Source organism: Sphingobacterium sp. GW821-FHT03E03 (assembly GCF_059420745.1).
On the sequence record NZ_JBWKUH010000002.1, the window covers coordinates 346,029 to 398,984 of the forward strand.

Genomic DNA, 52,956 nt, shown 5'->3' on the forward strand with positions numbered 1-52,956 from the left:
TATTCCGTTTTTTTTTATAAAAATTGTATCTTGCACCGCATTTTGCTATGCTATGCATAAATTAACGAAATACAAGTATTTACACAATATAAACACAATAAGCAGACTATGGGATTAATGGGCTTTTTGCGTAACAAAGCTGGTGTCATCTTGACCGCAGCCATGGCTATCGCAATTTTAGCATTTTTACTAGGCGATGTCGTTCGAGGAGGGGCTCCTTTTTGGGCTAGACATCAAAATCGTGTAGGGGAAGTCAACGGAACTGAAATTGAATATCCTGCGTTCAACCAACAGGTAGAACAAGCAGAAGAAATGTTCAAACAACAAATGGGTGGCGCTGTTACTCCTCAAATGAGAACATACGCCGTACAACAGGTTTGGAATCAATTCTTATCCAGAGAAATCTTGAGAAAAGAGATTGAAAAAATCGGTTTGACAGTAGGTAGTAAGGAATTAAATGATCTAGTACAAGGTCCGAATCCTTCAGCTCAGATCGTTCAGGCATTTACTGACCCACAAACTGGACAATTTAACCGTGGTCAGTTGTCAACTTTTATAAGCCAAATCAACACAGCTGGCAACCAAGCCATGGCTGATCAGTGGGAAGCTTTACTTGAGGGTGTGAAAGATGAACGTCTAAGCAGCAAGTATGGCGAATTGCTTTCGAACAGTGTATACGTAACTTCATTGGAAGCAAACGAAGAATACCAAGAACGTAATAAATTGGCGAACTTCAAATACATTCTTTTAGACTACGCTTCTGTAAAAGATGCTGAGGCTAAAGTGACTGACGCCGATTTCCAAGAATACTATAATGAACATAAAAGCATGTTCAAAACACAAGAGGAAACACGCGCGATCCAATACGTTACAGTCGATGCAAAACCTCTTGCAAAAGATTCATTGGCAGTAAAAGAAGCTATTGACAAGTTAAAACAAGACCTTATTGTTGCAAAAGATGATTCATTATTTGCATCTATCAATTCGGACAACAAATATCCTTTCACGTATGTGAAAAAAGGCCAACTGAGTCCATCTTTGGATTCGGTAGTCTTCAATGTAGCTTCAGGTACTACGGTAGGTCCATTCCTAAGCAATGGCGCTTACGAAATTGCGAAAGTGGTTTCAACTGTCGTAGGGCCAGATTCAGTAAAGGCTTCGCATATCCTATTGGATGCTACTGCTGAAGGTGGTGTTGACAAAGCATTGGCAAAAGCTGATTCAATCAAAGGATTGATTCAAAAAGGAGATAACTTTGCAGCTTTGGCTATTCAGTTCAGCAGTGATCCGGGAAGTAAAACAAATGGTGGGGAGCTTGGTACTTTTACAAGGGGCCGCATGGTACCTGAATTTGAAAAAGCAGTATTTGAAGGTAAAGCTGGAGACATTAAAGTTGTAAAATCTCAGTTTGGTGTTCATATCATCAAAATTGAGAAACAAATCGGTACAGCAAAATATGCTAAGGTCGCTATCATCGATAAAGTCATCAATAGTGGTAAAGAGACTTTAAATAATGCACATAGTAAAGCCACAGCTTTCTTATCTGCTGCAACGGCTCAGAACTTCGCACAAGAGGCTAAGAAACTTGGTCTAGAAGCTAAAACTGCGTCACGTGTGACAGCAATGGACAATGTACTTGATGGTACAGAAGCTCCACGCGATTTAATAAAATGGGCTTTCGAAGCTAAAAAAGGTGACATCTCAGATAAGGTATTTGAAACTGAAACTTCTTATATCCTAGCGAGTTTGGTGAATGTGCAACCGAAAGGGGTACTTTCTCTGGACGCTGTGAAAAAAGATATCGAGCCTGCAGTTAAAAATATGGTTAAAGCTAAAGTCTTAAAAGAAAAATTTGGCAAAGCTTTAGCTGGAGCTTCTTCAATTGATCAAGTAGCTCAAAAAGTCGGCAAATCTGCTATCCACGTGGAGAATGTGGTATTTGCCAATCCTGTTATTCCTGGTGTAGCCTTAGAGAACGCTGTAGTAGGTACAGTCTTTGGACTTCAACCAAACAAACCTTCTAAAGCAATTGAAGGAAATACAGGTGTGTATGTCGTACAGGTAAATGGTTTCACAAATCCATCAGCGATCTCCGATATCAACGGACAAAAGAAACAAATGCTTGCAGCTAAAGCGCAACGTGCTTGGGGATCTATTTTCCGTGCATTACAAGACAAAGCTGAAATCATTGACAATAGAGTGAAATTCTTTTAGAAGATTTTTAAGTAAATTTGTAGCCGGACGAATTATCGTCCGGCTTTTTTTTGATAGAATAGTTATGGAAATTCAAACAAATATTGTCAATAAAGTTGCACAAAGTGGATTAGTGACAGTTGATCTGGCAGATTATCATCCGAAGACCGACAATGTCCTATATGATATCAAGGAAAATTTGTTCCATGGTCTGATGTTAAGGGAAAAAGATTTCCGCGAGTTCATCAAAACACACGATTGGTCACAATATACAAATAAGCATATTGCCATAACCTGTAGCGCAGATGCTATTATCCCAACATGGGCTTATATGCTACTGGCAAATAAGTTAGAGCCGTATGCGTCGACTGTTGTCTTTGGCGATTTAGATGAGTTGTTACGTATACAGTATGCCGCCGCCATTGACCAAATTGATATGGAACAGTTTCGGGATCAAAGGGTAGTTGTTAAGGGCTGTGGAGATACCTATATCCCTGAATCGACATTTGTCCAATTCACGGTGAAACTCAGTAAAGTAGCGAAAAGTATTATGTATGGAGAACCTTGTTCAACGGTTCCAGTTTTTAAAAGAAGTCCTCAAGCGCCAAAAGCGACTGACAAACAAGCATAAGCAGCTGGCTCATGTGGGTTTCATCACCTTAAAAACACAATTTATTCTGATGAAATTAACATCTCTTTTTCAAACAATTTTCGTAAACTTACGTACATGAAACTTATATCGACATTGCTCCTTTACTTATCAGTTTTTGTAAGTACAGTTTTCGCTCAAGATTTACCCCATTTAAAGGAATCTGCATTTAAAGGTGGAGAGAAATTAAAGTATAAACTCCGCTATGGAATTATTTCAGCTGCAACGGGAACGTTGACTGTTGGCGATACGAAAGACGGATTTGGAAATCCCTCCTTTCATCTGTATGCCGCTGGTAAAACAGCAGGAGCTTTTGCCATCTATACCGTAAGAAACGAATACAACTCTTATATAAATAGCAAGACATTTTTGCCTTACTATTATACAGAAAACATCCGTGAGGGAGGCTACAGACGGAACGACAAAGTACGTTTCAATCAGGATACACATACTGTGGTCGGTAATAAAGGAACATTTACATCCAAGGTCGATCAGACCTTTGATTTACTATCGTCCTATTATTTCGCCCGCAATCTGGACTTAACTTCGGTCAAGCCTGGTGAATCCTTTAAACTGACTTACTTTCTGAATGATGAAATAGCCACCTTGGGCATACAGTATATTGGAATTGAAAAAATAAAAACGGAATTGGGCACATTGGAATGCCTTAAATTCAGTCCCGAAATTAAACCGGGACGTATCTTTAAAAAAAATAGCAAGCTTTATCTCTGGGTAACCAATGATGGTAACCGTATTCCAGTGAAGGCTAACGTCGATATTTTAATTGGCTCTGTTACCTTGGAACTTCTGGAAGCAAGCGGACTAAAATATAAATTGGGACAAAAAGCAAGCTACTCAAAATAATTAGAATGATTGAAGTAGGAAATGTGTTGGTACATGAAGATCTGATTAACAATGATTTTGTGTGCAATCTATCAAAATGTAAAGGAATATGCTGTATCGAGGGAGACTCGGGAGCACCTTTGTTAGAAAGTGAAAAGGCAATTCTGGAGGAAATATACCCCAAGGTAAAGCCTTATATGACAGAGAAGGGTATTGAGGCCATCGAAGAACAAGGAAAATATGTCATTGACGTAGATGGTGATTTAACCACAACCTGTGTTGATGGGCACAAGGAATGCGCCTATGTAACCTGGGAAAACGGCATTACCAAATGTGCAATCGAAAAGGCATATGAACTGGGTGAAATCCACTGGCGGAAACCTGTTTCCTGTCACCTCTATCCTATCCGTACAACGCATTATCCAGAATTTGATGTCCTTCATTATGACCGTTGGCATATCTGCAAAGACGCTTGTAGTTTCGGCAAAGAACTACAGGTGCCTGTATACAAATTTCTAAAGGATCCCCTGATCCGTACTTATGGAGAAGAATGGTACAAAAATCTTGAGCAAGCAGTCGATGAGTTGTAACAAAATTACTATCTTTAAGCTTTAACTTTTTTGGTGTTTCATTCCAATTCATGTCAAAATTAACAGAGATCCAACGCCCTATTATCCACGAACTTGAAGCTTTTGAAAAGAAATTCAAAGCATCGATGAAAAGCTCCGTTCCCTTGTTGGATCGTATCACGCAATATCTGATCAAACGTAAAGGCAAACAAATGCGACCGATGTTTGTATTTTTTTCAGCGGGCATCTGCAATGGGATTAATGAATCTACCTACCGCGGTGCTGCTTTGGTTGAATTACTGCATACGGCTTCGCTTGTTCACGATGATGTCGTGGATAACTCTTACGAACGTAGAGGCTTCTTTTCAATCAATGCACTCTGGAAAAATAAAATTGCGGTACTGGTTGGTGATTTTTTACTGTCAAGGGGTTTACTACTTTCTGTAAAACATCAGGACTATCATCTGTTAAAAATTGTTTCGGAAGCGGTCGACCAAATGAGTGAAGGAGAACTGCTCCAGATCGAAAAAGCGCGTAAACTGGATATCGAAGAATCCATATACTTTGAGGTCATCCGAAAGAAAACAGCATCATTAATTGCTTCCTGTTGCGCCTGTGGATCTGCTTCATCCAATGCTGATCAAGAGACGGTAGAGAAATTGCATCAATTTGGAGAGAAAATTGGTATTGCTTTTCAGATAAAAGATGACTTATTTGATTTTGGTCTGGATGATGTGGGTAAGCCCCTGGGAAATGATATCAAAGAGAAGAAAATGACATTGCCGTTGATCCATGCCTTAAATCAGACAAGCTCTAGCGAAAAGCGGCGAATCATCAATCTGGTTCGAAACCATAACGAAGACCCCAAAAAGGTGGCTGAAGTTATTGATTTTGTCCGCAACAGCGGCGGACTAGCCTATGCAACAAACAAAATGCTGGAATATCAACAAGATGCATTTCGCATCCTAGAAGATTTTCCAGATAGCGAATACAAAGAAGGATTACTTCAATTGGTAAAATATACAACAGAAAGAAAAAAATAATGAGTCACGAATTAATGTTTTTTGGAGGTTTCCTGATCTTCATTGCACTGATGCTAGCAATTGACCTTGGACTATTTTCCAAGGGCGATAAACCCGTTAGCTTAAAGACTGCCGCAATTATGAGTGCTGTATGGGTATTATTCTCATTAGGCTTCTATTGGTTGCTCCGTCAGTATGGATTTGAATTGCATAATATCCAAGACCTAAACCATCTGCAGGAAGTCATTACAAAACATCACCACGATATTAAAATTATTCCTGGCGATCTTGCCGCAAGTTTAGCCGTCTATAATAACAACCTAGGCTTGGAATATTTAACAGGATATGTTGTTGAGTATGCGCTCTCTGTCGATAATATTTTCGTTATGGTGTTGCTCTTCACATCATTTGGAATTCCCGAAAAATACTACCATAAAGTTTTGGTATGGGGGATTCTTGGTGCCATCGTTATGCGGTTTCTATTTATATTCCTTGGCGCAACCTTAATCGCTAAATTTGGCTGGATTCTATATGTTTTTGGTGCATTCTTAGTATTCACAGGTGTTAAGATGTTTATCAATCGGAACCAAGAGGAAGAGGTCGATCCTCAAAACCACCCTGTTGTCAAATTTGCGTCTAAATATTTCAAGGTAACCCCAAAATTAGATGGTGGTCACTTTTTCCATATCGAGAATGGCGTGAAATACATGACACCTCTATTTTTGGTTTTGTTAGTGATTGAATTTACCGATCTAATTTTCGCAGTGGATTCTATTCCCGCAATTTTCTCGGTTACCAAAGATCCTTATGTGGTATTCTTCTCTAATATCTTCGCCATCCTTGGATTACGTTCCATGTTCTTCTTATTGGTCAATATTATCCATAAGTTCCAATATTTAAAAGTCGGGTTAGCTTTTCTATTGGTGTTCATTGGTCTGAAGATGTTATTACATCACTGGCTGGCAGAAGTCGGCTTTACAACGACGCATTCACTGATTGTGATCATCAGTATACTTGCCTTAAGTATTATCGCCTCGCTACTCTTTCCAAAGCATAAAGAGATTGCCGAATAAACATAAAAGCAAAGGGTCGTAAAAATTACGACCCTTTGCTTTTCAATATTTTAGCCTAGTTCGTACTCCTCCTGTCTCGTGACAAAAGGACCTAAATTATAGTTCATTTTTAAGAACAATTATTTTACAGAGGAATTTGCCTTACTAAATTTTATTTATTTAATTTAGCACCACTTTAAATTAACAAAATACTAACAAATGAATTGGAATAAATCGATTGTACTAGCTGCCTCTCTTTTTGCAGCTTCATTCCAAGTACAAGCACAGGACAATTTGATCAATGCCCTAAAAGCAAATCAAAATGACAATAGCAAATCTGGATTTACATTTACAGAAGTTATCAATTTAGGTAATACTTCGATCAAGAATCAAGGTTCTTCGGGTACATGTTGGTCTTATTCAGGAAACTCTTTTCTAGAATCCGAAATGATCCGTATGGGTAAAAAACCTGTTGAGATTTCTCAGATATATACAGCACGTAATACGTACTTAGATAAAGCACGTACTTATGTACGTCTTCACGGTGGATTATCATTGGGTGAAGGTGGTCAATTTCATGATGTATTGAATTCATTCCGCAAATATGGCACAATGCCACAGTCAGCTTATACAGGCCTTCACTATGGTACCACACTCAACAACTTTGGTGAAATGACATCAATGCTTGACGCGATGTTAGGCTCGATTGTAAAAGGTAAAGGTTTAACTCCAAACTGGGAAAAAGCCTATACAGCAGCAATGGACTCTTACCTAGGTGAAGTTCCTGAAAAATTTGATTACAATGGCAAATCCTATACACCACGCACCTTTGCTGACCAGGTAATTGGCATCAATCCAGACGATTATGTTGGTATTGCTTCAGTTACTGACCACCCCTATTATAGCCAATTCGTTCTGTTAATCCCAGATAACTGGTCATTTGATCGTTTCTACAATGTTCAGATGAATGATTTAACAGATATCATTGACAACGCGCTGCAAAAAGGTTATACTGTCGCTTGGGCAACTGACGTTTCAGAAAAAGGATTCTCCTGGAAAAACGGTGTTGCTTATGTTCCAGAAAAACCATTCGAACAAATGAGCGATCAAGAAAAATCGAGCATGTTCGTTGGTCCTAAACCAGAAATGAAGATCACGCCTGAAGAGAGACAAAAAGCTTTCGACAATTGGCAAACAACAGATGATCATGGTATGCATATCGTTGGTCTGGTAAAAGATCAAAATGGTAAAGAATATTATATTGTTAAAAACTCTTGGGGAACATCCAACGACTACAAAGGCTACTTGTACGCATCCAAAGAGTTTGTACGCTACAAAACAACTTCTTTGTTGTTACATAAAGATGGTCTTGCAAAAGATTTAAAATCGAAGATAAATATCAAATAAGCGATTTATCCATCGTTTAAAACACCTCTGAAATTAATATTTCAGAGGTGTTTTTGTTTTCAGATTAATTTGATAACTTAAACATAATTATGAATCTAGTTGTTCAGTGAGTATGAGAAGTATAATCGCATTATGCCTTGCAATTTTATTTGGGAATTTAGCACATTCTCAGACCAAAGGGGTGAAATTTGTAGAAGGATTAAGTTGGAAACAGGTCAAAGAAAGAGCGAAGGCAGAAAATAAGTTTATCTTCGTTGAACTTTTTGCGACATGGTGTGGTCCCTGCCAGTATATGAGTAATGAGGTGTTCCCCTTGGAACAAGTTGGTCAGCCCATTAATCAAAATTTCATTAGTATCAGGGTCCAAATGGACTCCACCGAAACGGACAATGCTGCCGTCAAAAAGTGGTATGCTGATGCCCGAGCTATTTCCAATGAGTACAATATCCAATCTTTTCCAACTTTTTTGATTTTCAATCCAAACGGAGAAGCTGTACACCGGATTGTTGGCGCAAGCGATGCACCTGAATTTGTCAGCCATGTGTCAGACGGACTGTATCCCGAAACACAGTATTATACCCTGTTAAAAAAATTTGAGAAAAGACCTCAGGACATCTACACCGCCAAACAGATGTTAAAAGCAGCAAATATCGCTTATGACGAAAGCACCGCACGTAAAGCCGAAAATACTTTAGCCAATTCTTTGGGTACCGATGAGCTTTTTAAAAAGGAAAACGTCCATATTCTTCTGGCGGCAGCCAAGTTTACAAATTCAAAAGCCTTTAACCTGATCCGCAACAATAAAGAAAAAATAGATATTTTGCTGGAATCACCGGGGATCGCAAATCGTACGCTCGCGAATGTGGTTGTTAATGAGCTTTTCCTGATTAAAATAGATGCCAAGCATGAACCCAACTGGGATAGTTACCAGAGTGAGCTGTCAGCAAAATATCCGGATATAGATTTCGTTCCGATGTTTAAAAAGATCAAAGCACATTATTATCTTCAGGTCAAGAATTACGTGGCTATGAAAAACACCATCAATGATTACCTATCATCAGAGGATTTCACAGCACATCAATTGAACACCTTTGCCTGGACGATTTTTAATAACAGCAGTGACCCCGAATGCATCGACGCAGCGATCAGCTGGAGCAAAAAATCTATCATAGAAGATCCCAGCTCTGCATTCTTAGATACATACGCCAACTTACTTTATAAAAAAGGTGAAAAAGAGAAGGCAATCAAGTGGCAAAATAAAGCCATAGAGATGGCCAGTGACGACGATCGACCAATCTATCAGGAAACATTGGACAAAATGACCAAAGGGATACAAACCTGGGAAAATTAAATATTGACGAGAAAGAGGTCTATTTCTTTTCTGATAGGGTTTTGAGTGGGAATAAATTTAAGTCACTAGATACCTCAATTTTTTATAACACGAACTTCAGGGATCCCGTACCTGACTTTTTAAGCATATACTCATGCAGAAAATCGTCGCTCAGCAGCTGGGCGACAAAAGTCCGTGAAGCCCATTTTTTGTTGGTCGAGCTTCAATTCAATGAGATCACCACTTAATTTTTCAAAATAGTAAACTCCCCGATTAATTTTTTTATAAAATTTTTCTTGATAGTGATTTTATTCAGTAAATTAACACCTAAATATCAACGGATTATGAGAAAATTAATTTTAATGCTATTCTTGGTTCCAACATTACTATTCGCTCAGAGCGAGGGTGTAAAATTTGAGCATGGCCTCACTTGGAATCAAATCAAAGAAAAAGCAACCAAGGAAAACAAATTTATTTTTGTTGATTGTTTCACCACTTGGTGCGGCCCCTGCAAGTACATGACAAGTACAATCTTCCCACAGGCGAAGGTGGGTGATTTCTTCAATGCCAAATTTATCAATGCCAAAATCCAAATGGATAAGACTAAAGAGGACAATGAAGAAGTAAAATCCTGGTACACTGAAGCAGATCGTTTTGCCAAAGACTATAAAGTAGTAGCCTATCCTACTTTCTTGATCTTTGATTCAAAAGGCAATCTTGTACACCGTATTGTAGGCGGTGGTGATGCGGATGGCTTTATTGCTAAAGCCCAAAAAGCACTGGATCCAAACACCCAATATGAAACCCTATTGGCAAAATTCAATGCTGATCCACAAAATCCAACAATTGCAAAAGCTATGGCTGCGGCTGCAAAAGATGCTTATGATAAAGAAACACAGGCAAAAACTGAGGGCGTAGTATTATCTTCGCTATCAACAGACCAGATCTTTACAAAAGACAATGTGGAATTATTGCTTTCTTCGGCGAGCATTAAGGATTCGAAAGCATTTAACTTGATAAAAGATAATCCTGCCAAGTTTGACGCCATCAGTGAGAAGGTTAAAGCAAATGATTTCTTAGCTAAACTATTGATCGGTGAAGCTGTCAATACCAAAATACAGGCTAAAGAAGCCGTAGATTTTGCTGCTATCGAAAAAGAACTGGCTCAGAAATACCCGACGGTCAATACCGAAAAAGCGAGCTTGGAAATGCAACCTCGTTATTTCTCTTATACCAAAAACTATCCTGGACTGAGAGATAGTTTTAACAAGTATATTGCCAAATACGGTTCGACAATCACTGCAATGGAATTAAACCAGATGGCTTGGTCTATCTTTGAAAACTGTGATGATCCAGCTTGTTTAAAAGCGGCTTCAGAATGGAGCAAATTATCACTGGAGAAGGAAAAAGATACACCGATGTACCTTGATACCTTTGCCAACCTGCTTTATCGTCTAGGTGACAAAGATCAAGCAATCAAAACACAAGAGAAAGCGATCTCATTGTTGACTGCAAACGATAAAAAAGAGGATTATGTAGCAACACTTCAAAAAATGAAAAAAGGCGAAAAAACTTGGGAATAAGTAATATTCTGAAATAAAAAAGTCCAGATCAACGACGTTGATCTGGACTTTTTTATTGTCTTTGGATAAAACTATCTACAACCGAAATAGACTGTAGATAGTCCCTTCAATATCCTTATTTCAATTCTTTGACACCCATATTCCAGAGGGCAAAAGCGTATTTATCAACGGTACTATTGATCAACACCTCTGTAGATCGACCAGCACCGTGCCCTGCTTTGGTTTCAATACGAATCAATACAGGGTTATCACCAGCCTGCTTAGCCTGCAATTCGGAAGCAAACTTATACGAGTGCGCAGGAACAACACGGTCGTCATGATCTCCGGTCAATACCATTGTCGCCGGATAACTGACTCCTGTTTTCACATTATGTACAGGCGAATAAGCCTTCAGGTAATCAAACATCTGTTTGCTATCAGCGACAGTACCGTAGTCGTATGACCAGCCAGCACCAGCGGTAAAAGTATGGTAACGCAACATATCCAACACGCCAACCTCTGGTAGTGCCACCTTCGCTACTTTAGGGTCAATGGTCATTGTTGCTCCGACAAGTAAGCCACCATTGGAACCTCCCGACAATGCGGTGTATTCAGGTGAAGTATAACCATTTTCTTGTAAATAATGAGCAGCAGCGATAAAATCGTTAAACACATTCAGTTTATTGAACTGTCTACCGCCATCATGCCATTTTTGACCATATTCACCACCACCTCGTAAATTGGGAACAGCATACACACCACCATTTGCCAGCCAAACCGCAACGGAAGTACTGAAAGCCGGAGTCAGGCTGATATTAAACCCGCCATAACCGTATACAATCGTTGGATTTTTACCATTCAAGGCGATGCCCTTTTTATAGGTAATAATCATTGGCACCTTTGTACCGTCCTTCGAAGTATAAAATACTTGCTTCGATTCATATTGGTCGCTGTCAAATTTGACATTCGGTTTGATATAAAGCGACGATTTCCCCGAATTGACATCAAATTTATAACTTGATGAAGGCGTAATGTAATTTGAGAAACCAAAGTAGATTTCCTTTTCCTTTTTCTTACCCGAAAAACCGCTTGCTGTCCCTACACCAGGTAATTCAATCTGTCTGATTTTTTTACCTGTATAATCGTATTGGATAACAACAGAAACAGCATCTTTCAAATAGTTTGCAAATAGATAGCCACCACCGGTACTGATAGAAAGTACATTTTCGGTTTCAGGAATGACATCCTTCCAGTTTTCCTTTGCCGGATTTTTTAGATCTACTTTAACTAATCTATTGTTGGCAGCTTTATAGTTGGTCTCCAATAAGAAGGTGTCTCCAATATTATCAACTACACCTGTATTTGCATCAAAATGATCCTGTAGGCAGATGATCTTGCTATTCGGCTTGCTCAGATCCTGATAATAAAGTTCATTTCCAGTCGTTGTATTTGCCGCAGAGATAATCAGATAGCGCTGGTCATCTGTTAATGAAGCACCGACATAACGTCTTGGGGTTGCCGAACCGCCAAAAATCAGCTGGTCTGTAGATTGCGCTGTTTTAAGTTTATGATAATATAATTTATGTTGATCTGTTTTCTCAGATAGTTCAGACCCTTTGGGTTTATCATAGCTTGAATAGTAAAACCCATCATTACCTTTCCAAGCAATACCAGAGAATTTGACATCAACAAGCGTCTCGCCCACCGGTGCTTTATCCTTTGCATTCAATACGATCACTTTTCTCCAGTCCGAGCCACCTTCAGAGATCGAATACGCCACTAGACTTCCATCCTTTGAAAAAGAAACGTCGGCCAAGGAAGTCGATCCATCTTTTGAAAAAGTATTTGGATCAAGGAAAACTTCCTCCGCTCCATTCTCACCCTGTTTGCGGTAAAGCACGGAATGTTGTTGGAGCCCGTTGTTTTTAAAGAAATAGGTATATGCTCCTTCTTTGAAAGGTGTTCCTATTTTTTCATAATTCCAGATTTCCGTTAATTGCTCTTTCAATTTTGTACGGAAAGGAATAGTATTTAGATAATCAAAAGTGACTTTATTTTCGGCATGAACCCAACTTTTTGTTTCTGCTGAACGGTCGTCTTCCAACCAACGGTAGGGATCGGATACCTTCTCGCCCCAGAATTCGTCTACGACAGTGCCTTTGCTCGTCGTTGGATATTTCAACTGCTGTCCACAAACAGTGCTTGCTGCACCTGCCATACCTATCATCATCAGGATAAGGCCAATTTTTTTGTTTATCATAAAAAACTTTATACTTGTTTCATCCAAAAATAACAAATATAATTTCAGAATTCATAGTGCTAATCTCAAGTAAATGTCATTCTCGTCTGTTCAGAAACAATAATTCACTCTTTTCAAAGAACGGACCGTGTATCCTATCCATGGATTTTCCGAAATCGTTATTTTTACATCAGCCGAAATTTATTTAGCTTTATTTAAATCTTCTAAATAATTCAACAATGCGCAAAAGAATCGCTTTCCTATACTTGGCCCTATCCCTTTCTGCTATCGGTATGAGTCAAGCGCAGCAACTTCCAATAGATCAGCAATATCGTTCCACTCCCACTCGGGTCAACAACCTCGTTCATACCAAACTCGATGTCCGTTTTGATTATAAAAACCAATATTTAAACGGTAAAGAATGGGTCACCCTACAGCCACATTTTTACCCAACGGATTCACTGCGTTTGGATGCCAAAGGTATGGATATCAAACAAATTGCACTGGTCAATGGGCAACAACTGGTCCCATTAAAATTCACCTATGATGATAATTCTCTTCTGATCAAATTGGATCGCAATTACCTCTCCAATGAGAAATATACCATCTATCTGGATTATACGGCCAAACCCAATCTACTAAAAGCACAGGGCAGTGCAGCAATCAATGACGCGAAAGGGCTCTACTTTATTAATCCAGCTGAAAGCACGCCGAATAAACCAAGACAGATCTGGACCCAGGGTGAAACAGAGGCCTCCTCCGCCTGGTTCCCAACCATTGACCGCCCCAATCAAAAGACCACAGCCGAAATTTCAATGACCGTACTGGATAATTATGTCAGTCTGTCCAATGGAGCTCTAGTCAACCAGCAGAAGAACACTGATGGCACACGCACCGATACCTGGAAAATGGATCTTCCTCATGCGCCCTATCTATTTATGATGGCCGTTGGAGATTTTAAGATCTATCAAGATAAGTACAATAGTATTCCTGTTGATTATTACCTGGAACCGAAGTATGCCCCTTATGCGAAGGATATCTTTGGTAAAACACCTGCCATGATGGATTTTTATGGCAAAACCTTGGGAGTCCCTTATCCTTGGAACAAATATGCGCAAATCGTCTGCCGTGATTATGTCTCTGGCGCTATGGAAAACACCACAGCGACCTTACATGGTGAGCATGTGCAAAAGACCAAAAGGGAACTTCTCGATGAAAATGAAGAGGGCACTATTGCCCATGAGTTGTTCCATCAATGGTTTGGCGATCTGGTTACCGCCGAATCCTGGTCCAACTTAACGATGAACGAATCTTTCGCAACCTTTGGTGAAATCATCTGGCATGAGCATGATGGCGGTAAGGAAAAAGGTGATAAATCAAGATTTGAAAAACTACAATCCTATCTCAAATCAACCAAAAACGGCAATAGTCCAGCGCTCGCGCGTTACTATTACCATGACAAAGAAGATATGTTTGATAACATCAGCTATGCCAAGGGCTCATTGATCTTATATGCCCTAAAAGAACAGATGGGCGATGCTGCCTTTTATCAATCACTCAAAAAATACCTGACCGAGAATTCTTTCAAAACTGGGGAGCCACAGCAGCTGCGTCTCACGATGGAAGAAGTGACAGGTAAAGACTGGGCACCTTATTTCAACCAGTGGTATTACAAAGGAGGACATCCTATACTCAAAGTGACAACCAAAAATGAAAACAATATACTGAGCCTCAACATCGCTCAAGTGCAAGATTCCGCTGTTCAAACGTTTCAAATACCACTTGCCATTGACATCCATACCAAAGAAGGCAAAATGAGAAAAACGGTACAGTTAAACAAACGGAATACTCAGCTAACTATTCCCCTAAAAAATACGGTTGAATTTATCGATATAGATCCCGAAAAAACACTTGTCGGTGAGATCCGTATTGACAAAACCGAGGCCGATTATCGTTATCAATATGCGCATGCACCTTCTTTTGCCAACCGTGTCACCGCAATGCTATTTGCCATTAAAAACCCAAAAACAACAGCGGGACGGGAGATACTAACAGCGGCATTGGCTGATCCAGATGCCGACCTTGTCGCGATGGCCATTCAGGGGTTCGATCTAACGGATCCAACTAGCCGGAAATCGACAGCGAACATCATTGCTTCATTGGCTGAAAAATCAACCGCCTCGGTCGTACGTGCTTCAGCAATCCGAAAGCTGGGACAGATCAAAGATAAAAAGTATAAAAATTTGCTACTTAACGGAGTTAAGGATCAGTCTTATATGGTTATCGCGAGTTCAATTATGGCCATTAAAGATGCGTATCCGGGTCAGCTCCAACAGACTTTGAAGCAAATCGATCCCGAGGCTTCGGAATATTTGAAAACCCTCCTAACAGATTTGTCCAAATTGTAAAAAAGATATTGTGGAAGCGAATTTTGTATTCGCTTCCATTTTCTTTAGATTTGGGCACATGTCAACAAGAAAAAAAATCTATTTTGCCTCAGACTTCCATCTAGGATCCTATCCGTTGGAGCATTCGCGCGAAAGAGAGCGATCCATTATTCAGTGGCTCGACACGATCAAGGTCGATGCCGCACAGCTCTATCTTGTTGGTGATATATTCGATTTTTGGTTTGAATATGCGACTGTGGTTCCCAAAGGTTATATACGCTTTTTAGGCAAACTGGCGGAAATTACCGACCTCGGTATCCCGATCACGTTATTTAAAGGCAACCACGACATGTGGATGTTTGATTATCTCAAAAAGGAATTAAATGTTCAGATCGTTGACAATGAACTAGAACTTGTACTAGACAATAAACTTTTTTATATCCACCATGGGGATGGATTGGGCTCCGGTGATTATAAGTACAAATTGCTCAAAAAAGTATTTCGGAGCCGTTTCTGCCAATGGTTATTTGCAAGATTACACCCCAATTTGGGCATAGGAATCGCCACCCGATGGTCCAAACACAGCAGACTTTCCAATAATGAAGATGAAAAATTCCTAGGCGAAGACAAGGAATGGCTGATCGGTTATGCGAAAGAACTCGAAAACAAGCAACATCACGATTTTTACCTATTTGGCCACAGACACCTACCCTATGATCTCAAACTAAATCCAGAAAGCCGTGTTGTCAACTTGGGCGAATGGATCAATTATTATACCTACGCGGTATGGGATGGGGAAACTTTAAGTTTGGAAAAATGGGAGAAAAAATCGTAATTTCTTTAGCAGACTGCTTTCAGGGCTACCATTTTCTAAACCCAGACAGCATTGATCGGCTGGCGCAGATCAGTCAAAAGCTTGTATGTAAGCGGAATAGTGTATTGATCAGGCAAGATAAAATCCAGAAGGACATTTATTTTTTGGCATCCGGATTAGCGCGGGTCTATTACGAAACTGCGGACAGACAGATTACCCTGGATTTTGTATCTCCAGGGGGTACATTAATCTCGATGAACAGCTATGTGCATGACACACCTGGATACGAAAACATTGATCTTCTAGAAGATAGTATTGTCTACCAAATTGACCAAAAACAATTATTTGCGCTCTATGAGAGTGACATTGCCATTGCCAATTGGGGAAGAAAAATGGCTGAGCTAGAATTTATCAAAGCGGAGCAGCGTACGATGTCCAAGCTTTTTAATACAGCCCAGGAACGGTATGCCGAGTTGCTCGAAAAATATCCCCAATATATACAACGGATCAAGCTTGGTTACATCGCCTCATACTTAGGTGTTAGCCAAGTGACCCTCAGCCGTATTCGTGCGAATATCCTTTAAAATTTTTAACATTTGTTAAAATTATTCTGCGGAAAAACGTAGACCTTTGTCCCTGAAACAAAAAAACAGATATATGAACTGGGTATTTTTAATTCTTGGAGGAATATGTGAAATTGGTTTTACAACCTGTTTGGGAAAAGCCAAGGATGCAGAAGGTAGCGAGCAATGGCTCTGGTATGGCGCCTTTGTTGTCTTCCTATTTGCAAGTATGGGCCTATTGATTAAAGCAACACAAACACTTCCCCTTGGAACGGCCTACGCTGTATGGACGGGTATTGGTGCAGTCGGAACGGTTTTAATGGGTATTATCTTCTTTAAAGAACCCGCAGATTTCTGGCGCATATTCTTTATTTTCACGCTGATTGCTTCTATCGTTGGCCTAAAAGCAGTTTCCTCTCATTAATAGCTGGCTAGGTAGTTCAAAAGCAACAAAATTTCCTTACTTTTGTACTCTCAATAGTAATCTAGGTCATAAATTCCTAGAAGAAGCATTTTTGATATATGTTAGATAAATTACAAGCGATCAAAGAAAGATGGGAAGAAGTGGAAGCTGAATTAAGCAACCCTGACACCATGCAAGATATGAAACGTTTTGCCAAATTGAATAAAGAATACAAAGATTTGGGCAAAATCGTGGATCAATACCATATTTATAGAAATATGGTCAGTAATATTGATACCAATAAAGACATCATCATGAACGAGAAGGATCAGGAACTTCGTGAGATGGCCAAAGAAGAGCTGGATATTTTATTGGTTGAAAAAGAGGAAAAAGAAGAAGAAATCCGTTTGATGCTGATCCCTAAAGATCCTGAGGATGCCAAAAATGCCATTATCGAGATCCGTGGTGGAACGGGTGGTGACGAGGCTGCTTTATTTGCCGGTGACCTTTACCGTATGTACACGCGTTATTTTGAGACAAAAGGCTGGCGTAACGAGGTAATGGACGTTACCGAAGGAACTTCAGGCGGTTATAAAGAGGTTATCCTTAAAGTAATCGGTGAAGATGCTTATGGTCAATTGAAATATGAGTCTGGTGTACACCGTGTGCAACGTGTTCCTGATACAGAGACACAAGGTCGTGTACATACATCAGCAGCTTCAGTTGCGGTATTGCCAGAAGCAGAGGATGTCGACGTAGAGATCAATCCAGGTGATATCGAACTACAGACATCCCGTTCAGGTGGTGCTGGAGGTCAGAACGTCAATAAAGTAGAAACAAAAGTACAATTGACACATAAACCAACAGGTATTGTTGTCGTTTGTCAGGTAGAACGTTCCCAATTGGCCAACCGTGAGTTAGCCATGGAGATGCTTCGTAACAAACTTTATGAACTTGAACTGAACAAAAAGAACGGTGATATTGCTGCTAAAAGAAAAACTTTGGTATCTACAGGTGACCGGTCGGCAAAAATCCGTACTTATAACTACCCACAAGGTCGCGTAACTGAACATCGTATTGGTATGACAATGTACAACCTACCGGCGATTATGGACGGTGATATTCAAGGAATTATCGATGCATTGCAGTTTGCGGAGAATGCAGAGCGGATGAAAGACGGTCAGGTAGACTAGTTTTTTTTCAAAAAATCTTTGCAGATACGTAAACAAACGCTATATTTGCACACCTTCTGAGGAGAAGGGTTGAGGTCTGGTAGTTCAGCTGGTTAGAATACATGCCTGTCACGCATGGGGTCGCGGGTTCGAGTCCCGTCCAGACCGCTTCAAAAAAGAGAGTAATCTCGGTAAGTTCTTTAACAGAATAAGTTTTTAAGATTTTTAGGTCTGGTAGTTCAGCTGGTTAGAATACATGCCTGTCACGCATGGGGTCGCGGGTTCGAGTCCCGTCCAGACCGCCAAAAATTATTAAAAACAATCTTTAAGATTTTAGGTCTGGTAGTTCAGCTGGTTAGAATACATGCCTGTCACGCATGGGGTCGCGGGTTCGAGTCCCGTCCAGACCGCTAAAATTTTAAAAAACACACATTGTTGGTCTGGTAGTTCAGCTGGTTAGAATACATGCCTGTCACGCATGGGGTCGCGGGTTCGAGTCCCGTCCAGACCGCCAAAAAAAAAAAGCATCATTTGAATAAAATGATGCTTTTTTTTTGTTACACGAATTTCCTCGTCTATTTTTTTAGTTCGTATTGCAATGCTCCCGAAGGACAACGCTTAATCTGATCAATCAATTCCGCTGTGTTGGCATTTTGAGCCGTAATCCAAGGCCGATCTTTAGGATGATATACCTGTGGCAAACTTTTAACACAAACAGCGGCATGTTCACATCGCTCGGGAATCCAAAGCACGGTGATCTCCCCATTGGGATGATCATATCTAACAATCTTTTCTTCCATAATAAAAATCTCTCCTGAAATACTAATATCAATACGGTCGATTTTGTTTTAGGAAATCGGACGTCTTCGTTTGATCATCCTGCTGACACGATAGAGCATAAAAATAGCCACGATAGAGAGTAACACGACAATGACACCCAAAGTTGGATAATGCTCCAATGGACTTTCCTTTGTCTGCTGAACAATGATCACACCAGCGAGTGATGCTGCGACTCCCCCCGCCAGCTGTTGTAAAGACGAACTTATACTCATAAATGCACCTCTATCCTTCATCTCAGGAACCGCACTGATCAAAGCCGAGGAAGGCGTCATGCGGCTCAAGATGCCAGCCATCATCAGGATATTCAAAATGACAACAAGATAAAATGGTGTAACTCCCAGATTGGTATAAATCAAGACCACTACCATCAGCCATATCGAAGCTAGCGCAAAGATTTTAAATTTATCATAGCGGTCACTCAATTTCCCAACGATAGGCATAATAATCAGTGAGGCAACACCGGATATCATAAATAATAGGGGCAATTGCTCATGACTAACATGCAAATTATTGACGGCAAAGGCACTTCCAAAAGGCATCATCATATAACCACCAATCGAGAGCAGCGCTGTCGCGAGAAAACCAATGCGATATTCCTTTTGCGAGAATGTTGACCAAAGGTGTTTAAGTGCAGATTGATGTTTCTGCAGGCCGATATGTGCAGTTATAGGAATCAGTTTAACTGCAATAATAATGACAATGATCAAAGCCATGACTGCGATCCATAAGAAAGCACTATGCCAGCCCCAATTATTGGCTATATACAGACCTATCGGAATCCCCAGCACCTGACTCGCACCAAAACCCATCTGTACAAAGCCCATGACACGTCCTCTTTGTTGAAGCGTGAATATATCCGTAATAATAGCCATGGAAATCGATCCAATGACACCACCAAACAAACCCGTCACTATACGGGCAGCAACCAAAGTCCAATAGTCATTGGCGAAACTGCAGAAAAAGGTTCCAATGATAAAACCCGAATAAAAAAACAGCAAGAGCTTCTTCCGATCGAAGCGATCGGCAAAACCAGCAGTCAATAGTCCAGATGCGCCGGCACTAAAAGCATAGGCTGAAACTGCAATGCCAAATTGAGATGGTTTTAGATCGATGGCCTTCATCAAGATATCGCCCATAGGTGACATCACCATAAAATCGAGCACGACGGTAAATTGTGTAATCGCCAGCAAAAACACCACGAGTTTTTGATACGCCGTAAATGGGGCATTCGCCTGTTGGTCTATTTCCATATGATAATGATGATCTTGGTTTAAACTGTGTTAAAAATACACAAGCGCTGGAACATTCTCAGCAATAAGTTTATAAAATTTACTGGATCCTATTCTATAGAACTGCAATGAACGTTTCCACCTAGTTTACGTAATGCCCATTTTAACCCGTAAAACCTATATATTGGAAGCAGATCGATAAAACAAAAAAGCCAGCACCCCTGTTTCCAAGTGCTGGCTTTAATCACATCTAGTTTATACTTTATTCCGCGATAACAGCAAACTCTGCTCCCGAAGCGAAATCATCGCCACGTTGTGAATTTAATGCTGTAAAGCGAATATAACGCCCCTTGACGGATTTCTCAAACCGAACGGTTTTGAGTTTTTTATTTCGTTCGAATGTACCTGATAGCACATCCTCCCAGTTTTTACCATCTTTACTTACCTGAATCTTATAATCCTTGATATCGCCATTGGCGCCATCTGGCCTCGGCAAAAATGTAAAACCTTTGATCGTCTTCACACTCGCCGCATCGAAATCAACCCAATGCGGATATTGAGCTACGGTGACCGAGTACATCGTATGCCAGATCGACGTAGGATCTCCATCCAATAGGTTCTTGGCATCACCTTCACCCGTCTCCTGACTGGACGCAAAGACCACTTCCATCGGAACCGTCTCGATCTTACTGTATTGTTGTGTTACTTTTAGTTTTTCATTTCCCTGATACCACGCTGTTATCGTCCCGCCCTGACGCAGATCAAAAGAGTTCTTATAGGTGTTTGCTTTTCCATTATTCAATGAATACAGTACTGTCTCAGCTTTATTTCCCGAAAGAACAGATACCTCGCCTGTCGAACTTCTAGCGAAAGAAATAGGGGCATCTCCAGCTGTAGCAACATGGGCTTTGGCTAGGTAATCATTTTGCTGGATCGGACGGATAATAAAACCGATTGAAGTCGGTACTGCTTTCACACGGTCTTTTTCCAACGGGGGCCCTTGTCCACAACTATTACCACCAAGGCCTGTGACTGCAGCGTCCAAATGCAAATGCACACCGGAGCTTTTTGGTAATTGATAAGGGTGCGGCGCAAATGTCAATTCCAGCTCACTATATTCCAATGCGGACGTAGCAAGATGTTCCTTTGCAATGAAGATCGCTCCTTGCCCTTCCTTATTGGTCAAAGATGTCCAACGCACATCCTCATTGTTACTCATATTTTGAGGGTTGGGCCAAGGTACGAATTGATCTTTTACTGTGCTTTTATGTAATTCAATAAATTGTGCAGTCTTACGATCCGCATAGTTATTGATCGGACCACGTCCATAATAGCTGTAGTTACCAAACTCACCTGGCAATTGCAAGGAGTATCCCAATCTTGCCAATACAACACTTGCATTGTTGGAAGTGATACTAGATGATAATTCAATAGAGCCATCCTTGTATATCGTCCAGATCTGATTGCTGGTAAATTTGAAATCATCAGTACCAAATGGCTTATCCGTATGTTCTTTGAGTGTATAGGTTCCAGATGTTCCACCCAATAAAGAAGCACCATAGGGAGCCTGTGATTCAATTGTAAAGGCCAAAACTACTGCACCATCTTTCTTCGTATAGCTGTTTGAAGACAATACTTTGTGCTTTAAATTATGTAAGCCTTTTTCAAACCATTGCTGATAAGCCCAGTTATCATTATCGACGGGTGCACGCAAAGCATCTAGTTTAGGTCCTTCACCATCCCGTATAATTTGCTTGTTAGCATACGTTAAGCTATAGATTGACCCAGTCTTATTGTCAAATTTTGCAACAAACTGATCCCCTTTTACCACCTGCAACTCACCTTCTTTGGAAAGGATCGGATTTTTACCCTTGGCAACAGACGAAATCAACGGTTTATTTTCAGCCACTTTAACCAACAGCTGTTCCTCCATTTGAACAAAGCCCTTATTTGCCCATGGCTTGTCCTCATTGAGAGCAAACTGAACTTTTACAAAATATTCAGATCCGGCATCCAATTTATCATATTCGATCGGTAGGACAACCTGTTTCTTCTGACGAGCTTTTGGCAAATCAGCAGCAGCTATTGTACCCGTGTTTCCAGCAACAGCTACACCATCTTTGAACAAAGACCATTCAACTTGATAGTCACTAAGATCTTTAAAATAGTTTTTATTGAATAGCTCTATTTTTCCCTGTTGAATATCGATAGCTTTAATCCCTACATTTTGATAAATCTTTTTGACCTCAAAGTATTGTGGTTTGGGCTTCATATCAGCGAAGATCAAGCCATTGTTGACGAAAGTACCATCGTTAGGTTTGTCGCCAAAATCACCACCGTAAGCAAAAAAGCGTTCACCGGTTTTCTTATCATAGTAATACATGGATTGATCAATCCAATCCCATATTGCTCCGCCCATGAAAAAGTTTGTCGACTCAATAGCTACCCAGTAATCGATCAGGTTACCGACAGCATTTCCCATCGAGTGCGAATACTCGGAGATATGGAATGGGTACTTCAATTTGTACGTTCCTTTGACAGCCCCTCTGACCCAGTCAATAGATGGGTACTGATTTGAACCCATGTCTACTATTGTGTTGTTACGTTCGTATTGGACAGGTCTTGAGGTATCGATTTTCTTGATCGCATCATAAGCGGCCACAAAATTATCGCCAGGACCGGCCTCATTTCCGAGCGACCAAATCACAATAGAAGGATGATTAATAGTCGCATGCACCATTTCGATATTACGTGCCACGTGCGCATTTTTCCATTCTGGAACATGAGAAAGGGACTCTTTTCCATAATAATATTGATGGCTTTCGATATTGGCCTCATCCTCAAGATAGATACCATATTTGTCACAGAGGTAATACCAATATGCAGGTTCTGGATAATGTGAATTACGCACATGATTGATATTGGCACTTTTCATCAGTCTTACTTCGGCCTCCATCTGTTCCCGGGTAACGACTTTTCCATGTTCAGGATTCGTCTCGTGGCGGTTCACACCTTTCAGCTTAACCGTTTTGCCGTTGATGTAGTAATAACGTCCAGCGAGGCCAAATTCGTCATCAGACGCCTTGGTATCTTTAATTTCAACCTTCCGAAATCCGACATAGGTCGAAACAGTCTCGATCGTTTTATTTTTCTTGTCCTTCAATTCGGCTACCAATGTATACCGATAGGGAAGTTCAGCGGACCATTTATCTGGATTTCTTACCGCTAGTGTCGCTTCAATACTGTTCGAAGCCTTCGCATCCAATTGCGGAACAACAGCAGATGCTTCAGCCTGGTCTACAAGTGTATTCTCATCACTATAAAGTTTATTTTTATACAAGGAATAAACAAGCTTATAACCGTCGGCTTTCTTATCGCTCAAATTACGGACGGTACCCGTAATTTTTAAGGTACCATTTTCATAGCGATCATCTAATGTTGGAATTGCTGCCAGATCACGGACTTGGATTTTGGGAGTTGAAGTCAATGAGACATCGCGAAATATCCCTGGTAGTCGAAACATATCTTGGTCTTCCAAAAATGAAGCGTCCGAACTCCGATATACTTCTACAGCCAATACATTCTCTCCACCTTTTTTTAAGAAAGCAGAGATATTAAAGGAAGCAAGATTTCTTGAATTTTTTGAAAACCCTACATATTTACCATTTACCCAGAGATAGAAAAAGGAGTCTACTCCATCAAAATTGAGAAATACCTCACGACCATCCCAATCCTTTGGGACGGTAAAATTACGACGGTATGACCCCACTTCATTGCGGTATATATAAGTCGTCCAATCTTGTGGTGGTGTGCGCATCACGCCACCACGCCAATCATCGACTTTCACTTGGTGTTGAAAGATCACACGTTGATTGGAGTAGATTGGCACACCGTATTTTAAACTGCCATCCTTTTGAATACCGTAGATATTCCAACTCATTGGAACAGGTACCGATTCCCAAGCATTTACATCATATTTAGGATCGTAAAATTCTTTTGGACGTTCTTCAGGCGTCTTTACCCAATGAAACTTCCAGGAACCATTGAGTGACCGCCAAAAGTTACTATGCTCCGGAAGTACTTTTCGCGCATTTTCTACGTTTGAAAAGGAAAAGAACGAAGCGTGTGGCAGTTCTTTGTTGAGTGATAATAACTGTGGTGATTCCCATTCATTACCTTTTGGAGATAATCTATCTTCATACTGGAAACCTTCGATATGTGGCGTAAAAGACTGTCCCACTGTCAAGGTCGAATGAAGAGCCAGCAATGAGGTCAGTAACGTGGAAAAAATAACTGATTTTCTTAACATAATGTATTTAAGCATTTTAGTTCAGGAAACCAAATGTAACTTCATTTTAGAGGAATAACAAGCAGATTATTAAAGCACTCGATTGCGAAACTTTTTCGATACATAAATAAACAACGGATGATTCAAGGGTCATCTGAAAATCGAAGCAAAAACAAATGCTTTCGGTTTCAGGGAATAAGCAGTATTTTTGGGCGTAGATTTCGCATTAAACAAATAAAAGTTTACGTTTGAAAATATTTTGAAGATTTTCATTTTTCAAAGGGTTACAATTTAGGCATTAAGGTATTAATAGGTGAGTAAATTCAGTAAATCAGTCCTGCTAGAAAATGATGAGCAGATCATTGAAGGCCTCAAAGAAGGCAATAGCTTGGCGATAGATAGTATCTATAAACGATATTATCCATCCATAAGCCATATGATACTGCAGAACAATGGAAGTGAGGATGAAGCAAAAGATATCTTTCAGGAGGCTGTAATTGTGCTCTACGATAAAGTTGCCAAAGGTGACTTTGAGCTCAGCAGCAAACTCAAAACATATCTTTACTCGATTTGCCGAAGGCTTTGGCTTAAGCAACTCAATCGTGCTGGTTTTGGCAATAGTGACATTAGCGGTTATGAAGACTCCTTATTTGAAGAAGAGGATCTACAACAGCACCAAGAACTTGAAAAAAAGTTCGATCAAATGGAACTTGCGCTAGAGAAAATGGGAGAACCATGTAAGACGATCTTACATGACTTCTATATCTTAAACCACTCGATGCAGGACATCTGTGAAAAATTTGGTTATACCAATACAGATAATGCCAAGACTCAAAAATATAAATGCCTTCAACGGCTGAAAAAAATATTTTTTTCAACAGATTAAAATTTGAGTAACACCATGGGAACAATGAATCAAAAAGAATTTTTCGAATTGGCTGACCAATATCTCCGCGGGGAATTATCTGCATCGGAGAAAGTGGCATTCGAATCTTTTTGTGCTGAAAACCCTTCGTATGCTGCCCAATTACAACAACACCGCGACTTTGTTACCAATATGAAGGAAACTAGCCAGAGGCTTGATTTCAAAAATGTATTGGCCAACTCAGCCAAGGAATATCATAAATCCCAAGGTACAACCACGAAAGTGGTTCCGATGAAACAGTCTACTGTTATTTCTCTTTGGGAGCGGATCAAAGCCAGCTCTTTAGTAGCTGCAGTTGTGGCAGTATTTGCGGTATTTGGCACCTTATGGCTAAGTGGCTATTATAGCAACTTGGAAAAAGCCTCTTCAGATTACAGCGCATTACGTCGTGACATGAATAATGTTAAAAAGAACGTCAATGCACATAACGCTGCGATCAAAGATATCAATGATAAAAAGTCGGTTAAAAGTAGCGAAAGCCAATTTGGAGCGACAGGTTTTATGTTGACAACAGATGGTTATGTAGTAACCAACTATCACGTGATCAGTGGTGCTGACTCCATTTACCTGCAAAATGGTAAAGGTGAGTCTTACAAAGCACAAGTTGTTCACACCGATGCCAGCAAAGATTTAGCAATCTTATATATCGCTGACAAAAACTTCAAAAAGGCTAAAAGCTTACCTTATACCTTCAAAACGTCTACTTCAGATTTAGGTGAGGATATCTATACAATCGGATTCCCTCGTGATGAAGCGGTATATGGACAAGGATACTTAAGCTCTTCAACTGGTTATGCGGGTGACACCATTGCTTATCAGATATCCGTTCCTGTCAATCCAGGAAACAGCGGTGGTCCGGTCCTAGATAGTAAAGGGAATGTGATCGGTATTATTTCAGGTAAACAAAGAGGAATAGATGGTGCTGCTTTTGCCATCAAAACCAAGTCAATCATGAATGCCCTTGCTGATATCCCTAGCGACTCATTAACCGCAGGCGTAAAAATCAATAGAAAAAATGCATTGGCAGGTCTGCCGAGAACCGAACAGATCAAAAAATTACAAGACTATATTTATATGGTTAAGGTCTATTAAGACTGTAATCTTATCATGCTTATAAAAAGGCGGTACATAAGTATCGCCTTTTCTTTTGACCTTTTCGGCCACTCTCCCTTTTTAGTATGCTTCCATATCTTTCTGCTGTGTCGTTCACAGGTACAAACCCAAATAAACAGTACGGTTTCAATAGTTATGCATGAAGTAATTTTAATGCTGGAACATGAGCGACCAGAATTTCAGATCATAAGAAATATATGTATCCCACAAGAAAGATATGCTTTCAGTAGATTGACAGGTTCGAATAAGTTTAGCTAACTTTGGTATAGAATAGGCCCTGAAATGAAAAACGTCAGACCCAAAAAGATCTGACGTTTTGTATGCCAAAAAATTTAACCTAATTACCTATAGATTAGGCTGCGGGGTTGTTCTCAAATAAGGCTTGATTTCCTTAAATCCTTTTGGGAATTTTGCCGGAATATCTTCAGTCTTAATTGCAGGTACGACAATCACGTCTTCACCATGCTTCCAATCCGCCGGTGTAGCCACCTGATAATCTGCAGTCAACTGTAATGAATCTATCACCCGTAAGATTTCATCAAAATTACGTCCAGTAGATGCAGGGTATGTCAAGGTCAATTTGATTTTTTTATCCGGGCCAATAATGAAAACCGAACGTACAGTAGCTGTTAAAGAAGCATTCGGATGAATCATATCATACAACTCAGAAATGTGCCGATCTTCATCTGCAATAACCGGAAAATTCACCTCCGTTTGTTGCGTTTCATTGATATCCTTGATCCAGTTCAAATGATCGTTTACATTATCTACACTTAACGCAATCGCTTTAACGCCTCTTTTGTCAAATTCAGACTTCAATTTCGCTGTACGCCCCAACTCAGTTGTACATACAGGGGTATAATCAGAAGGATGTGAAAAAAACACCACCCAGCTATCTTTAATATAATCGTGAAAATCGATTTCACCAATAGTCGTTTGCGCTTTAAAATTTGGCGCTTCGTCTCCTAATCTTAAACTCATAATCTTATCTTTTAAATATGTTCAAAACCACATACTCTACAAATATAGTAGATTAAATTTAGCAAACAAATAATTCCCTACTTTTTTAAATTGAGATGAAAAAACGCCAATTAAATACTATGCAAGCATAATATATATTTTGTATATTTGATTATAAGCTAGCTATTTCGCCCAAAAAGGGCCGGAATTAGCACCTACGCCGCGATGCTAAAAACATTTTTTGCTTCGCGACGATTAAGTAAAGAGTTACAGTTGTGATAAGTTATAGACCCTAAAATTGAGATATCATGAACTTTGAATTAAGCGAAGAACATAAAATGATCCGTGATGCAGCACGGGAGTTTGCCCAAGAACTAAAAGCGGGTGTAATACAACGGGATGAAGAAGCCAAATTTCCGACAGATTTTGTCAAACAGATGGCCGGCCTTGGATTTATGGGTATCATGACACCTGAAGCCTATGGTGGTGCTGGTATGGACACCCTGGCTTACGTAATTGTATTAGAGGAAATCGCCAAAATCGATGCATCTGCAGCCGTTATTGTTTCCGCTCACAATTCTTTGGTACTCTATGGACTGAATGCTTTTGGAACAGAAGAGCAAAAACAAAAATACCTTGTGCCATTGGCCAAAGGCGAAAAACTAGGGGCATTTGCACTCTCAGAGCCTGAAGCTGGATCGGACGCCTCCTCGCAACATACAACAGCCGAAGACAAAGGTGACCACTATCTACTGAATGGCACGAAGAATTGGATTACCAATGGTGGTCACGCTGATATTTACCTCGTCATTGCACAGACTCATCCAGAAAAAGGCCATAAAGGAATCAATGTATTGATTGTTGAAAAAGGATTACCTGGGTTCACAATTGGGCCAAAAGAAAATAAATTGGGAATCCGAAGTTCAGATACGCATTCATTGCTATTTTCGGATGTCAAAGTACCCAAAGAAAATCGTATCGGTGAGGATGGCTTTGGGTTCAAATTTGCTATGAAAACGCTCGATGGAGGACGTATAGGTATCGCAGCACAAGCATTGGGTATTGCGGCCGGTGCATATAATCTTGCACTTGTCTATTCCAAAGAACGTAAAACATTTGGTAAGCCAATCTCAGAACATCAGGCGATCCAATTTAAACTGGCTGATATGGAAGTAGATATCGAAACGGCGAGGTTGTTGACCTATAAAGCTGCATGGACCAAAGATCAAGGTCTACCCTATGGAAAAGAAGCTGCAATGGCCAAACTACACGCTTCTGAGGTAGCCATGAAACATACTGTCGAAGCTGTTCAGGTCCATGGCGGTTATGGTTATGTGAAAGAATATCATGTAGAAAGATTAATGCGTGATGCCAAGATCACACAGATCTATGAGGGTACTTCTGAGATACAACGACTGGTTATTGCACGAGAAATACTACGTTAAGAATGTTCATAGTATAACTTAAAATAAAAATCCTGTCCCTTCTCAAAGAAACGGACAGGATTTTTATTGATTATTCAATTTACCATCTATCATCGACAGGTATTGATAATCCTGAAAAGAGAAACTCGCCGTCTCAGCCATAGCCAAATTTAAGATAAGCTTTGCTTTTCGCAACAAATTCTGCTGTTCTTCGCCGTTTGTATTCAAGCCATCAAATAGTAGGGTCAATGCCAGTGGATGTAATTGCTGTGCCTGAAGTTCCTCTTTTGAATAGGTCGTCAGTTCGCTTTCGGAAAGTTCCAAAAAATATCCCCTACTCTTCTCAAAGAACTTTTCATAAGCACCTTCAAAAACCTTCGGATCCGTAGGCTCCGTAAAAGCATCATGCCCTTCCGTCCAGATACGTAGAAATTTACCAATTTCCTCGATCCAGTTCATCAATACATCTTTCTTAAAACTTAATCCCATAGTCTTTTCTTATCGAATCTGCCCATTGCCGCGGACAATCCATTTTTCTGTTACCAACTTTTCCAATGCAAAAGGACCACGTGCGTGCAGTTTTTGTGTTGAAATACCTATTTCTGCACCCAATCCAAACTCACCACCATCCGTAAAACGAGTTGAAGCATTCGCATATACCGCTGCTGCGTCCACTGCATTCAAAAATCGTTCGATAGTCAATTCATGCGAAGACACAATACACTCCGAGTGTTTTGATGAATATTTTTCGATATGTTCCAAAGCTTCATCCAATCCATTGACTATTTTTATCGAACACTTCAAATCTAGAAATTCTCTTCCAAAATCTGCTTCTTCCGCTGCCACTAAATTTGAAAATTTTTGATGCTCCAATAATTTATAGGCAATGGGGTCTGCAAATACCTCCACGGCAGCATTTTCAAGGTAAGGTGTTAGTTTAGCTAAAAATTCTGGTGCTACTTCCTTATCCACCAAAACTGTGTCCAGAGAATTACAGACCGATGGTCTGGAGATCTTTGCATTGGCTACAATTTTTGCAGCCATCTCGAGATCAGCAGTTTTATCCACATAAGTATGACATACACCAGCGCCGGTTTCTATAACAGGGACTTTCGCATTTGCCCGAACAAAATCTATCAGAGACTGCGAACCGCGTGGAATAATAATATCGACATATTTAGTAGCCTCCAGCAATTCTGATACATGTTTACGCGCTACAGGCAGCAATTGCACAATGTCTGTGGGGATACCATTTGCTTCTAATACCCGATGGATAACCCGCAGCAAGGCCTCGTTTGTATATTGCGCATCAGAACCGCCTCGCAACAAACAAACATTACCAGACTGGATACAAAGCGCCGCTACATCTATTGTAACATTCGGCCGGGACTCATAGATCACACCAACAACACCAAGCGGGACCGTTATTTTCTCTATTTCCAATCCATTGGGCAAAATTTTCTTAAGCAACAGCTGATCGGTCGGATCTGCCAGATCAGCAATCTGTTTTACGCTAGCTGATAGTACCTGTAAGCGATCACTATTCAGCAGAAGACGGTCTTTCTTTGGATCTCCATCATCCATACGATCCAGGTCAATTTTATTCGCATGCAGGATTAGGGCCTCCTCCTCAACAAGTGCGACAGCGATAGCCTCCAAAGTGACCTTTTTAGCATCTGGAGCAAATTGTTGCAAGAATTGTTTCGCCTTAGCTGCCGCCTTCAATTGTTCAATTATTGATTCACTCATAACAATACGATATCATTTGCATGCGCAATTTCTAAATTCTTTTTACTGGACTGAGATAACAAAGATGAATCCATTTTCGCCCGGGCCACAGCCACTGTCAGACCATCGAGGTTCACAATGTTCAGCACCTCTCCTTTCTCAAAATGTTCAACAATACGCGTTACACCAACAGCGAGTAAGCTTTTATGCTTCAACAAAGCCTCTTCAGCACCTCGGTCCACCATCAGTTCACCCTTAATTAGACTTCCACTCGCCAACCATTTTTTTCGTGAGGAGATCTTTTTACGCTCCGGCAAGCACAAGGTACCTGTCTCATGTTTGATAGCTTTCGTGATCGCATCTTCGGTCTGCATGCTAAAAATAACCACTTCAATTCCCATCTGATTAGCTAGACGTGCAAAATTCAATTTTGAGGTCATCCCCCCTAATCCTACCGCAGATTTATCTTTCCTTGCCAATCCCAGAACATCCCGGTCAATGGTTTCGATCTTTTCTATGATTTTATTATTTGCATCCAATACGCCTGGAACAGAAGTACTAAACAGTAATTTTTCAGCACCAAATCCAACAGCAATCAACGTAGCCAGTTCATCGTTATCCGAGAACTTCAACTCTTTATTGCTCACCACATCATTTTCGTTTGCTATCGGGATAACATTGTTCCGCCACAGTTCCTCATAAGTATTCTTTAACTGGAGAAACTGGTCCCGATTGGAAAAATGATGCCTTTCACATAGGCTTTGCGCCAACGAAATCTTAAAAGGCCTGAAGTAGGTGGAATACGTATTAATCAATATCGGATTTCCGATGGCGGCAGCGGCCTTCCGCTCCGACAGTGTACCTGTATAACTGGGGAGAAAACGCTTGCCGGCAGCAACAGCACCTGAAGATACCAGGACAATATTGTACTTCTTCTGCAAAGAAGCAATCTGCCGGGCAACCTCCAAAACAATACGTTCATCAACTTCTCCCTCTTTCGTGGTAATAGAAGCCGATCCAAATTTGACAACGAGAATAGGCTTTTTCATTATAACTATGCTTTAGTTTAGATTAAAGCTCTAATTTACTGAGAAGAATTTGATTTTTGCAAAATATGTTAATAATTGAACAATATTGCGCAATAAAATGCCACCTATTTTTAAGCAGGTAAGCCTCCTTCACACGAAAAATAGATCGTAAGGAAAGGCTATCCAAAGAAGTAAAAGTCCCCTCCGGAGAATTGAATATTCAACAAGAAATCATAGGTAGGTGCGCACAACATGAAAGGAAAATAGACCTGTACCATAACTAATGCACCAGATCTCAAATCAAAATTTAAATTGCGGGCTGATCTAAATCTCAGTGAATGACAAAAAACAAGGTTCAAATCCATAAAGAACCTGAACCTTGCTCATTTATCACAAAATTTAACTTTTTAATACAGCCTTATTAAAAAGCTAGCATATCTCATTTACGATGAAAAACGCTCCTCGTAGAGCTTTTCCAAAGAAAACATTTCGTCACGGTATTTCGCGGCTTCCAAGAAATCCATTTCTTTCGCAGCTTTATCCATTTTCTTGCGAACAGCATCAATCGCTTTTTTCAGATCTTTTTCGCTAAGGTACTGCATGACAGGGTCAGCCGCAATAGCCTGTGTAGGATCTGGCTCAACATAAAACTTTTGCTCAACGCCTGAGAAATCGGCCACCGAGGTCTGCTCCAGGATTTCTTCCCTGGTCTTTCCAACGGTTCGTGGCGTAATACCATGTTCGATATTATAGTTCATTTGCTTATCCCTGCGTCGATTGGTCTCCTCTATCGTTACACGCATACTGTCTGTCATTTTATCCGCATACATGATCACCCGTCCTTTATCATTCCGGGCAGCACGTCCGATCGTTTGGATCAACGAGCGCTCCGAACGTAAGAAGCCCTCTTTATCGGCGTCGAGAATAGCTACCAGCGTAACTTCGGGCAAATCCAATCCCTCCCGAAGTAAATTTACGCCAACTAAAATATCAAACTCACCTAAGCGCAATCCCCGTAAAATCTCTACGCGTTCCAAAGTCTTAATTTCAGAGTGTATATAACGAACTTTAAGGTTCAACTTGGTCATATATTTGGATAACTCCTCAGCCATCCGTTTGGTCAAGGTCGTGGCCAAGATACGGCCTCCTTCTTTGATCGTTTTGTCTACCTCTTCCAAGAAATCATCCACCTGATTTATCGCTGGACGAACTTCAATAATAGGATCCAATAAGCCTGTCGGACGGATGACCTGTTCAACAACGACACCTTCCGTCTGTTGCAATTCATAATCTCCGGGAGTCGCCGAAACATAAATAGTCTGATTGGTCAACGATTCAAACTCCGGAAAGTTGAGCGGTCTATTGTCCATGGCCGCAGGTAATCGGAAACCATGTTCCACTAGAGATACCTTACGTGAACGGTCACCACCATACATGGCCCGTAACTGCGGCAAGGTAACATGGCTCTCATCAATGACGAGCAGATAGTCCTCCGGGAAATAATCCAGCAGACAGAAAGGACGCATCCCCGGCTGTCTTCCATCGAAGAATCGAGAATAGTTTTCTATTCCAGAACAATAGCCAAGTTCGCGCATCATTTCCAGATCGTAATTCACACGTTCTTCCAGACGTTTAGCTTCCAGCATAAGCCCTTCCTCCTCCAACTGCGTCTTGCGCTGCATCAATTCATCCTGAATGGCCCAGATAGATTCCTTAAATTTCTCCTTTGGAGTAACGAAAAGGTTCGCTGGGAAAAGTGCTAAATCCTCCATTTTATTCAAGGTCTTACCAGATACCGGATCGATCTCACTCAATTCGTCAATCTCGTCACCAAAAAAGGAAATACGGATCGCAAAATCTAAGTAAGCAGGGTATACATCGACGGTATCTCCCTTGACACGAAAAGTACCACGTTTAAATTCAGTTGTTGTTCTAGAATAGAGGATTTCGACCAGTTTATGCAAAAAGGCGTTCCGTGTTATTGTCATTCCAACCCCAAAACGAAAAATTGACCGTGAGAAATCTTCGGGATTTCCCATACCATAAATACAGGAGACGGAAGAAACCACAACAATGTCTCGTCGTCCGGACATCAATGATGAAGTCGTTGCCAATCGCAGCTTCTCTATTTCTTCATTGATCGCCAAGTCTTTTTCAATGTAAGTATTCGTTGAAGCTATAAATGCCTCCGGCTGATAATAATCATAGTAAGAAACAAAATAATTAACCGAATTATTCGGAAAGAACTGTTTGAATTCACCATATAGCTGAGCAGCCAATGTTTTATTGTGACTTAATATGAGGGTTGGCTTCTGTGTTTCTTGAATTACATTGGCTACAGTAAATGTTTTACCGGATCCGGTAACCCCCAAGAGCGTCTGGTATTGTTCACCTTGGTCCACACCTGCTACCAATTCTTTGATTGCCTCTGGTTGATCACCCGTCGGTCTATACTCTGATGTCAATTCAAATTTCATACAATTCCTATTTCTTAAAGAAAACTATTTCGACCTTTCGTTAAGCGTCAGCACCGAAGCATCGCTAAATCTCAGCTTAGAAAAATCCGTCACATTCAAACAATGATAATCTATAAATGTTACGATTTTGTAACATGCGGTCTAGGGCCATATTTTAAATGGTCTTCACACAAATTTACTAATTTTTTTACCATTTTATATCAAACTATAATTATGCCGCAGATGTTATTACTTTCAGTTGATTATTTACTATCTTTAGCTTTAACAGAACTAGCACGCACGTCATGGTCACTATTCTATCTACCCAAAATAGCATTGCAAATCATTTTATTGCAGAATTGAGAGATGTCACTATTCAGCGGGATCGCATGCGTTTCCGTCGGAATCTGGAACGACTTGGAGAAGTATTTGCCTATGAGATCAGCAAAACCATGGCCTTTAAACCCGTGGAGGTTGAAACACCTTTGGGCGTTGCCAAAACACAGCTATTGATGGAACAACCGGTATTAGCCACTATTCTAAGGGCAGGACTTCCCTTCCATCAAGGTTTATTAAATATCTTTGACCAAGCCGACAATACTTTTATCGCGGCTTATCGGCACACCAAAAAGAGTGGCGAATTTGAAGTTCACAAAGAATACGTCAATACACCGAATTTGGATAATAGAACGGTTATCATCGTCGATCCGATGCTGGCTACCGGAAAGAGCCTGGTCTTGTGTTGTAAAGATCTTTTGGCCGAATATGAGATTAAAGAACTGCATATTGTTGCGGCAATTGCTTCGGAAGAAGGATTAAACCATGTCAAGGCTTTCGTTCCGACTGCGCATATCTGGGTGGGTGATGTCGACCATGAATTGACAACAAAGGCCTATATCGTTCCCGGTCTTGGCGATGCAGGAGATCTGGCCTATGGTGAAAAACTTCATTAATGTGGAGAATTATTTAAAATTAAATTAACACTTAGATCATTGAAATTCAGTAAATTTATGTCAATGATGAAGTTTAATTTATATATATCTAATTTATACCACTATGAGATGGCAAAAATACAATGGCGAATCCATTCGCTCCACGATTTTCGATGCTGTTGAGGAAGTCATTAAACGAGAAGACGCCTTAGGCAACAAACTCAAGGTTTATATCGGTACCGATTCCCAAGTAAAGAGAGGAATCATCGACTTCGCCACCGTCATCGTCTTTCTCAGGGAACATAAAGGTGGATTTATGTTTATCCAACGGGACAAAAGGCATCACCGAATGAGTATTAAAGAACGGATGCTACTCGAAGTCCAAAAATCCATCGACATCGCCTACCAACTCTGCCCCCTCCTCGAAAAACACAAAGTAGACCTAGAAGTCCACGCCGACATTAACACCAATCCAAATTTTCAGTCAAATGTAGCCCTCAAAGAAGCCATGGGATATATTATGGGTATGGGGTTCGTATTTAAGGCCAAACCTGAGTCTTTTGCGAGCACCAATTGCGCCAATAAACAGGTGCAGTAGTTGATTCTAAGGCAGACTTTGTATCTTTAAGGTGTAATTTTTAATACACCAGATGCAAGATTTTTTTCAGCAGATTGCCAGTCAATTTGCCCAAACTACTTGGCTCGAATGGTTAGGTACACTAACTGGCTTCCTTTGTGTCTATTTGGCCGCAAAGCAAAATATATGGAACTGGCCGATTAGCATTATCAGTGTGGTCTCCTATGCCATTCTTTTCTATGATGCAAAACTCTACGGCGATACCGTATTACAATTTTACTTTCTATCCACAGCCGTATATGGTTGGTATTATTGGCATAAGCGAAAAGAAGAAAAAAAGAAACCGATTGTTAAGGCCAATAGAAATCAACTCATCTTGAGCATACTTGTCATTATCTGTTTGACAGCCGCAATAGGCTACCTTTTGGACAGTAAAACAAATTCCGACGTCCCTTATATTGACGCATTCTGTACTTCAGTTAGCTTTGTGGCTCAGTTTCTAATGACGAGGAAAGTACTTCAGAACTGGCTTCTCTGGGTTTTTGTCGATATCTGCTATATTCCATTGTATGTACACAAAGAGCTTATGCTAACAGCTGTACTGTATCTCGTATTCGCCATTATTGCCTGGAATGGCTACCGTGACTGGCAAAAAACCTATAAAAATTTTGCGTAATATTGCCTATCAAAAAGATAGATGTGGGAAAAGAGTTAATAAAAATTGCAGTCGTAGGCCCCGAGTCTACAGGAAAGTCAACCATGGCACAGTATCTCGCTGAAAAATTTCAAACAGTCTGTGTACCGGAGTATTCGCGCTATTACTGTCAGAGTCTCAATAATAAATATACGCTGCAGGATGAGGTCAACATGTTTTATGGACAAGTTGCTTTGGAAGAAGCACTCCTTCCATTAGCAAAGGGTAACATCCTGATCTGTGACACCACTTTTATGACCGTGAAAATCTGGTCTGACCATCTATTCAATCATACACCTAAAGAGGTTACCGATAAGATTCAGCAACACCCCTATGAACTATACCTACTAATGGATATAGATCTACCTTGGCAAGACGATCCATTAAGAGATTTTCCAGAGCAACGAGAACATTTTATGGAGATATGGAAAACAGAGTTAGAAGCCGTCGGTGGTCAATATCGCATTATCTCAGGAGAGGGACAGCAGCGATTGGAAAATGGTTTAACAGCTGTTAACGATTTTCTGACATTGATTTGAGACAAGCACCTTGACGAGAAAGCCTTTTACATCTATATTTGTAAAAGTAAAGTATAGCGCTTTGGCAAAGATCGTATAATGCGAAACAGAAAGTCGCGCTGTACCGAATTAAATTAGAATATTAACATTTTTACTTAAGAAATAATGTATCCAGAATATTTAGTAGCTCCAATGCGTCAAGAATTAGTTGATGCGGGATTCGAAGAATTAAAAACTCCAGAAGCAGTTGATACTGCAATTGCTTCAGAAGGAACTGTTTTTGTAGTTGTTAACTCCGTTTGTGGTTGTGCGGCAGCGAATGCACGTCCTGCAGCAAAAGCGGCTGTAAAAAACGAAAAACATCCTGCAAAACTAGTTACTGTTTTCGCAGGTATGGAAACTGATGCTGTTAACACAGCACGTAACTACATGTTGCCTTACCCTCCATCTTCTCCAGCAATGGCGTTGTTCAAAGACGGTAAATTGGTTCACATGATTGAAAGACATATGATTGAAGGTCGCCCGGCACAAATGATCGCTGACAATTTAGTCGCTGCATTTGACGAGTACTGCTAATCACATATTTTAATTTTTGAATTAAAACGGCTATCTGAGTTATTTGGATAGCCGTTTTTGTTATTAAAAAGATAGAAAACCGTCTATTCCCTTATGCCCGCCCTCCTTTGTTACCAAGTTCATAATATACCAAACAATATTTCAGCCAATTCACACGATAAGTTCAATCAAATCATATTTCAAAGAAATAGCCCTAGCTTTATAAACACTTTTCTTTATTTTTAGGATATGAGAAACTCTCCAGTTATTCTTTTCCTCTTTTCCATGATCTTCCTTGCTTGTTCTCCGCAAGAAAGAGTAGACCTGATTGTGTACAATGCACATGTTTATACCGTTGATTCCACCTTTAGCACAGCACAGGCATTTGCAGTTAAGGACGGTAAATTTATTGCAATAGGCTCAGACGACGAGATCCAACGAAAGTATAAAGCCAAAGAAAAAATAGACGCTGAAGGGAAAGCGATCTATCCGGGATTCTACGATGCGCACGCTCATCTATTTGATGAAGCCGAACTGATGGATCAGGTCGACCTCAATGGCGCGGATTCTTTCGAAGAAGTGATTCAACGGGTTAAAAGTTATCAGCAAAAGAACCCCAATAAAACCTGGCTCATCGGCGGTGGCTGGGACCAAAATCGCTGGAAAGACAAATCCTTCCCTACAAAGGAACTACTGGACAAAGCTTTCCCAGATATACCAGTGTACCTGATAAGGGTAGATTATCACGCCGCAGTGGTAAACTCCAAAGCCCTGGAATGGGCCAAATTGACAAGCATTCCCATTATTCAGGGCGGCGTTGTCGGTGGAAGCAACAATACACCGAATGGTCTTTTGATCGACAATGCAATGGATCTGGTCAACAAAACAATCCCAGTACCCAATGAAAAAGAGTACTTGAGAATGCTAAAACGAACCCAGGATTCATTACTTTCTGTTGGGCTTACCTCCATTGTAGATGCAGGTTTATCAAAAGAAAGACTCAGCCTATTAAAAAAATACTATAAAGATGGCGCATTAAAATTTAGAGATTATGCGATGATCCTTGGCAACCCGCAAAATATCTCCTCATTTATAGCACAGGGATTTTACGAAACTGATCGTTTAGAAATCAAATCATTCAAATTACTTGCAGATGGCGCATTAGGCTCAAGGGGCGCCTGCCTCCTCGCTCATTATCATGATGCACCTACCCATGGCTTTCTTCTGCATACCCCACAGGAATATGAAAACATGATCAAAGCGATTGCAGCCAGTAATTTCCAGGCCAACACCCATGCTATCGGTGATTCAGCCAACCGAATTATCTTGGATATCTATGGCAAATATCTACAGCCGCATCGAGATCGGAGATGGCGTATTGAACACGCACAGATTATATCTCCAACCGACTTCGATAAATTCCGAAAATTCCAGATTATTCCCTCTGTGCAGCCAACCCACGCCACATCAGACATGTACTGGGCCAAAGACCGACTGGGCGAAGAGCGAATGGAAGGTGCCTATGCGTACAAGCATCTGTTGAAAGAATATGGTAAACTCGCCCTAGGGAGTGACTTCCCGGTTGAACATTTCAATCCGATGTATGGTTTTCACGCAGCTGTGGCTCGTGTTGATAAAAAAGGTTACCCAAACCAGGGCTTCCAAATGCAGGATGCTATCAGTCGGGAAGATGCACTGCGCGGAATGACCATCTGGGCAGCATACTCCTGCTTTCAGGAGAAAAAACGCGGAAGCATAGAGGCCGGCAAAGATGCTGATTTTGTCATCCTCCAACAAGACATCCTCAAAATACCGAACGGACAATTGCGGAACGTAAAAACAATGCGGACGGTGATTGCTGGAGAAACTGTTTTCAATAGACAACAATAATAGTTTCACACACACGGAGCTTCACTTCATCCCCCAGAAAAGTACCATTCAGGGTATAATAGTGAAAATCTACAATAATTTTTGTTATTACGAATATTTCGTATATTTACGATATAGACATAATTTTATGAAATATTCATTATCCTTCTTATTATCGGTGACGATACAGATTCTATTTGCTCAAGAAAATTCGCCAGCAATAGCTAAAGTACATTACGAATTCAAACACATTAATGACACCACGCAACGTGATCAATTTATTCGCGACGAAACGATCACCTACCTTAATCAACAGGCCAGTTACTATACCTCATACTCCACAGATCGTATGCAGGATGAGGTCAAAAAACAGATGGATGCCCCCTCCTTTGACGGGAATATAACTATCCAGACACGAACAACTCCTTTAGGGGCATCGTATTTACTAGATGTCAACAACAACAAAATGACAGAATTGATATCCGTTGCCGGGGACAAATTTGCTATACCTCAAACTTACCCAGCTCAAGAATGGGAACTATTAGCTGATCATAAGGAGATCGGAGGATACAGTTGTCAAAATGCAAAAACAACTTTCAAAGGTCGCACCTATGAAGTATGGTTTACGACAGAGCTGCCATTTCCTTACGGACCTTGGAAACTTCATGGACTACCAGGACTCATTTTGGATGCAAGGGATTCAAAAAACGAGGTCGTTTTTGCATATGCCGGATTTGATAAACTGGAAGACAGCAAAGTACAGGTGGCCCTACCACAAGACGTGATTACAACCTCACTGGAGGAAGTTCAAAAAATCCAAGCTGCATTTAAAGCAAATCCACAGGCCTATATGAACGCTCAATCGGCAAAGAGTCGAAGTATCAGTGTAGGTTCCGGCAATGCCATTACTGTTAAAAGCGGTTCAAGCGCTGGTATGAAAACAGGAGATGGTGGTATGGATGTGTCTAGGATCAAAAGTTTTAATATCCGGAAAGATGAACTATATAAGCCTTCTAAAGTCACCAATAATCCGATTGAGTTAATACCTTAATGAAAGTATCTATATGTTTATTTTTAATCATTTGGTTTGGGCAAATTTGTTTTGCCCAACAAATGATAAGTGGGAAGGTACTAGAAGCAAATACACATAAGCCAATACCTTTCGCAAGTGTAAATATCCTGTCTGAAAATAAAATCGTCGCTTTTAAAACGACTGATAAGGAAGGACGGTTTATGATGCAGCTTTCTAAAGAATATACCACCGTCTACCTGCAGATCCACCATCTTACTTACGAAAAATTCGGACAGCAAATTGACAAAAAGTCGACCGATCTCCGGATTGTCTTAACCCCCAAAACCAATCTATTAAAAGATGTCGTAGTGAAGAGTAAACCCAAAGTAAGTCGTTCCAACGACACCATTTCTTATGATGTAGGTTCTTTTGCTAAGGAAGAGGATCGAAATATCGGAGATATCATCAAACGCCTACCCGGTATGGAGGTAACAGAATCCGGCTTAATAAAATATCAGGACAAAACGGTGTCCAAACTTTACATTGACGGTGATGATCTGTTAGAAGATCGTTACGGAATAGGCACGCGAACAATTCCGCACAAAATGGTCAAAGACATTCAGGTCCTCGACAACCATGAACACTATAAAGTACTTAAAAACAAAAGATTTACAGACGATGTAGCAATTAACCTTGTCATCAAAGAAGATGCTAAGTTAAAGTTAACTGGACAGGCTAAAATAGCTGCTGGTACTCCCAATAACTATGACCCCGAGCTAAACTCAATCCTTTTTAACAAAAAAGTTAAAATGCTGAATGTACTCAGTGCAAATAACATCGGTAGGGATCTTTCTGGTGATGTCGTAGGCAATAACCAGTCATCTTTGCTCACCAAGTTTGGCAGTTCCTCTATTAACAATCTCCTTGCAACAAGTACAACTGGAGCTCCCAATATTCCAAAAAACAACTACTACTTTAACAATACAGGTTCCCTCAACACCAATAATCTATATAATTTCAAAAACAAATGGCAATTGAAATCAAATATTCAGCTACTATTTGATAAAGAAAGGCAAAATAATACTGCTAGTACACGATATTTACTCAATGGAGGTGATGTGTCCTTTGAAGAACAAAACGGTATCAAAGCAGAGAAATGGCTAGGTGCGGCAAGACTCTCGGCATCCGTGAATACAGAAAAAAAATACATCAGTGAAATACTCTCCTTTGAATATGAAAAAAGAGATATAAAAGCCCTATTAACAAACTCGACTAGTAAAATTGACCAATTTCAAAAACATCATATCAAAGGGATCAGCAATCAGTTCAGCTATATACCACAATTAAAAAACAACGATATTATAGCAGTTAATTGGACATTAAACTATGGAAATAAACCACAATCTCTACAGATTTATCCAGGTGTTTTTCCTGAAATATTAAATGACAGCATTCCATACAAAAGTACCATTCAGCAGATCGAGGTTCCCTCATTTTTCACTGAGGTTTCGACAGGTTACCACTTTAATAAAAGTAAGATCAAACAGCATTATCAGATCGGTTTCAATACCGACCGCCAACATTTTACTTCATTGTTATATCTTCAAGATAATGAGCAGATAGATAGAAGACCGCGCCAGAATACGAGCAACGATCTACACTGGAGCAGATCTCAAGTGTTCATTACACCACAATATGACTGGAAAAACGATCGCTTCGAGGCTCACCTCGATATCCCGATCACCTATCTGATCACTCAATATGAAGATAATACACAGGCCATGGACGTTTCAAAAAATTCATGGTTGATCAACCCCGGCCTAAAAGCACGCTGGCGAGTCTCCCAAGAAGATTATCTCCAATTTGGTTATCAATATAGCCAGGACATCGGGAATATTGAAGACGTATTCCATGGAGCAGTACTGCGCAATTATAGGATGCTTAGCCAAAATAATGCTGCGCTGAATGAATCCCAAAAACATGCTTTTAATCTCAATTACAATCTGGCGCGTACATTGAAAGTATTATTCGCTAATGCAGGAATCAGCTATTCCAGGCTTTCATCCAACACGATGTTATCCTCAATTATAAAAGACGATATCACAGAGAATATATTGGTTAATATGGACAACCTGCAAGAACATTGGTCCTCACAAATTGGGTTTGATAAATATATATTTCCTTTGGCAAGTACGCTCAAGTTAAAAGGCAGTATAGCATATTCCCGATTCAATCAATTGCTAAACAGTAGTGTTGTTCCCATAAAAAGCATCAATTACACTCTCCAACCTAGTTTAGAAGCAAAAATATTCAAATCATATAATGTATCTTATACAGGTACTCTCAATTGGAATAGAAGCCAGCAACAAGGGAAAGACCATCTGATTCGGAATAAAACAACCATGATGATACATAACTTAGGTTTCCCTATAAGCCCTTTTAAAAATGGCTATATACGCGTAAACATACGTAACCTCTCCACTTTCCAGACGAATATGAAGAATGCGAGTTATACCTTTATAGATGTTTTTGCGCGTTATCGATTGAACAAATGGAAAACTGACTTTGAATTGTATATGAGCAATTTAACGAATATAAAAAATTATCGGACCTACATGACAACAGCCAATATGATTTCCCAAAATGAATTTGAACTACGGGGAAGAACAATTTTACTACGCGCTGTCTTTAATCTTTAGGTCTTAAATACAACTGATAACCAGATTTTTAAACGAAATTAACCATCAAAGGTAATTACTTGCAAAGTTCGATCAGGATAAGATGATCCATAAAAAGGCCCGGGTGAAATATTCACCCGGGCCTTTTATATGTTAACATGGAAACAACTTTTGTTTTTCCAAGAAGTCTAATCGTTTAGCGCGCTATTATTGCATATCGAACAAATGCTTTTCAGCATGGTAAGATGAACGAACCAAAGGTCCGGATTCAACATATTTGAAACCCATTTCCAAACCAATTTTTTTATATTTTTCAAATTGAGCTGGTGTGATAAATTCAATAACGGGATGATGTGCTTTCGTTGGCTGTAAATATTGTCCGAGAGTCAAAATATGAACACCAACATTATACAAGTCCTGCATTGCTTCAATCACATCTTCTTCCGTTTCACCAAGACCCAACATGATACCCGACTTCGTACGAAGACCTGCTTCCGAAATCCGACGCAAACATTCCAAAGAACGGTCATATTTCGCCTGAACACGAACTTCTCGGGTCAAACGACGCACAGTTTCCAGATTATGTGAAACGACCTCTGGGCGAACAGCAATGACACGATCCAAATTATCCCATTGACCTTTAAAATCTGGCAATAATGTTTCCAAAGTTGTTTCTGGACTTTCTTTGCGGATTGCATTGATCGTTTCTGCCCAAATTGTAGAACCGCCGTCTTTTAGATCATCACGGTCTACGGAAGTGATAACACAGTGTTTTACCTGCATCAATTTCACCGAATTGGCTACCCTATTTGGTTCATCCAAGTCTACTGGCAAAGGACGACCTGTTGCTACAGCGCAAAACGAACATGAACGTGTACAGATATTTCCTAATATCATGAAGGTCGCTGTTCCTGCCCCCCAACACTCACCCATATTTGGGCAATTTCCACTCTCACAAATTGTATGTAATTTGTGCTCATCTACAAGACTTCTGACATGTCTATACTCTTTACCAACAGGCAATTTGACACGCAACCAATCTGGCTTGCGTTGTGCAGGAGTTGCCGGAATAACTGGAAGTTCAATCATACAACAAAGTTAAGGATTAAAAATGTAATTTCTATTGGGCAATTTGTTGGTTTTATATCATAAATACTTATCGAATGACAGCAATAATAGAATAATGAAACAAAAATTAGGATATTTGTGTTGATTATCTATTGATCTAAATACTTTACTATGCGATTGAGCAAATCTTTATCCCTGTTATTGCTTGGGGGAGCTTGCATTTTTAGTGCGCAGGCCCAAACTAATTTTGACATTATTCCCAAGCCATCCAAGGTGACCGTAGCGACTGGAATATATACCATCCCAACACAACTCACAGTTATTGTTTCTGATGATTTCCAACCAGCGGTGCAATTGCTTACTGAACATCCCGCGATCAAGAGTTTAACCCTTGAAGTACTAAAGAAAAACAAAAAAGCACCAAAAGAAGGCTTTCGTATTGTAAAGGCGGTTGATGCAGACAACCTCGGCAAAAATGCCTATTCGATTCAAATTGATGAGAAAGGTCTCTTGCTTAAAGCCTGGGATACGCCACAGGTCATTAATGGAATTTATACTTTGGTTCAATTAGGGTATCTACAAGCTGATCCTAGCCAAATAGCATTTGCGACTATCTTTGATGAACCTCGTTTTTCATACCGAGGATTGCATTTAGACGTTTCCCGTCATTTTATGCCCCTTTCTTTCGTAAAGAAATATATCGATATCATGGCCATTTATAAGTTCAATAACTTTCACTGGCACTTGACAGATGGAGCGGGATGGCGACTGGAGATTAAAAAATATCCGGAATTAACACAAAAAGCAGCTTGGCGTACACATGCCCATTGGAAAGATTGGTGGAACAATGGACGTCAATATGTGGAAAAAGGAAACCCAAATGCCAGTGGAGGCTTTTATACCCAGGAAGAAGCACGCGAACTGGTCGACTATGCTGCCCGAAAAGGCATCAATGTCATCCCGGAAATAGAAATGCCCGGACACTCAGAAGAGGTATTAGCCGTGTATCCTGAACTTTCCTGTTCATGGAAACCCTACAGCCAAGGCGAGTTTTGCATTGGCAATGAAAAAACTTTTGAGTTTCTAAAAAATGTACTGGATGAAGTACTTACCATATTCCCTTCTCAATATATCCATATCGGGGGTGATGAAGCGGAAAAGAAACACTGGGAAACTTGTCCAAAAGATCAAGCTCTTATGCAGAAGGAAGGTTTAAAGTCAGTTGACGAATTACAGAGTTATGCCATCAAACAAATGGATCTGTACCTGCAATCAAAGGGTAGAAAGCTTATTGGCTGGGATGAGATCTTACAAGGTGGACTCACCGAAGGAGCAACAGTCATGAGTTGGCGCGGAGAAGAGGGCGGAATAAAAGCTGCAAATGCAGGCCACGATGTCATTATGACCCCGGGCTCACATCTTTATTTCGATTCCTACCAGACTGACCCAAGAACACAACCCGAAGCTATTGGAGGCTATCTTACACTTGATAAAGTCTACTCCTACGACCCTATTCCAGCTGCGATACAAGGTGATAAAGCCAAACATATCCTTGGTGCGCAGGCGAATATATGGACAGAATATGTGCCGACGATGGAGCATGTTGAATATATGGTATTTCCGCGAGCATTAGCGTTATCCGAAGTCAATTGGACCGCAAAAGATGCAAAAAGCTGGGCCGACTTTCAACGAAGATTACAATCACATTATAAATTGCTACAGGAGCTGAATCTGAACTATTATCGTCCATCATTCAATGTTGCTTATACAGCGTCTTATAATGCAATTAAAAACAACAACAAAATTACACTTACAACAGAGCAATTGAACACGGATCAGATCCGATATACAATTGATGGAAGTGAACCTACGATTCAGTCGACACCATATACCGGTCCATTTGAACTTAGTTCAACAGGACATATCAATGCAGCATATTTTCAGGACTCCATTAAAATAGGTCCGACATTATCATTTGATATCGATATTCATCGCGCCATCGGGAAAAAAGTAACTTACAACACACAATGGTCTGGATATCCAGCCCAAAAAGATTCGACTTTAACCAATGGACTAATGGGCGGACTCTCTTATCACGATGGTCAATGGCAAGGTTTTACGAGTCCGATTGATGTCGTAGTCGATTTAGAGCGAAGAGAAGAAATTCATCAGGTTGCCATGAATTTTATGCAAATGATAGGTCCGGGGGTTTACATGCCCGGTGAGATGGAAATCCTTCTTTCGGACAATGGACGTAGCTTTAGAAAAGTAGGTACCGTGATAAATGATATATCCGATAAAGAATCCAAATTAACTTTCAAACGATTCGAACTTAAACTTGATAAAGCACAACAGGCACGTTACATAAAAATCAAAGCCAGCAATCCGAAAAAAGGATATTTATTTACAGATGAAATTATTGTTTATTAGCCGAATAATAAACGACTAACAATAATAGTTGGAGAACCCTCCCCTTGCGTTTTCCAACTATTATTACTCCTTTCAAGACTACTTTTTCAACAAAGGTCATTTTATTTTGAAATATTATTAAAATAAATACTTCATTTTCAAAATTTAAAATGTAACTTTGCACTCCGACAAAGCAGTCGGAATGACCCTTCCCCATGAGCTATTTTTGATTGTCTTTGCTCAGATTTACAATAGGAAATTTAATTTTTTGAACTAGATATAATGCCAAGAAACACTTCCATTAAGTCGGTTTTAATCATCGGATCAGGTCCCATCGTTATCGGTCAAGCTTGTGAATTTGATTATTCTGGATCTCAAGCATCCCTTTCATTGAAAGAAGAAGGTATTGAAGTATCCATCATCAACTCAAATCCTGCAACAATCATGACGGACAAAGTTGTTGCAGACAATGTCTACTTACTTCCATTAACTTGCGAAAGTATTGAAGAAATATTGCAAAAACACAATATTGACGCTGTACTTCCTACCATGGGTGGTCAGACAGCTTTGAACTTATGTATCGAAGCTTCCAACCTAGGTCTTTGGGAAAAATACAACGTAAAAGTTATCGGTGTTGATGTTGCTGCCATTGAAAAAACTGAAAACCGTGAAGAATTCCGTCAATTAATGGTTGATATTGGTGTGGGCGTTGCAACATCAAAGATCGCAAACTCATTCTTGGAAGGTAAAGAAGCTGCACAAGAAATTGGTTATCCTCTTGTTATACGTCCTTCCTATACCTTAGCAGGTACAGGAGGCGGGTTTGTACACAGAAAAGAAGATTTTGATGCCGCCTTAAATAGAGGCTTACACGCATCACCAACACATGAGGTTTTAGTCGAACAAGCTGTATTGGGTTGGAAAGAATTCGAATTAGAATTGCTTCGCGATACCAACGATAATGTCATTATCATCTGTACAATTGAAAACTTTGATCCAATGGGTATCCACACAGGAGACTCGATCACAGTAGCTCCAGGTATGACATTATCGGACAAATGTTACCAAGACATGCGTAATCAGGCTATCCTGATGATGCGCTCAATTGGTACATTTGCAGGTGGATGTAACGTTCAGTTCTCGGTAAATCCAGAAAATGAAGAAATCATTGCAATTGAGATCAACCCACGTGTATCTCGTTCATCAGCTTTAGCATCGAAAGCAACTGGTTACCCAATTGCAAAAATTGCAGCTAAATTGGCGATCGGATACAACTTAGATGAGTTGCAAAATCAGATTACTAAAACTACTTCAGCATATTTCGAACCAACATTAGATTACGTCATCGTTAAGATCCCACGTTTCAACTTTGACAAGTTCAAAGGTGCAAACAAAGAATTAGGTCTTCAGATGAAAGCTGTAGGTGAAGTTATGGCAATCGGCCGTACATTTATCGAAGCTTTACAGAAAGCATGTCAATCACTTGAAACTGGTCGCGCTGGTCTAGGTGCCGATGGTCGTCAATGGAGAAATCTGGACGAGATCATGGATAGCTTAGAACATCCAAGTGGTGACCGTTTGTTCCATATCAAAGATGCATTCGAATTAGGTGTTCCATTGGAATCAATTCGTAAAGCAACACGTATCGACAAATGGTTCTTGGTACAGATCCAGGAATTAGTACATCTTGAGCAAGAGTTACGTCGTTACCAACTGAATAATATCCCACGCGATTTCTTCATGACCTTAAAACAAAAAGGTTATTCAGATGTACAGATTGCTTGGTTGCTAGGTAATGTAACGGAAGATCAGGTATATGATCGTCGTAAGGAGCTTGGCATCAACCGGGTTTACAAAATGGTTGATACCTGTGCCGCGGAATTCCCAGCACAAACTCCATATTACTATTCAACATTTGAAGAAGAAAACGAATCCATCTCTTCAGACAAAAAGAAAATCATTGTATTAGGTTCAGGTCCTAACCGTATCGGTCAAGGTATCGAGTTCGATTACTCTTGTGTACACGGCTTATTGGCAGCCAAAGAATGTGGTTACGAGGCAATCATGGTTAACTGTAACCCTGAGACAGTATCAACGGACTTCAACATGGCTGACAAGTTATACTTTGAGCCTGTATTCTGGGAGCATGTACGTGAGATCATTGAATTAGAAAAACCTGAGGGTGTAATCGTTCAATTAGGTGGACAAACAGCACTTAAAATGGCTGAACGCTTAGAGCAGCTTGGTGTAAAAATTATTGGTACCTCTTTCGAAAATATGGACTTGGCAGAAGATCGTGGTCGTTTCTCTGATCTTTTGAAGGAATTAAATATTCCATATCCAAAATATGGTGTAGCTACTTCTGCAGAAGAGGCATTACAAGTTGCCAGCGAAGTTGGATACCCTGTATTGGTACGTCCTTCTTACGTATTGGGTGGACAAGGCATGAGTATCGTCATCAATGACGAAGACTTGGAAAAAGCTGTTGTCAACTTATTGAAAAACCTTCCCGGTAATCATATCCTGATCGATCATTTCTTGGATCGTGCTGAAGAAGCGGAGTCAGATTCTATCTGTGATGGTGAAGATGTACATATCATTGGTATGATGGAGCACATTGAGCCTGCCGGTATTCACTCTGGTGACTCATCAGCGGTATTGCCGCCGTTTGGTTTATCACAAGCGGTTCAGGATAAAATGGAAGAATACTCCATTAAATTAGCAAAAGCATTGAACGTAAGAGGTCTGTTAAACATCCAGTTTGCTGTCAAAGGTGAAAATGTGTATGTAATCGAGGCCAATCCACGTGCATCACGTACGGTTCCTTTCATCGCGAAAGCTTATGATGTTCCTTACATCAACATCGCTACAAAAGTTATGTTAGGCGTTAATAAATTGAAAGATTTCACGATCGAACGTAAACTGAAAGGATACGCGATTAAAGAGCCTGTATTCTCTTTCAATAAATTCCCTGAGGTAGACAAACAATTAGGCCCTGAAATGAAATCAACTGGTGAAGCAATCCGGTTTATTAAAGATCTTCAAGATCCATATTTCAGAGAGTTGTACAATCAAAAATCAATGTTTTTGAATGCACAATAAGGTGTCTCTATAAAATAGAAAAGGCTTGCAAATGCAAGCCTTTTCTATTTTATATCTTTTACACATCGGAAACCGACATTATTTGTCGGGCTATTTACCTCACCTTTTCCCCTGCTTCCTCCTTTATAGCGTTCACAATACTGATCATTACAGAGAAACGATCCGCCTCGTTGGACACGTTTTTCGAGATTAGGTTCCTGCGGATCATAGGAGTTCTCCGGTCCTTTAGGATTTGACACGACGCTATTCTTATAATAGTCTGGTCTATAGTAGTCAGAACACCATTCCCAGACATTCCCTTCCATATCGTAGAGTCCTAAAGGATTCGCCGGATAAGATTTCACCGGAGCCGCACCTTCATAACCATCCTCTTTTGAGTCTTCAACAGGGAATTTCCCCTGATAAATATTGGCCGTCCACTTTCCATTTGGTTTCAACTCTTTCCCCCAATAGTACAGATCATCGTTGGTGTCTTTACGGGCACGGGCAGCGTATTCCCATTCAGCCTCAGTAGGCAATCTTTTTCCAACCCACTTTGCATAGGCAGCAGCATCCTCATAGGCGACCTGAACAACTGGGTAATTCATTTTATCTTTTATCGAACTACTAGGGCCTTCAGGATGTTTCCAATTTGCGCCAGGAACATATTCCCACCACATCAGATAATTATTTAAAGAGTTGAGTTCTTTGGGTTTTGAAAATACAGCTGAACCAGGGACAAGCATATTCGGATCAACACCGGGAAAATCCTTTGGGTCAAGCTTTCGCTCCGCTACGGTCACATATCCAGTTTCTTTTACAAATTGGGCAAATTGTGTATTTGTAACTTCATGCTCATCCATATAAAATGAATGGAGTTCTACAGTATGTATAGGTTTACTATCTTCGAAATTCGAACTTCCCATCAGAAATTTACCACCTTCAATTAAAATCATCTTTCCAGTAGCATTACTGCTTTGTTTGGCTAACTGAGATTTGATCATTCCGGCCCGGGTAGGTATATTTTCACCGACACAGCATGAAAGGGTATCATTTGTGGAAAATATAGATAGACAGGTAACTAGCGTCAGATTGATTAACATACCTAAAGATAAACATAAAAGGGGAACAATAAAATGCTCCCCTTTCAATTATTGACTTAGATGCGCAATTTATACATCCAATTGTACATTTTCTTTTTTCGTATTTTTTGAGCGAATTGGTGTATTGCCTCCACCATTTAAGGTGATATCCACCGGGTTATTATTTTTCCATGCACCTTTTGTAAAATCTGGTACTGCTACCGTTTTACAGTTCTTTTCAACAGACTCAAAACTTAATGGTACAATACAACTCCATGAAGCAGCATCATAAACATCTTGATCCAATGGCAATCCGTTACGCAGACAGTCGATTAGACGCCAGTCCATCATAAAATCCATACCTCCGTGGCCGCCAACTTCTTTGGCCTTATCACCGATATATTTCACTAATTCTGGTGTATATTTATCATATAATTCTTTGAGTTTTTCCTCCTTGATGAATTCATGACCAAATGCAATATTCTCAGTTGGGTATTTTTGAGCGAAACCTTTTGTACCGCTTAATGTATGTAGTCTTGAATATGGTCTAGGCGAGGTCACATCATGTTGTAGCATAATTGTTTTACCCTTCGCTGTCCGAATTAGCGTAGTATTCATATTGCCACGGTATTTCTTCCCAACAAATTCCTGAAAGAACGAATCTTTTCCAGCGAGTTCCTTAGCCTTCTCACCCATCATAAAATCATTGGACGACATCGCCACAAGGTGATCCATCTTGTCTCCTCTATTTATATTTAAACACTGTGCTACAGGCCCAAGTCCGTGAGTTGGATATAGATTACCATTGTATTTAATATTTTCCCTTAGGCGCCACATATTATCATAACCATTCTTTGAGAAATTCAAGTCCAATAAATCGTGGATATAAGCACCTTCACCATGGATTAATTCACCAAATAAACCTTGGCGGGCCATATTCAATGTCAACATCTCGAAAAAATCATAGCAGCAATTCTCTAACATCATACAATGTTTTTTTGTTGCCTCAGATGTCTTGACCACCTCCCAACAATCCTTTATTGTTAATGCAATTGGCACTTCACAAGCCACATGGTTACCCGCTTTCATCGCTGCGATACTCATTAGTGCGTGGTAGTCCCAAGGTGTACAGATATAGACCAGATCCAACTTTTCTTCCTTCAATAATGACTTCCAGCCATCTTCTCCAGAATAAGACTTTGCAGCTTTCAAACCTTTTGAGGTAAGAATTTTCTGCGCTTTATCTACCCGCTCTGAATGTTTATCACAAAGCGCAACGATTTCGCAACCTTCGATAAAAGATAGTCGTTCGACTGCACCGGGACCACGCATCCCTAATCCGATTACAGCCACTCTCACTTTATCAATTTTGGGTGCGGCATAACCACTCATATTAAATGCTTCTGCAGTCGCATTTGCATTAACCAAAGTAGGAAGTGAAACAGTCAATGATGATAAAATCCCGGCCTTTTTTAAAAAATCTCTTCTAGAATCCATAATTTAAAGTTCATGTAAATTTAAAGGGACCAAAATGGTCCCTCTAAAAAATCACCTATTTTAAAACAAACTAAACAGTCAATAAGAAAAATCCATTTGGATTTGGATTTATACTTGGTTCTAACTAAAGAACTTAATCTCTATAACAATAATATAACACTTTTCTCGAAATAAAAAATCAAACTTTAAAGCAATCGTTTGTTTAATCTACACAAACGATTGCTTAATTTATTATAATCATAATTTTTTCACCAAAACTGTGGCTGTTAGATAAATACACGATTTCAATTTTACAGTAAAATCTTAAAGCACATATACTCAAGATGATAAGTTTATTTCTCCTTTATACTAGAGATCTCCGTTGCAAAGTATTCATTTTCTGGGGTTATCACTAGTCGGATCAGAAATCACTTGCAGGACATCTGAGCATCCAGTAATTTGGCTACCCAATCTAATCATCAAGCCCACTTTCGTTTATGATAGAGTCTAATATTCAGCAGCCCACTTCTATTGAGGAAAGAATCATATAGCAGGCTCATTCGGCAAAGATCACTATGGTAAGAGCTGTAATATCATGGGGTAAGATAGGGGTTAGGCGGCAAGCAGGTATACACCACACCGTCATGATAAGGACTGTCCTAAGCCGCATTTTCGCTGTGGATCCAATGCATCGTTTTCTGGAAAGTATATAAACGGAATCATAGCGCAGCACCATAGCTCAGGGTTATACAGGTTTGCACCTGACAGCACGGTTGTGGAGCGCTACCCCACTGGGCTTTGTGGCGGTA

At 40.1% G+C, this 52,956-nt stretch carries 39 protein-coding genes and 4 tRNA genes; 31 read left to right on the forward strand and 12 right to left on the reverse strand.

What is annotated here, in order from left to right; all coding sequences use genetic code 11:
* The first annotated feature begins 108 nt into the window (after window positions 1-108).
* The 9 genes from AC07UV_RS04755 (at window position 109) to AC07UV_RS04795 (ending at window position 10,648) form a co-directional block, all read left to right on the forward strand.
* Entirely contained in the window at window positions 109-2,214 is a 2,106-nt protein-coding gene (locus AC07UV_RS04755) for a peptidylprolyl isomerase (RefSeq protein WP_282250466.1), read from the forward strand.
* A gap of 64 nt (window positions 2,215-2,278) precedes the next feature.
* On the forward strand, window positions 2,279-2,824 hold the full coding sequence (locus tag AC07UV_RS04760; protein WP_495182900.1) for a DUF2480 family protein: 546 nt from the start codon (window positions 2,279-2,281) through the stop codon (window positions 2,822-2,824).
* Window positions 2,825-2,920: 96 nt separating this feature from the next.
* The gene (locus AC07UV_RS04765) at window positions 2,921-3,706 is read left to right on the forward strand and encodes a DUF3108 domain-containing protein (protein ID WP_223583759.1); all 786 of its coding nucleotides are present in this window, start codon (window positions 2,921-2,923) and stop codon (window positions 3,704-3,706) included.
* 5 nt (window positions 3,707-3,711) lie between these two features.
* Window positions 3,712-4,275: a DUF3109 family protein gene (locus AC07UV_RS04770; RefSeq protein WP_120261404.1), complete on the forward strand. Its 564-nt coding sequence runs from the start codon at window positions 3,712-3,714 to the stop codon at window positions 4,273-4,275.
* Between the two features lie 50 nt (window positions 4,276-4,325).
* On the forward strand, window positions 4,326-5,297 hold the full coding sequence (locus tag AC07UV_RS04775; RefSeq protein WP_120261403.1) for a polyprenyl synthetase family protein: 972 nt from the start codon (window positions 4,326-4,328) through the stop codon (window positions 5,295-5,297).
* A complete protein-coding gene (locus AC07UV_RS04780; protein WP_282250469.1) occupies window positions 5,297-6,349 on the forward strand; it encodes a TerC/Alx family metal homeostasis membrane protein in 1,053 nt (350 codons plus the stop codon). Before AC07UV_RS04775 ends, AC07UV_RS04780 begins: the two co-directional genes overlap by 1 nt.
* Window positions 6,350-6,547: 198 nt before the next feature.
* Window positions 6,548-7,735, forward strand: coding sequence for a C1 family peptidase (locus AC07UV_RS04785; protein WP_282250470.1), 1,188 nt, complete (start codon window positions 6,548-6,550; stop codon window positions 7,733-7,735).
* A gap of 112 nt (window positions 7,736-7,847) precedes the next feature.
* On the forward strand, window positions 7,848-9,086 hold the full coding sequence (locus AC07UV_RS04790) for a thioredoxin family protein (RefSeq protein WP_495182901.1): 1,239 nt from the start codon (window positions 7,848-7,850) through the stop codon (window positions 9,084-9,086).
* A 323-nt stretch (window positions 9,087-9,409) separates the two neighbouring features.
* A complete protein-coding gene (locus AC07UV_RS04795; protein WP_495182902.1) occupies window positions 9,410-10,648 on the forward strand; it encodes a thioredoxin family protein in 1,239 nt (412 codons plus the stop codon).
* A gap of 115 nt (window positions 10,649-10,763) precedes the next feature.
* On the opposite strand, the gene AC07UV_RS04800 is transcribed toward AC07UV_RS04795, so the two are convergent.
* A complete protein-coding gene (locus tag AC07UV_RS04800; protein ID WP_495182903.1) occupies window positions 10,764-12,887 on the reverse strand; it encodes a prolyl oligopeptidase family serine peptidase in 2,124 nt (707 codons plus the stop codon).
* Window positions 12,888-13,105: 218 nt separating this feature from the next.
* Here AC07UV_RS04800 and AC07UV_RS04805 point away from each other — a divergent pair, with 218 nt between their 5' ends.
* From AC07UV_RS04805 to AC07UV_RS04845, 9 genes are all read left to right on the forward strand, one after another.
* Window positions 13,106-15,274 carry a M1 family aminopeptidase gene (locus tag AC07UV_RS04805; protein ID WP_495182904.1) on the forward strand — a complete coding sequence of 723 codons (2,169 nt, stop codon included), beginning with the start codon at window positions 13,106-13,108 and terminating at the stop codon, window positions 15,272-15,274.
* 58 nt (window positions 15,275-15,332) lie between these two features.
* The gene (locus AC07UV_RS04810) at window positions 15,333-16,088 is read left to right on the forward strand and encodes a UDP-2,3-diacylglucosamine diphosphatase (RefSeq protein WP_495182905.1); all 756 of its coding nucleotides are present in this window, start codon (window positions 15,333-15,335) and stop codon (window positions 16,086-16,088) included.
* Window positions 16,070-16,651: a Crp/Fnr family transcriptional regulator gene (locus tag AC07UV_RS04815; protein ID WP_259186206.1), complete on the forward strand. Its 582-nt coding sequence runs from the start codon at window positions 16,070-16,072 to the stop codon at window positions 16,649-16,651. The genes AC07UV_RS04810 and AC07UV_RS04815 overlap by 19 nt, the downstream gene beginning before the upstream one ends.
* A gap of 73 nt (window positions 16,652-16,724) precedes the next feature.
* Window positions 16,725-17,054: a DMT family transporter gene (locus AC07UV_RS04820; protein WP_108636081.1), complete on the forward strand. Its 330-nt coding sequence runs from the start codon at window positions 16,725-16,727 to the stop codon at window positions 17,052-17,054.
* 98 nt (window positions 17,055-17,152) lie between these two features.
* Window positions 17,153-18,226 (forward strand): peptide chain release factor 1, encoded by a 1,074-nt coding sequence (gene prfA, locus AC07UV_RS04825; RefSeq protein WP_223583747.1) that lies wholly within the window; start codon window positions 17,153-17,155, stop codon window positions 18,224-18,226.
* A 73-nt stretch (window positions 18,227-18,299) separates the two neighbouring features.
* Window positions 18,300-18,373, forward strand: a tRNA-Asp gene (locus AC07UV_RS04830).
* Between the two features lie 60 nt (window positions 18,374-18,433).
* A tRNA-Asp gene (locus AC07UV_RS04835) sits at window positions 18,434-18,510 on the forward strand.
* Window positions 18,511-18,541: 31 nt separating this feature from the next.
* Window positions 18,542-18,615, forward strand: a tRNA-Asp gene (locus tag AC07UV_RS04840).
* A 27-nt stretch (window positions 18,616-18,642) separates the two neighbouring features.
* A tRNA-Asp gene (locus AC07UV_RS04845) sits at window positions 18,643-18,719 on the forward strand.
* Window positions 18,720-18,780: 61 nt separating this feature from the next.
* Here AC07UV_RS04845 and AC07UV_RS04850 read toward each other — a convergent pair.
* The 3 genes from AC07UV_RS04850 to AC07UV_RS04860 form a co-directional block, all read right to left on the reverse strand.
* Window positions 18,781-19,005: a (4Fe-4S)-binding protein gene (locus tag AC07UV_RS04850; protein WP_120261393.1), complete on the reverse strand. Its 225-nt coding sequence runs from the start codon at window positions 19,003-19,005 to the stop codon at window positions 18,781-18,783.
* A 48-nt stretch (window positions 19,006-19,053) separates the two neighbouring features.
* Complete coding sequence (locus AC07UV_RS04855; RefSeq protein WP_495182906.1) at window positions 19,054-20,295, reverse strand: MFS transporter; 1,242 nt, start codon at window positions 20,293-20,295, stop codon at window positions 19,054-19,056.
* Between the two features lie 241 nt (window positions 20,296-20,536).
* Window positions 20,537-24,583 carry a glycoside hydrolase family 2 TIM barrel-domain containing protein gene (locus AC07UV_RS04860; RefSeq protein WP_495182907.1) on the reverse strand — a complete coding sequence of 1,349 codons (4,047 nt, stop codon included), beginning with the start codon at window positions 24,581-24,583 and terminating at the stop codon, window positions 20,537-20,539.
* Window positions 24,584-24,875: 292 nt separating this feature from the next.
* Between AC07UV_RS04860 and AC07UV_RS04865 the strand changes: the two genes are divergently transcribed.
* Both AC07UV_RS04865 and AC07UV_RS04870 read left to right on the forward strand, forming a co-directional pair.
* The gene (locus AC07UV_RS04865) at window positions 24,876-25,448 is read left to right on the forward strand and encodes an RNA polymerase sigma factor (RefSeq protein WP_120261390.1); all 573 of its coding nucleotides are present in this window, start codon (window positions 24,876-24,878) and stop codon (window positions 25,446-25,448) included.
* Window positions 25,449-25,472: 24 nt separating this feature from the next.
* Entirely contained in the window at window positions 25,473-26,579 is a 1,107-nt protein-coding gene (locus AC07UV_RS04870; RefSeq protein WP_495182908.1) for a S1C family serine protease, read from the forward strand.
* Between the two features lie 366 nt (window positions 26,580-26,945).
* On the opposite strand, the gene AC07UV_RS04875 is transcribed toward AC07UV_RS04870, so the two are convergent.
* Window positions 26,946-27,581: a peroxiredoxin gene (locus AC07UV_RS04875; RefSeq protein ID WP_077438013.1), complete on the reverse strand. Its 636-nt coding sequence runs from the start codon at window positions 27,579-27,581 to the stop codon at window positions 26,946-26,948.
* Window positions 27,582-27,868: 287 nt separating this feature from the next.
* On the opposite strand from AC07UV_RS04875, the gene AC07UV_RS04880 reads away from it, so the two are divergent.
* Window positions 27,869-29,005, forward strand: a complete 1,137-nt coding sequence (locus AC07UV_RS04880) for an acyl-CoA dehydrogenase (RefSeq protein ID WP_495182909.1) — start codon at window positions 27,869-27,871, stop codon at window positions 29,003-29,005.
* A gap of 63 nt (window positions 29,006-29,068) precedes the next feature.
* Here AC07UV_RS04880 and AC07UV_RS04885 read toward each other — a convergent pair whose 3' ends face one another.
* The 4 genes from AC07UV_RS04885 to uvrB form a co-directional block, all read right to left on the reverse strand.
* Window positions 29,069-29,473: a hypothetical protein gene (locus tag AC07UV_RS04885; protein ID WP_495182910.1), complete on the reverse strand. Its 405-nt coding sequence runs from the start codon at window positions 29,471-29,473 to the stop codon at window positions 29,069-29,071.
* Window positions 29,474-29,482: 9 nt separating this feature from the next.
* Window positions 29,483-30,733, reverse strand: a complete 1,251-nt coding sequence (locus AC07UV_RS04890; RefSeq protein WP_282250491.1) for a glutamate-5-semialdehyde dehydrogenase — start codon at window positions 30,731-30,733, stop codon at window positions 29,483-29,485.
* Window positions 30,730-31,761 carry a glutamate 5-kinase gene (proB, locus tag AC07UV_RS04895; protein WP_223583740.1) on the reverse strand — a complete coding sequence of 344 codons (1,032 nt, stop codon included), beginning with the start codon at window positions 31,759-31,761 and terminating at the stop codon, window positions 30,730-30,732. Before proB ends, AC07UV_RS04890 begins: the two co-directional genes overlap by 4 nt.
* A gap of 422 nt (window positions 31,762-32,183) precedes the next feature.
* The gene (uvrB, locus tag AC07UV_RS04900; RefSeq protein ID WP_282250493.1) at window positions 32,184-34,217 is read right to left on the reverse strand and encodes an excinuclease ABC subunit UvrB; all 2,034 of its coding nucleotides are present in this window, start codon (window positions 34,215-34,217) and stop codon (window positions 32,184-32,186) included.
* Window positions 34,218-34,501: 284 nt separating this feature from the next.
* Between uvrB and upp the strand changes: the two genes are divergently transcribed.
* The 8 genes from upp to AC07UV_RS04940 all read left to right on the forward strand — a co-directional run bounded on the left by upp (window position 34,502) and on the right by AC07UV_RS04940 (window position 43,052).
* Window positions 34,502-35,149, forward strand: a complete 648-nt coding sequence (gene upp, locus AC07UV_RS04905) for a uracil phosphoribosyltransferase (protein ID WP_120261383.1) — start codon at window positions 34,502-34,504, stop codon at window positions 35,147-35,149.
* A 103-nt stretch (window positions 35,150-35,252) separates the two neighbouring features.
* Window positions 35,253-35,726: a ribonuclease H-like YkuK family protein gene (locus tag AC07UV_RS04910; RefSeq protein ID WP_046672303.1), complete on the forward strand. Its 474-nt coding sequence runs from the start codon at window positions 35,253-35,255 to the stop codon at window positions 35,724-35,726.
* A gap of 52 nt (window positions 35,727-35,778) precedes the next feature.
* Window positions 35,779-36,381 (forward strand): nicotinamide riboside transporter PnuC, encoded by a 603-nt coding sequence (pnuC, locus tag AC07UV_RS04915; protein WP_495182911.1) that lies wholly within the window; start codon window positions 35,779-35,781, stop codon window positions 36,379-36,381.
* A gap of 23 nt (window positions 36,382-36,404) precedes the next feature.
* Window positions 36,405-36,938, forward strand: coding sequence for an AAA family ATPase (locus AC07UV_RS04920; RefSeq protein WP_495182912.1), 534 nt, complete (start codon window positions 36,405-36,407; stop codon window positions 36,936-36,938).
* Window positions 36,939-37,082: 144 nt separating this feature from the next.
* Window positions 37,083-37,493 carry a BrxA/BrxB family bacilliredoxin gene (locus AC07UV_RS04925; protein ID WP_104385107.1) on the forward strand — a complete coding sequence of 137 codons (411 nt, stop codon included), beginning with the start codon at window positions 37,083-37,085 and terminating at the stop codon, window positions 37,491-37,493.
* A 228-nt stretch (window positions 37,494-37,721) separates the two neighbouring features.
* Entirely contained in the window at window positions 37,722-39,362 is a 1,641-nt protein-coding gene (locus AC07UV_RS04930; protein ID WP_282250509.1) for an amidohydrolase, read from the forward strand.
* Window positions 39,363-39,489: 127 nt separating this feature from the next.
* Window positions 39,490-40,392: a GLPGLI family protein gene (locus AC07UV_RS04935; RefSeq protein ID WP_495182913.1), complete on the forward strand. Its 903-nt coding sequence runs from the start codon at window positions 39,490-39,492 to the stop codon at window positions 40,390-40,392.
* Between the two features lie 62 nt (window positions 40,393-40,454).
* Window positions 40,455-43,052 carry a carboxypeptidase-like regulatory domain-containing protein gene (locus tag AC07UV_RS04940; protein WP_495182914.1) on the forward strand — a complete coding sequence of 866 codons (2,598 nt, stop codon included), beginning with the start codon at window positions 40,455-40,457 and terminating at the stop codon, window positions 43,050-43,052.
* A gap of 186 nt (window positions 43,053-43,238) precedes the next feature.
* Here AC07UV_RS04940 and lipA read toward each other — a convergent pair whose 3' ends face one another.
* Window positions 43,239-44,120, reverse strand: a complete 882-nt coding sequence (gene lipA / locus AC07UV_RS04945; protein ID WP_120261378.1) for a lipoyl synthase — start codon at window positions 44,118-44,120, stop codon at window positions 43,239-43,241.
* 150 nt (window positions 44,121-44,270) lie between these two features.
* On the opposite strand from lipA, the gene AC07UV_RS04950 reads away from it, so the two are divergent.
* Together AC07UV_RS04950 and carB are read left to right on the forward strand one after the other, a co-directional pair.
* Window positions 44,271-46,529 carry a beta-N-acetylhexosaminidase gene (locus AC07UV_RS04950; protein WP_495182915.1) on the forward strand — a complete coding sequence of 753 codons (2,259 nt, stop codon included), beginning with the start codon at window positions 44,271-44,273 and terminating at the stop codon, window positions 46,527-46,529.
* A 261-nt stretch (window positions 46,530-46,790) separates the two neighbouring features.
* Window positions 46,791-49,610, forward strand: coding sequence for a carbamoyl-phosphate synthase large subunit (gene carB, locus AC07UV_RS04955; protein ID WP_282250515.1), 2,820 nt, complete (start codon window positions 46,791-46,793; stop codon window positions 49,608-49,610).
* Between the two features lie 44 nt (window positions 49,611-49,654).
* On the opposite strand, the gene AC07UV_RS04960 is transcribed toward carB, so the two are convergent.
* Both AC07UV_RS04960 and AC07UV_RS04965 read right to left on the reverse strand, forming a co-directional pair.
* Entirely contained in the window at window positions 49,655-50,593 is a 939-nt protein-coding gene (locus tag AC07UV_RS04960) for a formylglycine-generating enzyme family protein (RefSeq protein WP_495182916.1), read from the reverse strand.
* A gap of 168 nt (window positions 50,594-50,761) precedes the next feature.
* On the reverse strand, window positions 50,762-52,168 hold the full coding sequence (locus AC07UV_RS04965) for a Gfo/Idh/MocA family protein (RefSeq protein WP_495182917.1): 1,407 nt from the start codon (window positions 52,166-52,168) through the stop codon (window positions 50,762-50,764).
* Between the last annotated feature and the right edge of the window lie 788 nt (window positions 52,169-52,956).

Coding starts and splice junctions, on each gene's coding strand:
- AC07UV_RS04880 (WP_495182909.1), top strand. CDS start 27,869: ATGAACTTTGAATTAAGCGAAGAACATAAAATGATCCGTGATGCAGCA.
- AC07UV_RS04925 (WP_104385107.1), top strand. CDS start 37,083: ATGTATCCAGAATATTTAGTAGCTCCAATGCGTCAAGAATTAGTTGAT.
- AC07UV_RS04885 (WP_495182910.1), bottom strand. CDS start 29,473: ATGGGATTAAGTTTTAAGAAAGATGTATTGATGAACTGGATCGAGGAA.
- AC07UV_RS04810 (WP_495182905.1), top strand. CDS start 15,333: ATGTCAACAAGAAAAAAAATCTATTTTGCCTCAGACTTCCATCTAGGA.
- AC07UV_RS04790 (WP_495182901.1), top strand. CDS start 7,848: ATGAGAAGTATAATCGCATTATGCCTTGCAATTTTATTTGGGAATTTA.
- pnuC (WP_495182911.1), top strand. CDS start 35,779: ATGCAAGATTTTTTTCAGCAGATTGCCAGTCAATTTGCCCAAACTACT.
- AC07UV_RS04965 (WP_495182917.1), bottom strand. CDS start 52,168: ATGGATTCTAGAAGAGATTTTTTAAAAAAGGCCGGGATTTTATCATCA.
- AC07UV_RS04795 (WP_495182902.1), top strand. CDS start 9,410: ATGAGAAAATTAATTTTAATGCTATTCTTGGTTCCAACATTACTATTC.
- AC07UV_RS04875 (WP_077438013.1), bottom strand. CDS start 27,581: ATGAGTTTAAGATTAGGAGACGAAGCGCCAAATTTTAAAGCGCAAACG.
- proB (WP_223583740.1), bottom strand. CDS start 31,761: ATGAAAAAGCCTATTCTCGTTGTCAAATTTGGATCGGCTTCTATTACC.
- AC07UV_RS04770 (WP_120261404.1), top strand. CDS start 3,712: ATGATTGAAGTAGGAAATGTGTTGGTACATGAAGATCTGATTAACAAT.
- lipA (WP_120261378.1), bottom strand. CDS start 44,120: ATGATTGAACTTCCAGTTATTCCGGCAACTCCTGCACAACGCAAGCCA.
- AC07UV_RS04800 (WP_495182903.1), bottom strand. CDS start 12,887: ATGATAAACAAAAAAATTGGCCTTATCCTGATGATGATAGGTATGGCA.
- AC07UV_RS04765 (WP_223583759.1), top strand. CDS start 2,921: ATGAAACTTATATCGACATTGCTCCTTTACTTATCAGTTTTTGTAAGT.
- AC07UV_RS04785 (WP_282250470.1), top strand. CDS start 6,548: ATGAATTGGAATAAATCGATTGTACTAGCTGCCTCTCTTTTTGCAGCT.
- AC07UV_RS04855 (WP_495182906.1), bottom strand. CDS start 20,295: ATGGAAATAGACCAACAGGCGAATGCCCCATTTACGGCGTATCAAAAA.
- AC07UV_RS04910 (WP_046672303.1), top strand. CDS start 35,253: ATGAGATGGCAAAAATACAATGGCGAATCCATTCGCTCCACGATTTTC.
- AC07UV_RS04950 (WP_495182915.1), top strand. CDS start 44,271: ATGCGATTGAGCAAATCTTTATCCCTGTTATTGCTTGGGGGAGCTTGC.
- carB (WP_282250515.1), top strand. CDS start 46,791: ATGCCAAGAAACACTTCCATTAAGTCGGTTTTAATCATCGGATCAGGT.
- AC07UV_RS04935 (WP_495182913.1), top strand. CDS start 39,490: ATGAAATATTCATTATCCTTCTTATTATCGGTGACGATACAGATTCTA.
- AC07UV_RS04755 (WP_282250466.1), top strand. CDS start 109: ATGGGATTAATGGGCTTTTTGCGTAACAAAGCTGGTGTCATCTTGACC.
- AC07UV_RS04850 (WP_120261393.1), bottom strand. CDS start 19,005: ATGGAAGAAAAGATTGTTAGATATGATCATCCCAATGGGGAGATCACC.
- AC07UV_RS04805 (WP_495182904.1), top strand. CDS start 13,106: ATGCGCAAAAGAATCGCTTTCCTATACTTGGCCCTATCCCTTTCTGCT.
- AC07UV_RS04760 (WP_495182900.1), top strand. CDS start 2,279: ATGGAAATTCAAACAAATATTGTCAATAAAGTTGCACAAAGTGGATTA.
- AC07UV_RS04860 (WP_495182907.1), bottom strand. CDS start 24,583: ATGTTAAGAAAATCAGTTATTTTTTCCACGTTACTGACCTCATTGCTG.
- AC07UV_RS04940 (WP_495182914.1), top strand. CDS start 40,455: ATGATAAGTGGGAAGGTACTAGAAGCAAATACACATAAGCCAATACCT.
- uvrB (WP_282250493.1), bottom strand. CDS start 34,217: ATGAAATTTGAATTGACATCAGAGTATAGACCGACGGGTGATCAACCA.
- AC07UV_RS04775 (WP_120261403.1), top strand. CDS start 4,326: ATGTCAAAATTAACAGAGATCCAACGCCCTATTATCCACGAACTTGAA.
- AC07UV_RS04815 (WP_259186206.1), top strand. CDS start 16,070: ATGGGAGAAAAAATCGTAATTTCTTTAGCAGACTGCTTTCAGGGCTAC.
- AC07UV_RS04820 (WP_108636081.1), top strand. CDS start 16,725: ATGAACTGGGTATTTTTAATTCTTGGAGGAATATGTGAAATTGGTTTT.
- AC07UV_RS04870 (WP_495182908.1), top strand. CDS start 25,473: ATGAATCAAAAAGAATTTTTCGAATTGGCTGACCAATATCTCCGCGGG.
- prfA (WP_223583747.1), top strand. CDS start 17,153: ATGTTAGATAAATTACAAGCGATCAAAGAAAGATGGGAAGAAGTGGAA.
- upp (WP_120261383.1), top strand. CDS start 34,502: ATGGTCACTATTCTATCTACCCAAAATAGCATTGCAAATCATTTTATT.
- AC07UV_RS04930 (WP_282250509.1), top strand. CDS start 37,722: ATGAGAAACTCTCCAGTTATTCTTTTCCTCTTTTCCATGATCTTCCTT.
- AC07UV_RS04890 (WP_282250491.1), bottom strand. CDS start 30,733: ATGAGTGAATCAATAATTGAACAATTGAAGGCGGCAGCTAAGGCGAAA.
- AC07UV_RS04960 (WP_495182916.1), bottom strand. CDS start 50,593: ATGATCAAATCTCAGTTAGCCAAACAAAGCAGTAATGCTACTGGAAAG.
- AC07UV_RS04780 (WP_282250469.1), top strand. CDS start 5,297: ATGAGTCACGAATTAATGTTTTTTGGAGGTTTCCTGATCTTCATTGCA.